Source organism: Streptacidiphilus anmyonensis (genome assembly GCF_000787855.1).
In the GTDB taxonomy this organism is placed as follows: Bacteria; Actinomycetota; Actinomycetes; order Streptomycetales; family Streptomycetaceae; genus Streptacidiphilus; species Streptacidiphilus anmyonensis.
Genome location: NZ_BBPQ01000066.1, coordinates 1 through 46,992 on the forward strand (window position 1 = coordinate 1; position 46,992 = coordinate 46,992).

The following is a 46,992-nucleotide window of genomic DNA, read 5'->3' on the forward strand; positions in this document are numbered from 1 at the left end:
CTGATCATCCCCGCGCAGCCGACGTGATGTCCCCCGCCGACCTGCAGGTCAGCGACCACACCGCCGTCGACAAGGCGCTGGACATCCTGCACAGCGCCCACGTGGAACACCTGCTGATCCGGGGCGACGACGGCCACTGCGTCGGCCTCGTCACCAAGGACGACCTCAGCGGCTACCTGTCCCAGCCCTGGTACAGCCAGCACGCCCGACTGCGCGACCTCGCCCGCCCGCTCGAGCCCTTCGCCCACCCCGACACCCCGATCGACGCCGTCGCCACGACCATGCGCGAACACGACGCACACGTCTGGCTGGTCGTCGACGCCGACGGATTCGCCCTGGGCGTCATCACCGCCGGGCAGCTCGGCAGCTGACCGCCGGGCGACGGGTCGTGAAGAGGAGTCGTCGAGGCACACGCGGATCAGCGATGAAGCCTCGGATCGTCGCGGGGACAACCCACCGGGCCCTGGCGGAGGCCGTCGCGGCAGCGCTCGGCACCGAACCGGTGACCTGCGAGACCGAACTGTCCCGGGCCGCCGTGCTGGCCGCAACCGACCTCGGCGCGGTCAAGCTCGTCGAGCACTACTGCCGCCTGCTACGCCTCCGGTGGCCGTGGTCCGCAAGACACGCGTGTCCGGCACGCAGGTGCTGGCCGAGGAACTGGTCGGGCAGGTCGCGGAACGACCCGCGGCGATCATCGACGACATGATCAGCACCGCAGGCACCGTCGAGACCGCAGTTCGGGTCCTGCTCGCCCACGGCGCCGTTGCCGACATCACTGTGGCCACGACCCACGCCCTCCTCGTGGGCGGCGCCCGGGGACCGACACGAGCGGCTTCCGATCCACCGCCTGGTCGTCACCGACACCCTTCCCGTGGAGACTGCCGGAGCGTCGCTGCTCCAGGTGTGCTCCGTGGCTCCGCTGCTCGCCGATGCCGTCGACCTGCTGCACGGCGACGAGTTTCCGCAGAACCGGCCCTGAGGGGTCAGGGGTCAGCGTCGGTCGTCGGCGGCGGCGGAACCGTCGATCTCTTGGAGGACCACCAGGCGCACCGTACCGTGTGCGGATGCGCGGTCGCTGTCCGGCGACGTCGCGTACACGGTGCCGACGTGCCTCCGGATCACGTCGAGCAGCGCCAGATCATGGGAGACGAGTTCGAGCCGGGCTACGTCGTCCGAGGGTTGCCCTGACTCGGTCTCCTCGTGCTCCTGGGGGAGGGCGGAGTCACCACTGAGCAGGACCGGAGCGTAGGCCTCCCGGACCAGGGCGGCGATCCGCCCCACTGTCCCGGCGTCCCCGGTGATCCGGACGTCCAGGACCGCGTCGGCCGCGGGATCGTCCTCACGGACGGTAATCCGCGTCTCCACGTGGCTGGCCGTCGTGCCCATCAATGTCTCCTGTCATGGCGTCCCCGGTCCAGGGTGGGGCGGGTGGCGTCCGGGCGCACCCGGGGTGACCTGAGTGGGTAGGTCGTCTCGTGTATCCGGGGCGAGCCGCGCAGGCTGGGGTGCACGACGATGGACATCGACCTGGAGGCCCTGACGGACCGGATCATGGACGACAGGTCGAGCGGCCGCTCGATCACGCGAGGGCGAACGGGGCCATGCCGGAAGCGCTGAAGTGGCTCCAGGAACAACTGGAGGGGCACGGCCCCCGGCAGGCCAGCGCCGCCGTGGCGTCTGCTTCCGGCGCCCGGGAGCCCGGCGCGGGCGTCGTCAGCGCTGGGCCTGGCGCCCCGATCGCCTCCAGCGCCAGCGCAGGTCAGCGCAAGGACTGGCTATTACCGGAACGGCGGGGGTGGCCCTTGGCCCGCGCTGGAGGCCCGGTCCCCGTCCAGTCGACCCACCGCCGCGCCCACGAGGAATCACTCTGCGTCATGGCAGAGATACTCTCTCTGCACTCGGTGGCCTGTCGGCACCATGCGCGGCTTCGTCGCATGTGAAGGTTCAGCGCGCCGACCACACCCGGATCGCGGGTCAGAGGCCGAATCCTCAACATGACGGACTGGAAGGTGAAACATCGTGCTGATCGGAGTCACCCACACCATCACCGACCCGGCGAAGTTCTTTGCCGGTGCCCAGGAGCTTCTCGGAAACCTCCCGGCCGGCCTGGCGTGCCACCAGGTGCTCCCGGCCGTTGACGGCAGCCACGCCCACTGCCTGTGGGAGGCCGCATCGGTCGACGAGGTCCGCAACCTGATCGACCCGGCCACTGCCGGCATCGCCGACAACGACTACTTCGAGATCAACGCCGAGAACGCTATAGGGCTCCTCTGAGGACGCCCGGGGTGACGCATGCGCCCCGGCTGCGGAGCAGCCCACCGCCGGGCTGGTGGCCGACGCGGAACAGGGTCAGTCCGAAGTTCGGCGGCCCCGCACCGTCGGGCCGACACACTGGGCGTGGCCGTTCCTGATCGGGGAGAGGTCGCGCCACCGACCACTGCCGAAAGCCTCTCGCCTGGGCAGCTCGGCAGGGGCCGAAACTGAGGCTCGTACGTGCTGGCCCTCAAGCGCCGCATGATCCCCTAGGCAAGCACCAGCTTCTGGCCGACTTCTGCGAAGGAGCCCGAGACCTCCTGTCGGCCGCCTGAGGCTGGTCAGTACAAGGGCCCGCCCACCAGATGACACCGGTGGGCGGGCCCTTGGCGTTGCGAGGCGGCCTTCAGCCTTCCACCGCTTGTCTGTGTGTACCGGCCGTCAGGGCCCAGATCACGAAGCCGTCAATGGCGATGAGCACGATGGCCCAGAACGGGTAGTAGGGCAGCCACAGGAAGTTGGCGATCATGCCGAGGCCAGCGGCGATGACACCGATCACCCGAGCCCAGACAGCCCCGGTAAAGAGTGCACAGCCAGCGAGGAAGATCAGAAGGCCCAGACACAGGTGCAGCCAGCCCCAGCCGGTGACGTTGAAGCTGAAGACGTAGCTGCCGGTGACCACGTAGCGGGTGTTGTTGACGATCGCGCCGATTCCCTGCAGAACCGCCATCGCGCCGCCGAAGATCATGAGGCACGCGGCAAAGAGGGTCCAGCCAGCCGCGAACGGCTTCCGGTACGGGCGCCCGCCCCGAACACGTCCCCCGACCCGAAGCGGAGGAGACCTTCACTCCCGGCGACACCCTCGTCCTGTACACCGACGGCCTGATCCACCGTACCTCTCGAACCCGACCAGCTCGCCGACCTCCTCCTGCTCGACCTGCTTTCCGCCGCCGGCGCCAGCGAAGACACCGCCCTGGTCGTCCCGCGGCCGTGAAGCCCACGCCCGCCACCGCCTTCCCGGCTTCTCCCGTCGCTGGGAAGGCGATGGCGATTCCTCGATCCACCAGTCCAGATCTGCTTCCCCAGTCAGTCCCGGCTGAAGAGCCACAGCGCGGGGAGGCCGGCAGCGATCGCATAGGCAGCGAGGACGGCGAGATCGGCACCGGCCCACCCGAATCCGAACCATGCGTTCTGCACCGCCGTGACGAGGTGGGTGAGCGGCAGCGCGCTGCCGACGTCGCGCAGGCCCGTGGGCAGGACAGCTCGGGGCGGCGCGGTGCCCGAGATGAGCCATAGCGCGAAGAAGAGCATCAGGCCGATGCCCTGGGCTGAGCGGCTGGTACGCAGCAGTGTTGCGAGCAGCAGTCCGATCGCTCCGAAGGCCGCGGTTCCGGCCAGGAGAGCGACGGCGACTCCGAGGAAGTCCTTCGGGAGCATGGCGTGGTAGGCGAGTCGTGCGACGAGTGCCATCACGAGGGTGCCGGCCACGAAGGTCGCGAGCGCGACCGTGAGCAGCGCGCTGACCAGGATCCATGGGGGGACCGAGGATGCGCGGAACCGGCGCAGGATCCCGCGCTCGCGGTAGCTGGTGAGGGTGATGGGGAGGGTCATGAGTCCGATCGCAGCGACGATCACGGCCACCGATGCGGCCGTGTAGTAGTTGGCAGGGGTCACGCCCCGCCACACGAGCATGCCGTTCTGGATCTCTCCCGCCTTGGCCTGGTTGTTCCCGAACACCGCCGCGAGAAGCACCATCATCATGAGCGGGAAGGCGAGCACGAACACGACTGAGAAGGGCTCACGGCGGAAGAGGCGGAACTCGGTGCGTGACATCGCGAGGTAGCCGTGCATGGTGGTCACCGCCTGACCTCCTGCCCGGTCAGCGCCAGGAACGCGTCCTCAAGGGTGGGGCGCTCCACCTGGAGGTCGGACGGGACGATCTGGTGCGCGACGAGCTCGGACGCGACGAGTGCAAGCACCGGGCCGGTGCCCCGGAGCTCGATCGACTCCCCGTCCCGAGCCATGGACTCGACCGCGTCGAGCTTTTCCAGCCATCCAAGGTCGGGCTCGGATGTGCTGAACCGCACGACTGACGGCAGCCCCAACCCGTTGATGAGCCTCTGCGGGGTGTCGAGCGCGACGATCCTTCCGTGGTCGACGACGGCAATCCGGTCGCAGAGGTGTTCCGCCTCGTCCATGAAGTGCGTCACCAGTACGACGGTCATGCCGCCTTGCCTGATCTCCCGGATCAGCTCCCAGGTCGCCCGGCGGGTCTGGGGATCGAGCCCTTGCGTCAGCTCGTCGAGGAAGACCACTTCGGGCGAGTTGACGAACGCCAGCGCGATGAACAGGCGCTGACGCTGACCGCCCGAGAGATTGTCGAAAGCCTGAGCACGCAAGTCGTCCAGACGCCAGCGGGCGAGGAGCTCGTCGCGGTCGACGGGATGGCGGGCGAAGGCGGCGAACAGATCGATCGCCTCGGCGACCCTGAGCCGACCGGGCAGCGAGGAGTCCTGCAGTTGCGAGCCGATGCGTTGCCGCAGCTGGGCCGCCTGGGTGGTCGGATCGAGACCCAGCACCTGGATCGCCCCGGCGTCGGGGCGGCGAAGACCCTGGATGCACTCCACCGTCGTGGTCTTGCCAGCCCCGTTCGGGCCGAGGATGCCGAAGATCTCTCCCGCCTCGACGTCGAACGACACGTCGTCCACGGCCACCAGCCGACGGTAGGTCTTCCGGAGGTGATTCACCTTGATCACTCCCATACGACCATGCTCAAGCTGTTGCCACGATGGCTCCTAGGGCCGAAGGGCTCCGCGTCGGGGGCCAACGGGCCCACCGTGGGGAACCGATCGGAGCAGCTGTGCCCCGCCAGGTGACCACTCCAGGGAGGTCAAATCTCCCCATCAACGCGTCGGCACGCGCTGCATGGTGGTGTGATCAGTGCGGCCACAAGGCGTTCTTGAGGACCTTCGGCGCTGCCACTGGGACGAGGCGGCCCACGTGACATCCCGTACAGGACAGCAGGCTGAAGACGGGGGCGGACATGTCAACACACCGCAGAAGGAGCTGAGGGCGATGGTGGACCATGTCCCCGCCTGGCCACCTGGACCGGTACGCGTGGAAGCACGGTTGGACGCACCGTTGTCGGTGTCTGTGGCTGGTGAAATGGCTGCTCGCGATCCCCCACTACATCGTGCTGGCCTTCTTGTGGATCGCCTTCTGCGTGGTCACTGTGGTCGCCTTCTGCGCGATCCTGTTCACCGAGCGGTACCCGCGGGACCTGTTCGATTTCAACCTGGGTGTGCTGCGCTGGAGCTGGCACGTCGCCTACTACGCCTACGGCGCCCTGGGCACTGACCGGTACCCGCCTTCAGCCTGAAGGAGGAGCCGGACTACGCGGCGAGGCTCGACGTCGACTATCCGGAGCACCTCTCCAGGAAGCTGGTGCTGGTCAAGTGGTGGCTGCTGGCCCTCCCGCAGTACCTGGTCGTTGGGCATCCTGATGGGCAACAGCGAAAGCTCCTGGCTCTCCGCTGGGCTCGTGGGCCTGCTCGTCCTCTTCGCGGCCATCACCCGCGCCTTCACCGCCGAATATCCAGCTGGGATCTTCGACTTCGTCATCGGTCTGGACCGCTGGACCCTGCGCGTCGTCGCCTACGCGGCGCTGATGACGGACGCGTACCCGCCGTTCCGGCTCGACCAGGGCGGTACCGAACCCCGCACGGCCGCCACCGGTCCCCAGCCCGACGGCCCGCCTGCCACCGTCGGCCTGTACAACCACCATGAGGAAGGGGGCCGACGATGAATCACGTCGCGATCGCCCACGGGAGCCTGTTCGGCAACACCCGCCAGATCGCCGAGGCGAACCGGGAGCGAGCGTCGGCGTCCCACCGTACGGGCAGCCGGCATCAGGTCGTGTCCAGCAGTACCGTGTGCGTGCTTGTCCCTTAGCCGGGATGGTCCGCCGTCAGCCGTGGAGCCCGAGGCCGTGTCTTCGTCCCTCCATCGCGCTTGCTCCGACTGGCGTAGCGCTCTCCGAGGAGTCGGGACGACAGGCCGAACAGCCCACCACACGGGGCATCGGGGCTCGGCACCCGGCCCTCAGGGCCGGCGCTCATACGATCGGGGGAAATCGGAGCCGCGCAGAACGTCTGGCCCGGCAAGGTCGAATAAGCTGGCAATGAAATCGACCTGGTGGCTTCGCGCCGCTCCAGGATCAGTGAAAAACATTCAGCTTTCGTTTCGGCGTCGCCCCCGATGCGTCCCGTGCGCTGTGCTCGCCCACCGGTTCGCCGAAAGAAGGTGAAACATGATCAATCAGCTGTGGGGGCCAGTGTTCGACCTGGTGGGTGACGGCGGATTCCACGCCGCCACCTTCAGCTGGTTCACGCTCAAGGTCGGCAATCTCATCGAGATGATCCTGGTCGTACTGATCTTTCTTGCCGGAATGTTCATCAGGCTTCCTAGCGGGAAAGCCGAATCGCCGGAGGAGAAGCGATGACCAGCCCGACCACCACATCCCGTCACCTTGGCACCCGGAGTGCCCGATGAGCGACGACGGCGCAGGGCCGTACCGGGAGCCGGACCCGGTCACCGGTTCCACGGGGACCGAACCCTTCTCCTGGGTGAGGCCCAGCCCGTGGCTCCGCAGTTACCTGGTACGCAATCTGCCGCTGCGCAAGCTGCTGCCCGACCGGGAGCCGGCGTACGTCTCATCGGTGCTGTACACGATGGGTGTGCTGACCCTGGCGGCGCTCATCGTCACCATCGTCAGCGGCACGGTCATCGCGCTCGGCGGAGTCTCGTTCTGGCACACGAACTCCTTCGGGGCGTTCATGAACAGCATTCACTTCTGGGGGGTGCAGGCCATGTTCCTATTCATGGCCGTGCACTTCATCACGACCTTCTTCACCATGAGCTGGCGGGGCGGACGCGGTTGGACCTGGGTCACCGGCGTCCTCGCTTTCATCGTGAGCATCCTGACGGCTTTCACCGGTTTCCTGATGATGACGAACTGGGACAGCCAGTGGATCGGCCAGCAGGCCAAGGACGCGTTCAACGCGATCGGCATCGGTGCGATCTGGAACGTCATGAACGCGGGCCAGCAGTTCACCCTGCATGTGGTGGTCACGGTCGCCGTGCTGCTGTTCATCGTCTCGGTCCACATCGGTCTGATCCGGCGTCGTGGCGTTGCGCCACCACCCGGTGCCGAGGCACTGGAGGTCCCCGACGTGCCGATCCACGCGTCGGACCGAGGCTGAGAGAGGCGACGATGGCAGCCCCGACGTACAGGCCGGCCGGACCGCGGGCCAAGCGCCATCCGCTCTCCAGCTGGCAAGGCCCCGAGCGTCGCTTCGACCTCATCACCGAGGGCACCGTCGCGGTCGTCGCGGTGGCCCTGCTGTGCGTCCTCGCCGCAAGCCTGTGGGGGTCCCCCGACGGCGGCCTCACCTACCCGAAAGCGCCCGCCTCGCCGCCCGGACAGGCCTTCAGCGCCAGGTACTGGGACACCAACGACCCCTCCGACCTGACCCAGACAGCAGTACAGGAACTGCTCGGCGGCAGCGAGACAGCCGGCTACGGCCCGCCGTTCAATACCACCTCCGGGGCATCACAGGAGTTCATCGGGATCCACCCCGCGGACATCGCGAAATCGATCTTCGGACTCACCCTCCCGATCAACACCGCCAACGACTTCGTCCTGGCCCCGGTCTCGCAAATCGTCGCGCCCTACAACCCCGCCGTCGCGGTGGCGGTCCGCCAGTACAAGCGGGCCGGTGGCGACCTGTCACCAGGAGCCTCCGCCGACCAGCTGGCGTCACCGCAGCAGGCGACCTGGCTGAACAACTACGCCAAGGCCCTGGCCGCGTCCACCGCGAAGTTCACCCCCACCACGATCACGGTGCCGCCGGGCGACTACGGCCCCGTCCCCGTGATCATCCAGGCGGAACAGCTCATCGCCGCCAACGGCAGCCTCGACGGCTTTCTCCAGGGCAGCGACAACCAACTGGGCACTGACACCACCAACGGAACCATGTTCTTCGGAGACGGCACCCTCTGGGGCAACGTCGCGACCGCGCAGGGCGTCGCCGGCGACCAGTGGGGCGTGATGAACGAACTGTGGGACTACCCGGGTCAGGTGTGGCTCTGGCTGTACGCAGGGATGTACCAGGTCCCCGCGTTGGACCCCTCTGGGAACGCCAACCTCGACCTTGACGTCGGCCTGCTCATGATTCTTCTCGGCTTCCTGTTGCCGTTGTTCGCGCCGTGGATCCCTGGCGTCAATCGGATTCCACGGTGGATCCCTCTCTACAAGATCATCTATCGGGACTACTACCGCAACGCAAGCACCAAGCAACCGCCTGCCCCGGCCCCTCACAAGCCGGACGCCGAACCACCGGCCCCCGCGACGTAGCCCGGCCGGGCCAAGTGCCGCACATCCTGCTCGAGAAGGCCCCCGCGACTGGCGGCAGCGACGCATGGGCCGCGTCCGGTGGTGCGCCGACCCCTGCCAGACCTCGACGCCGGCACGGGCACGGGATGCTCCTGGCCCCCGCACGCGCTTTCGCCGCACAGGTGGCTCACCTGGTCGGTGAAGCGGGGAGCGCAAGACCCTCGCTGGAAGTCCGCGTCGCCACCGCCTCACACCCTGCGGCCGAGCGCCGTGGCGATTTCGCCCGCCCAGGCGTCGACGGCCTGCCAGTCCCGATAGTCACCGAAGCGGCCGCCGAGCAGGCGGAACATCAATGCCCCTGTCCTGCCGATGTGCTCGGGTGCGATGGCGCCAGAGAGGAGGCAGTGACCCCGCAGGCTGGGCGGTAGTGCGAGCGCGTCGAGGATGACCGCCTCCTCCTCCCGCGAAGCGGCACCACGGGCCACGGAGGGCAGCTGGGATGCCAACGCTGAACGCCCACAACGGCCGCTCGGCGAGAGCGTCCCGGTGTGCGCGGACGAAGTCCTCGGCGGCCAGGAGCCAGCGTTGACTTTGGACGGCGCTGCCGAGGACGACTGCAGCGTACGCCTCTGGGTCGGCATCGCTATCGAGGGGCATCGCGTCTGCTGGGCAGCCGAGTTCGGACAGTCGTTCGGCGAGCCGCTCGGCGATCCCTCGGGTGGAGCCGTGAGCGCTCGCGTATCCGACAAGGACAGTCATCACGCCACCTCCTGTCTTGGTGCGAGTCGCGGCGTCATCCCTCAGTGACCCTGTGAGGTTGAGGCCGACGGCACCGGCGAGCACGAGGCCGACGTTGACGAGCTTGACGACGGAGGCGGACCCGCCGAGGAAGGCGATGCCCCTGGGCTGTACCCGCGGCACCGGTGCCGGTCCAGACCGCATAGGCGGAGCCGACCCCCAGGCAGTGCAGAGCCGGTTGAACAAGGCGAAGCTGATCACGGCGCACGCGGCGAAACCGTGGTCACAGCCTGGTGAAGTTGTGACTCTGCTCGTGCATCCGGCCAGGACGAGCAGAAACCAGCTCGTCGTGTGCTCCCGTCGGGTCGTGTAGGTGGTGACCGTGTGGTTCTTCGCGGTCAGCGGGTGGCAAGTGAGAAGTAGTTCTTGTCGTCGACGGGTGAAACGAGGACCACGGACGGCGGATCAAAAGCGGGTCACTGCGTGATCTCTTGATCATCCTGACTTCATTGGTATGGGAGTCAGGAGGGAAGAGGTGATCGGAGTGGAGGACTGGGCCGAGATCCGGCGGCTGCACCGGGCCGAGGGCCTGTCGGCACGGGCTGTGGCCCGTCAGCTGGGGATCTCCAGGGGCACCGTGGCACGCGCTCTGGCCTCGGACCGGCCGCCGGTCTACCAGCGGCCGCTGAAGGGATCGGCCGTGGACGCCTTCGAGCCCGCCATCCGCGAGCTGCTGCAACAGACCCCGACGATGCCGGCCACCGTGATCGCCGAGCGGATCGGCTGGACGCGCGGACTGACGATCCTCAAGGAGCGTGTGCGCGAGCTGCGGCCCGCCTACCTCCCGGTGGACCCCGTCTCGCGGACCGTCTACGAGCCGGGCGAGCTGGCCCAGTGCGATCTATGGTTCCCCGCGGTGGACATCCCCCTCGGCTACGGCCATTCCGGCCGCCCGCCGGTGCTGGTCATGGTGTCCGGCTACTCCAGGATGATCACCGCGAGGATGCTGCCCTCCCGGCGGACCGCCGATCTCATCGACGGCCACTGGCGGCTGCTTTCCGGCTGGCAGGCCGTCCCCAAGACGCTGGTCTGGGACAACGAGGCCGGTGTCGGCCGGGGCAGGCCGACCAGCGAGTTCGCCGCCCTGGCGGGCCTGCTCGCCACCCGGCTGCTGTTCTGCCGCCCCCGCGACCCGGAGGCGAAAGGGCTGGTGGAACGGGCCAACGGCTACCTGGAGACATCCTTCCTGCCCGGCCGCACGTTCACCGGACCAGGCGACTTCAACACCCAACTGACCGCATGGCTGCAGATCGCCAACCGGCGCCGGCACCGCACGATCGACGCCCGACCCGTCGACCGGTGGGAGACGGACAAGGCGGCCATGCTGGCGATCCCGCCGGTCGATCCGCCCAACTGGTGGCCGCTTCGCACCCGACTGGGCCGCGACCACTACATCCGCGTGGACACCTGCGACTACTCCGTCCACCCCCGCGCGATCGGCCACCTCGTCACGGTCCAGGCGGACACCGAACAGATCACCGTGACCTGCGGCGACGACATCGTCGCCCGCCATGCCCGCTGCTGGGCCCGACACCAGTCGATCACCGACCCCGAGCACACCGCCGCGGCCCAGCTCCTTCGCGGCGAAGCGATCCACCAACGGGCCGCCCGCGCGGCCACCGCCCGCACCGCGCTCCTGGCCGCCGACGACCTCGGCGTCACGGTCGAGCAACGCGAACTGACCACCTACGACCGCATCTTCACCCTCATCGAGGGCGGCGCCGCAAAGGAGGACCCCTGATGGCCCCGACCTCCGCCCCCACCGGCAAGGACACCGCAACCCCCGACGGCAAGGGGTCCCGCACCGACCGGCAGACCACCGCCGACCTGGCGTTCTGCGCACGCGCCATGAAAGCGCCCGCCCTGTTGGATGCCGCCGGGCGGCTGGCCGAACGCGCCCGCACCGAGTCCTGGACCCACCTCGAATACCTCGTCGCCTGCCTGCAGCGCGAGGTCGCCGCCCGCGACGCCCATGGCGGCGAGGGCCGCATCCGGGCCGCCCGCTTCCCCGCGATCAAGACCATCGAGGAACTCGACCTCACCCACCTGCGCGGCCTGACCCGCCAACAGCTCGCTCATCTGGGCACACTGGACTTCATAGCCGCCCGGGAGAACGCGATTTTTCTGGGGCCGCCGGGCACCGGCAAGACGCACCTGGCCACCGGGCTCGCCATCCGGGCCTGCCAGGCCGGCCACCGGGTCGCGTTCGCGACCGCCGCCCAGTGGGTCGACCGCCTGGCCGCCGCCCACCAGGCCGGCCGGCTCCAGGACGAACTGGTCAAGCTCGGCCGCTACCCGCTGATCGTGATCGACGAAGTGGGCTACATCCCGTTCGAGGCCGAGGCCGCGAACCTGTTCTTCCAGCTGATCTCGAACAGATACGAACGAGCAAGCGTGATCGTCACCTCGAACAAGCCCTTCGGGCGCTGGGGTGAGGTCTTCGGCGACGAGACCGTCGCCGCGGCCATGATCGACCGACTCGTCCACCACGCCGAGGTCCACTCCCTCAAAGGCGAGTCCTACCGCATGCGGGGACGCGAACTCGGACGCATCCCCACCGACGACAACGACTGACGCACCACAGCGAGACCGCGACTGGCCCACAACTGAACCGTCGAGACCGGCCCGTTTTCAACCGCCGCCGACAGTTCTCCTCCTCTTGGGTGAAGTTCAGGCGCAGGACGGTGTACAAGCCGTAGAGGCAGGCGCGCAGGTCGTCGAGCTGATCAGGCTGGACGCCGCCCTGGGCGCGGGCGAGAGTGAGGTGGGTGTCCAGGCGAGGCGGTCGATCTCGGTGTGGGCGCGGCTCATGGTGGCGGTCGCTTCGGGGCCGCCGAGGGTGGGGCCAGGGCGGGGTGGAGCTCGTGTTCCTCAGCGTGCTCGTGCGGCAGCAACGGTCCGTCAGCAGCCGGTCGAGGCTTTCCAAAGCATCGAGTGTGCGCCGGTCACCGTCGGTGCTGAGGAGGCCTCCATCCCGGAGATCGGCGACGAGTACGCCGCGGGCCGGGCACTGCTGGAGCTCGGTCGACAGCTGCTGCGCGCCGGGGAGACCGACGCCGCCAGCGAGGGCGACGGCCGCTTCGGCTGACCTCGTACCGGTCGGTCGCGCGACCGGGGCGGTACATCGCGCGCACCCACAACCAGCCACTCGTCACCCGTGAAAGCGAAGAAGGTGCGTGCGTCGTTCCCGTCCGGCGCCGACGATTCCGGGTGCTCGGGCCCGCCGGCGAGCGCTTCGGACCCCTATGACGCTCCGCCGCGCTGACCGGCGCCGCCGTGCCACCGCTGACCGGCCCCGCCCGCTGAGGGCCTGTCGGCTCTGGGAGGCTCCGGAGCGAATCCGCTAACGCTCACGGTCGATCCGATGCGGCACCTGGTCCGGGCTGCGCAGGACATGCCGCCGACGCTCGAGGTCTGACGGGATCACAGCACGACGCGGGCTTCGGCCAACTGATCCGGCGGAACGGTCCGCAGCCGGCCCACGATCTCGGCCAGCGGTGCCAGCTCGATCCGGGTTCGGCGCAACGCGGTGAAGTGTCCGAATACTCCCGCATGGGCGGCCTCTACCGCGTTCCAACCGAATCGTGTCGCCAGGACCCGGTCCAGCGCGGTGGGGGTGCCCCCGCGCTGCACGTGCCCCAGCACGACCGGCCTCGCCTCCTTGCCGAGCCAGTGCTCGATCTCGGCGGCCAGCCGGTGTCCGATCCCGCCGAAGCGCTGGTGGCCGTAGACGTCGACGCCGCCATGGTGAAACTCCATGGTGCCGGGCGCGGGGGTGGCGCCTTCGGCGACAGCGAGGACGGTGAACTTCTTCCCCCGGGCGAAGCGTGCTTCGATGAGGCGGCAAACCTCCTCGATGTCGAAGGGCCGCTCGGGTATCACGATGCCGTGCGCGCCGCCCGCCATGCCGGCGTGCAGCGCGATCCACCCGGTGTGGCGGCCCATCAACTCCACAACCATCACGCGCTGATGCGATTCGGCCGTGGTCTTCAGCCGGTCGACGGCCTCGGTCCCCACCAGCACCGCCGTGTCGTGGCCGAAGGTCGCGTCGGTGGCCTCGACGTCGTTGTCGATGGTCTTGGGCACCCCGACGACGGGCAGCCCGGCCTGGCTGAACAGCTCCGCCGCGGTCAGGGTCCCGTCGCCGCCGATCGCGATCAGGGCGTCGATTCCCAACGCGGAGGCGAGTTCCGCGCTGCACCCGACCCCCTCACGCACCCGTGCCGGTTCGACCCGGGCCGAGCCGAGAATGGTGCCCCCGCGCGCAAGGATGCCGTGCACGTCGGCCAGGCCGAGCGGTCGCGCCTCGCCTTCCAGCAGGCCGCGGTAGCCGTCCAGAATCCCGACCACGGAGTCGCCGTAGCCGGTCACCGCGCGATGGACCACCGAGCGGATCACGGCGTTCAGTCCGGGGCAGTCGCCGCCGCTGGTCAGGACACCGATGTGCACGGCTGCCGCCCTCGCGTCCCGGCGGACCACTGCCCGGTCATCCGAGCCCCCTGTTCGACGTCAGTGTCACGGCTGACCACCAGGGGCGCCACCGATGGGCTTCCCGCACCGGCCAACCGGCACAGCGCATCTGCTTCCCCACCAATGTCCGCCACAACCGCGGGATCCGCCCACCGCAACCGGGTCGCTTGTCGCCGGCACCGCGAGCCCGGCGCCGCGTCCCGGACGGCTCGGGCACCGGGGGCGGGCGAGCACGCCGAGCGGCTGGGCCAGGGCCAATCCACGGGCTTGGACAGGGTCGGTTCACGGACCCGGGCTCGCTCGCCCACCGCCGACCGGGCGGTGGGGGCGGGCAGGGCAGCGCAGAGAAGGGGATGCAGGTGTCGGCTTCCACCGCCGTGGCACCCCAGGCGTCCTTCCGGGGTGCGGATGGAATCAGCGACGCACGCTCGGTGATGCGCGCGGCGACCTCGGCCGACACGCCTCCGCTGCGCCAGCCCTCGTCGACGACGACGGCCCAGTGTGTCCGGCTGACCAAGCCGGCCAGCGTCGCGTCGTCGAGCGGGCGCAGCGTGCGCAGCGTGCGCAGATCGACGACCTCCGCGTCCACTCCGTGCTCGGCCTGCAGGCGCTCCGCGGCCTCCAGCACCTTGCCGAGCGAGCCGCCGTAGGTGATCAGGCTGACGTCCCCGCCGGACCGGCGCACCGCCGCGCTGTCCAGGTCGATGCCGTCCGGGCCGTGGCCCACGGTTCCCGACATGTTGTAGAGCGAGCCGTGCTCGAAGATCACCACCGGGTCCGGGTCGGCGAGCGCGGGCGCGAGCAGGTACCGCGCGTCCTCCAACGTGGCCGGGGCAAGCACCCGGATACCCGGGATGTGCGCGTAGAAGGCTTCCAGGCTGTGCGAGTGCTGTGCGGCGAGCTGACGTCCCGCCCCGGTGGTCATGCGGATCACCAGCGGCACGGCAACCTGACCGCCGGACATGTGCAGCAGGGTGGCCGCGTTGTTGAGGATCTGGTCGAGCGCCAGCAGGCTGTAGAGCTCGACACAGCGCTCCTCGAAGCGCCGGATCCGCACCATCTCCCGCAGCAGGGCGAGGCGGTGGTCACGCTGGACATCGGCGCGGGCGGAGGCGGAGCGGTTGCGGGTGCGGCCGACCGAGGCGACGGATCCGCCCGCTCCCTTGGACGCCGGGGCAGGTGGTCTCATGTCGCGCCCTCCAGTGCCGAGGTGTCCCCCTCCGGCAGGCCGAGCTCGCGGGCGCGCAGCAGGCGGCGCATCACCTTGCCGCTGCGGGTCTTGGGCAGGTGCTGGTCGAAGGCCACCTCACGCGGCGCGATGGCCGGACCGAGCCGACGGCGGGCGAACGCGACGATGTCCCTGGCCAGCGCCGGATCCGCCTCGACCCCGGGCTTGAGCGAGACGAACGCCTTGACGATCTCCCCTGCGACAGGATCCAGCCGCCCGATGACGCCGGCCTCCGCGACGGCCGGATGCTCCATCAGCGTGCTCTCGACCTCGAACGGGCCGATGAGGTGCCCGGCGGACTTGATCACGTCGTCGGCCCGGCCGACGAACCAGAAGTACCCGTCGGCGTCGCGGCGGGCCACGTCTCCGGTGAGGTACCAGCCGTCGGCGAAGCAGGCACGGTACCGCCCCTCGGCGGTCAGGTAGCCGCGGAACATCGACGGCCAGCCCGGACGCAGCGCCAACTCGCCCTCAAGCCCCCGGCGTCTCCAGTACCTTGATCCGGCCGTCGACGACCCGGGCGCGGCCGTCCTCGCCGCGTTCCAGCACGGCGGCCTCGACGCCAGGCAGCGGGCGGCCCATCGAGCCAGGCCGGATGTCGGAGGCGGCGAAGTTGGCGATCATGATGGCGCCGGTCTCGGTCTGCCACCAGTTGTCGTGGATCGGCAGGCCGAAGATCTCCGCGCCCCAACGCACCGCCTCGGGGTTGAGCGGCTCCCCCACGCTGGCGATGAACCGCAGCGCCGACAGGTCGAAGGAGCGCGGCAGGTCCGCCGGCGTGCCGCGGGGCGTGGCCCGCATCAGCATCCGGATCGCGGTCGGGGCGGTGTACCAGACGGTGACGCGTTCGCGGGCGAGGATGTCGTACCAGCGGCGTGCCTCGTAGTCGCCCGCGTCGACCACGAGCGTCACCCCATGGGTGAGCGGCGCGACGATGCCGTAGGAGGTTCCGGTGACCCAGCCCGGGTCGGCCGTGCACCAGTAGACGTCCTCCGAGTGGAGGTCGAGCGCGAAGCCGGCGGTCGCGTGGTGGGCCACGACGGCCTCGTGGACGTGGACGGCGCCCTTGGGTGTGCCGGTGGTGCCGCTGGTGAAGTGCAGCAGCGCCATGTCCTCGGGGTCGGTCGGCGGGATGGTGAACTGCTCGGAGACCGCGGCGAGGACCTCGTCGAAGGAGAGCGTGCCAGGCGCCGGCTCGGGGTCCTCGCCGACGATGAGCACGTGCTCCAAGGCGGGAAGCCGGTCCCGCCGGTCCGCGACCTTGCGCCGGTACAGTTCGGCGGTCGTGACCAGCACCCGCACGTCGCCCAGCCGCAGACGCTCGGCGACCGGGTCCGGGCCGAAGGCCGGGAAGAGCGGGGAGAAGACCGAGACGTTCTTGAGTGTGCCGAGGACGGCTACGTACAGCTCCGGGCAGCGGGTCAACAGCGAGGCGACGCGACCCCCCTTGCCGATACCGAGAGCCCGCAAGGCGTTCGCGAACCGGTTCGTCCGGGCGGCCAGTTCGCCGTAGGTCACCGACACGGTGGCCTGCTCGGGGGCGACGCACCGCAGGGCGGTCCGGTCCGCGCGGCCCGCGGTCACGTGCCGGTCCACAGCCTCGTGAGCGATGTTCAGTCCGCGCCCCTCGGGAAGCCCGGACAGCGCCCGGCGGGCAAGGTCCCAGCTGAACTTGCGGCGGGCCTCGCGTGTAGTCGCGCAGATTGGGTGGCACCGCCGACGAGGCGGGCTTCCGGATCAGCTCTCCATCTTCCACGACGGCTCCTCGCTCGGCCCCGCCCGGCCCGTCCCCCAGAGGCGGCATGCAGACCAGCGGCTTCGGAGACGTGGCGGTCGCCAGGACCGTCGCGGGCGCGTGCGCCCGGCCTCGGCGGTTGCGGAGCAGCTCTCGATCTGGGACACGGCGCGCCTCCTGCCAACCGCACACTCTTCGTCGGAACCAGCCTCCCGCCCTCAGCCTGGCATCCGAAGGGGGACGCCGCAGTTCTACTCCGGAGGGCGTCAACTCCGGCTTGTCCCCGTGACGGATCACGCCAACCATGCCGTTCAGGGGCCCTGCCTGCGGAAAGGCTTCTGCGGGAACTGCAGGCAGGCACGACCGGCGGGGGACCTCCGGCGGCTCCGCTCGGCCCGACCGGCCCTGTCGGCTGCGGGTACGACGGCGCGAGGTTGGACTGGAATAGGACCCTCGCCGCCCAGGAGGCGGACCATGTCGAACCACGAATCAGCCCACACCAGGGAAACCCATGCGGACCCCGGCGACGTGGGACGCCGCGTCGCACAGCGCCGCGAGGAACTCGGCCTCACCCGCGAGGAGACGGCAGCCCGGGCGCAGATGGATCCGCACTACATCGCGTACCTGGAGACCACCGCCATACCCGTCGATCTCAGCGCACTGATGCGGCTCTCCCGCGCCCTGCAGACCTCGGTGAGCGCGCTGCTGGGCGGCGAGGGAAACCTGGCCCCGGGCTCCGCGACGGCAACCGAGCGGCCCACGCTGGTGGAGCTCACACCCGAGGAGTGCTGGGCCAGGGTCGCGACCCGGGGCGTCGGCAGGGTGGTCCTGGTGACCCCGGACGGTCCGGCAGCGCTGCCGGTGAACTACAGGATCGTCGACCGTACGGTCGTCTTCCGCACCAGCGCGGAGGGCGTCCTCGCACATGCCGTGGGCCACGAGGTCGGCTTCGAGGTCGACCGGGTCGACGACGGGCGCAGCTCCGGCTGGAGCGTGCTAGGAATCGGCGTCGCCGAGCGGATCACCGATCCGAACCGGCTGGACAGCCTCACGGGACAGATGGAGCCGACGCCGTGGGCGGGCGGCGACCGGCCCGTGTGGGTGAGCATCCGTCCGACCCGGCTCACCGGGCGGGACGTCCGGACGGGGGAACCTGACCCCCTGCCCCGCAGCCGAGGCGGGACACGCTGAGCGATTCAGCCACGGCGGGCGCGTCCGGTCGCTCAGGCAGGACCGCAGGTTCCCGAGGACGCCCTGCATCCGCGGCCCGCCCCGCACCCCGTAGCTTCGAGAATCGTTGGAGGCGCGGATGCCCGCCGCAGGAGGGGACCGACACGACGGGACGCCCCCGCCGCAACCGGCCGCGGACAAGGACGCCCCCGACCCGCGTGAGCCGCCCGCCCTGTTCTTCGGCGATCTGCCCACCTCGCCCCTGGGGCTGACCGAGCGTCAGCCCGGCGCAGTTGGCGATCGTCGCCCGTTCCCGCTCATCGCCTGGAGCAGCGACGAACTGCGCCGCGCCTTGCTGTGCCGGCCCGCCTCGCACTCAGCCTTCACCGTCGTGATGGAGTGCTCGGCGCGCTCCGCGCCGTCCCACTCGTAGACGCCCCGGTAGCGTCCGTGCTCGTCGGCGGCCAGCCAGAGCTTGGACCGGAATCCCGGAAAGCCCACGAACAGCGGGGTGTTGAGGAGGCTCTCCCAACGGCCGAGCGCGCACGCGTCCACGGCCGTGCCGCCACCGAGCCGGGTCTCGCGGTACACCAGTGCGGACGAGCCGTCCGCGAACCTCATCCGGCTGCCGACCTGCCCGCCGGCGAGCCGCACACGTCTGCGGGCGAGCAGCACCGCGCTGACGGCGACGCACCGCGCTAGCGCGGGCCATGCTCCCGTGTGCGGCGCGGGCCGCTGGGGCGGCATGCCGTCGCCCCGCCGGTGGTCGGCTCGGTGAGACATGCGCGTCATCCGAGCGGCCAGAGCTCGGCTGTGGGTGGCTGTCATGGTGTCACTCCTGCTGCTTGCTGCCACCGCTCACGGCCCCGAATGCCGTCATCTCGGCTGCTGTGCGCGGTCCTGCGGCACGGTCCTCACCGGTGGAAGCACCCGCCGGGGTCGCACCGGCCGGGGTCGCACCGGCCGGGGTCGTGCCGGCCAGCCGGGCCGCCGCCTCGTTCTCGACGAAGCGGCCGAGGGCGCGGACGCTCTCCAGGAACTGCGCCGGGAACACGATGGTGGAGTTCTTCTCCGCCGCGATCTCGCCGAGGATCTGGAGGTTGCGCAGTTGCAGGGCGATCGGGTGCTCCGCGATGACGTCGGCTGCCTCGGCCAGACGACCGGCGCTCAGCGCCTCGCCCTCCGCTGCGATGATCTTGGCACGCTTCTCCCGTTCGGCCTCGGCCTGGCGGGCCATGGCGCGCTGCATGGTCTGCGGCAGTCGTAGACACCCCACTGCTGGGTGAGCTCGTCGAGGATCTCCTTGATCTGCTCGTTCAGTGTCTCGGTGTCGGTCAGCACCTGGTCCAGCAGCGAACGGCCCACCACGTTGCGGACCGTCGTCTGCGCGATCTCGACGATGGCCGTAGACACGTCCTCGATCTCGACGATGGACTTCACCGGGTCGACCCGGCGGAAGTACGTCACCGCCGCCACCCCGATGGAGACGTTGTCACGCGTGATGACCTGCTGCGAGGGGATCGGCATGGTCACGGTCCGCAGCGTCACCTTGGTCATCCGGTCGGCCAGCGGGATCATGAACCGGATCCCTGGCTCGCGGACACTGCGCAGCCGCCCGAACCGGAACACGACACCGCGCTGGTACTGCCGCACGATCGCGACTCCTAGGCTCGGCATCGCCACCACGTTCCTTTCCCCGTTGCCAGGACTCGTCTGATCCCACGGCTCCCGCTCACACGGGCTGCCCCAACGGCCCCTCGTCCAGCGGCTCGTCGGTGAGGGTGCTCCAGGAGACGGGGCCGAGCAGGTCCGCGTAGCGCTGGAAGACGTCGAGGAACAGGTCGTCGACGGCCAGCAGCCCGACCACCCGCCCCTGGACGACGACCGGCAGCCGGCGGCGGCCGCTGCGCCGGAAGGCCCGGTAGGCGTCGGCGAGGTCCGCATCGGCGTCCACGGTGACGACGGGCTCGGACATGACCGTGGCCACCGGCGCCTCCAGGTCCCGGCCGGGCGCGACCGCCCGCACCGTCACGTCCCGGTCCGTGACGACGCCAACGGGCACCCCGCCCCGTCCGCCGTCACCAGGACGCAGCCCGCATCGTGCGCCCGCAAGGACTCCGCGGCCCGTCGGACCGTGTCGCCAGGGCCGACGGTGACCGTCGGGCACTTAATCACGTCGCGCACGCGCATGACCGGGTCACCCCACCGCGTGGGGGGCGCGGAGGTCGTCCTCGACGAAGCCCAGCTGCGACTGCAGGCCGACCACGCCGTCCGTGCCCCGGCACAAGCGCTCGACCACCGGCACCAGACTGTGGCGCGGCACCCGGCCGGCGAGGGTCACCACGCCGTCCACGACGTGCACCTGCACGGCGCCAGGGTCCAGCGCCAGCGTCTCACGCAGCACGTCGTACTCGATCTCCTCACGGATGGCACGATCGGTGCGGACGAAGACGCGCAGCAGGTCGCGGCGGCTGACCATGCCGACCACGCGGTCCGTGTCGTCCACCACGGGCAGCCGCTTGACGCCGTGCAGCTTCATGGCACGGGCCGCCTCCACCACGCTCCAGCCGGAGTGCGCGGTGAACACCGGAGTGGTCATCACGTCTCTGGCGGTCGCCGCCGCCACACCAGGCTCGAACTCGGACGCGGAGCGCGGCGCGGGTCCGCGCCCCTCAGGCTCGGCCTGGGCGGCCTGCTTGCGGAGCAGGTCCCCCTCGGAGACCAGACCGACCAGCCGCCCGGAACCGTCGAGCACCGGCACCGCGCTGATCTCCTTCTCCGTGAGGATCTCGGCGATCTCCTTGAACGGCGTGTCCACCTGGACGCTGACCACCTCGCGCGTCATCAGGTCGTCGACGATGCGGTGTCTCATCTCGATCTCCCTTCCCGAACGGAAGCCTCCTGCCCCCGCGCCGAGTCGCTCTCGCGCTGGGAACCGGTCATCCGACTCCAGCGTCGGCCCCAGGACGTATGTGACGCATTGGCCGGGCGGGCCACAACGGAGGGGCCGATGGTCCCGCTCGAGCTAGGAGTCAGGCCCGCACGACGCCGAGCCTGGTCCGTTCTCCTAGCCTGGTGGCGAACGCAGTGCGTTTCGGCCCCACCTCCGTCGAACGCCCGGCAGCCGTGCGGGCAGGACCGGAGAACACGGCACGGTAGACGCCGCGGCACTGCTCACACCGGCCCTGACGTGACAACGCGCAGTAGGCGGAGAGTGGACGTACCTCGGCCACGGGAGCGAGCAAACGACCGCACAGACCCACGGCCCTTCCCGCTCGCACGATGCGCCAGATCTGGATGCCGCGGACGTCGAAGGCTGGAGGGTACTGGGCGTGCAGCTGGTAGTCGGTCACGATGGTCCTCGCAGTGGCACCGGCGGTTCCGTCCCCCTCGTGCTGTCCACGTTCACCCCGCCGGCAGCCTTTCACAACGGCCGATCGGCCTGCGGCGCGGCGCCGCCCGGTCCGGTCCGTGCCCGTGGGGGACACGAACGAGGTCACGCCCGCCCGCCGTGCCGCCCCGGCCGGTGGGTCCTATGCTGCGGCCGTGCTGTCGATCGAGGAGAATGCTTCTTCGAGAGCTCGGCCCAGGCCGAACTGGAGACCCACTGCGCGCAGGTCGCCGCGAAGTACCGCGAGTTGATTCCTGCTCCTCCGCAGTGGACCGGCCCGGCGCCCGACCCGGAGCCGAGCGGGCACGGACACGAGCGGTGTCGGATGCCGAACGGGCGAAGACGGCACGGTTGCGGCTGGCCGCGATGGAAGCCTCGCTGCTGCTGGCCAGGGCGCGCATGGCATCGAGGCTGGAGGGTGGCGGCCGAGCCGACCGGTGACCCCAGCCCGTCGCCCGGACTGGATGTACGCCTCACTCGGCGCGCGTCTGCTCGGAATGCGCGGGGCCGGGTCGGAGCTCCCGCCCTGTGATCCTCGACGCGTGGATCCGGACCAGCAGGTCACGTGGCCCACCGGCCCAGGGCTGCGGTTCCTCCTCACCGGTACCGGGGCGGTCGACGTCCCGGCGGTCTTCCTCGGCGACGCCCGAGACCAGGACGCTCCAGCCCTGGGCCAGCACCTCGTCGAGGCGGTCGACCTCGAGTACGACCCGCCGTCCCACCACCCCGGCCAGCGCTCCGCCGGGCTGGGTGCGGAAGAGGACGAACCCGTCCGCCACACGGTAGTTGACGGGGCGGACGATGAGTGCTCCTCCCATCTGGAAGACCACGCGGCCCACCCCCTGCCGACCCAGACGGCTGCGGCACTCCGCGTCGGTCAGCTCGACCAGGACCACCCGCCGATCCGGTCCAGTGCGGCCCGGTGGAGCGCTCTGGTCACCGCCCAGCAGCTCCTGGCGCGAAACACCGAGGGCGGCGGCGATGCGGGCGATGGCCCCTGTGCCGAGTTCCGCCGGACGCGTCTCCACCCACTGCACGAAAGCGGGCGCCATGCCTGCGCGTTCGGCCAGATCGTCGACGGAGAGCCCGAGCTCCCGGCGTCGGCTCGCGATCCGGCGGCCAAGATCCCCGGGATGGTCAGGGCGAGGGGAATCCGGTGCTCCTTCGGATGCCGCGAACATGGTTGAGACCTCCCTCTCGGTTCGTCACCAGTGCGGGACGACGGCGACGGGGCAGGGCGCGTGGTGCAGGACGGCGTGGACGACGGGCCCCAGCGCCGAGACGGGACGGTGCCGACGCCGACCCACGACCAGCAGCGAGGCCTTCTCGGCCTCGTCGACCAGCACGATCGCCGGCGGACCCGACATCTCCGCGCTGGTCGTCTCGACCGCGGGGAAGCGCGTGTGGGCGGACGCGACGGATTCCCTCAGGGCGAGGGCCCGCTGGTGCTGAACCGCGCGCCGCTCAGCCTCACCGGGCTGCACCGGGCCCGCGCCCCACAGCGCGGGCGGCTGCCAGGCGTGGACCGCGCGCAGCACGACTCCGTGTTCCTGCGCGGCGCCAAGGGCGTACTCCAGCACCGGTCGGCAGCCCTCCGCGGGGTCCACACCGACCACGACGCGGTAGCCGGGCTCGGCCACAGCGGCACGGGGCGGCACCAGGATCAGGGGGCGCTCGGCCCGCGCGGCGACCGACTGGGCGACCGAGCCGAGCATGAGCGCGGCGAAGCCGCCGTTTCCCCGGGTGCCGAGCACCAGCGTGCCGGCCTCATCGGCGGAACGAAGCAGCGTCAGGTCCACGGGACCCGTCACCGTCTCCGCGTCGACACGCAGCCCTGGATGCTCCTGGCGCAGATCGGCGGCCAGGCTCGCCATGGCGTGCAGGGCGTGCTCGTCGACGTCGACGCGCCGGTCGTCATCGGGGCGGGTCCAGAAGTCATCCGGACGGACGTACAGAAGTCGCAGGCGGCGGTCGGTCACAGCCGCCTCCCGACCGGCCCAGTCGGCCGCCCCGAGGCTCGTGTCCGACCCGTCGATCCCGACGATCAGCGGAGGGTTCATCGTCCCGTCCTTTCCGACGGCCGTCGCTCCGGCGTCCCGTCTCCCTTGCAGCTTCGGGCACCGTCCGGGCGGAAGACAGGGCCGACCGACCCGACTCCCGCTTCTCCCGTCGCAACGTTCACTTCGGGACGTCGACGGTGTTGCCCTGGGAGTCGGTGTTTCCGGCGCGCAGCAGCTGGTAGCCGAGGTCGACGAGTGCGCGGCCGGCGGCGAACTCGTCGCCGATCTCGGGAACCGGCCGGTCGACCGGGTCGCGCCGCGAGGCCGAGGAGGCCTGGAGGCGGTTGTCACCGGTGTCGAGCGAGGCGTGCACCTGGGTGATGTCGCCCTCCTCGAAGATGTCGATCCGGACGTTCCACGTCTTGGTGTGGTAATCGCCCGACATCGGGCGGGGTTCGGTCTTCATGACGCGCTCCTTCATGCTCGCAGGGCCTTCTCGACCGGTTCTCCGGTCCGGATCAGTCCGGAACGACGCAGACCGGACACGTGGCGTGGTGCAGCATGCCGAGGGCGACCGAGCCGAGCGCCAGGCCGGAGTAGCCGCCGGTACCCCGGGCGCCCACGACGATCAGGGACGCGCCACGGGCGGCGTCCAGCAGGGCACGGACCGGGTGGTCCCGGACCACCCGGGTCTTGACCGCGACCTCGGGGAACCGCTGTCCCTCCCCCGCCAGTGACTCGGAGACCAGGAGTTCGTGGGAGACCTCGTCGGCCCGGAAGCGCCGCTGCTGCGCGGCGGCCGTGGCCGACAGGCCGCCGGGCACCGCGTGCCAGGCGTGCACGACCACGACGGTGCGGCCGTGCAGGGACGCTGCCTCCATGGCCTGCCGCAGTGCCGCCTCGCCGTGCGGGGAGCCGTCGACGCCGACGACCACCGGCCCCGGCGCAGTCGGGGTCCCGGTCTCCTTCGGCGAGGGGACGATCACCACCGGGCAGGCGGCCTGGCCCGCCAACGCCGTGCCGGTCGAGCCGACCACCAACTCACCCAGCGCGCCGGTCCCCCGCGTCGCCACGACCAGCAGACAGGCCTCGCGGGCGGCGTCCAGCAGCACCTCGATGGGCGCGCCCTCGCGGACCTCGCCGCTGACGAACACGCCCGGCTCCGATGTAGCGGTGTCGGCCACCGCTCTCATCATGGCCTCACGAGCGACCTCGCGCAGGTGGTCCTCGCCGAGCTCGGTCGCGGAGTCGTAGAACGGGAGCAGCGGCGGCGGGTACTCGTAGGCATGCACGAGTTCGACCGCCACCTTGCGGCAGGCTGCCTCGTCCATCGCCCAGCCCGCCGCATGGCGGCTTTCGAGGGTGCCGTCCATGCCGACCACGACGCGGCCTGGACCACCGTCTGCGTAGGCCATGACTGCCTCCTTCGTCAGGACGCTCACATGCTCTCGCCCTGTGTCCAGTGCGCCACGGAGGGCCGGACCCGGGAAGGGCCGGACGTCCCTGTGGGCTGTGCCGAGTGTCCCGGGCACCGGCATGTGCCTCCCGGGCCCCGCGACAGGGCCCGTTCGGCCCATCACACGACATCCGGTGCGGGCGCACCGTGGAACCAGGGGCCGCAGCGCCCGACCGACACGCCCCGCGCCGTCCGGACGCGTCCCGCAAACAGGAGCACCCGATGGAGCACCGCACCGTCGGCGACGTGATGACCCACCACGTCGCCACCGTCCGCCGTGACACCTCCTACAAGGCCCTCGCGGCGCTGCTGGCCGAGCACGACGTGAGCGCCGTGCCGGTCGTCGACGACGCCCACCGGGTCCTCGGCGTCGTCTCCGAGGGAGACCTGCTCCGCAAGGAGTCCGGTCAACCCGACCCCGAAGGGCACACGCCATCGGTGTGGATGAGCCCGAGCAACCGGAAGCGGGTGCGCGCCGAGGACGCCTCGGGGCTGATGTCCCGCACCGTGTTCACGGCCCGGCCGCAGTGGTCCGTGGTGGAGGCCGCCCGCATGATGGACCGCCACCACGTCAAGCGGCTGCCCGTCGTCGACGAGACGGACCGCCTCGTCGGCATCGTCAGCCGGAGCGACCTGCTGCGCGTCTTCCTCCGCGCCGACCGGGCCATCCGCGAGGAAGTGGTCCGCGACGTGCTGCGACGCACCCTGCTGATCGACCCGGCCACCCTCTGGGTCGACGTCGAGGACGGCGTGGTCACGTTGCGCGGTCAGCTGGAGCGCAAGAGCATGATCCCGATCGTGGAGCGGCTGTGCCGGTCCGTGGACGGCGTCGTCGCCGTGCATGCCGGACTCACGTTCGCCTTCGACGACACCCGCACGGACCTCGAACCCCCGGCGGTCCGCCCCGTGACGCAGCCGCGTCACGTCCACCGCTGAACGGCGGCCCCAGGAGGTGTGAACCCCATGGCACCGGACACCGGCACGGCGAAGACACCTCCCGCGAACGACGCGGACGCCCGCGAGCTCGCCCAGGAGGACCTGCAGGCCCTGTTCGACGCCCTGACCGCGCGGGGCTGGACGGTCGTCGGCCCCACCGAGCGCGACGGCGCGGTGGTCCTCGCCGAACTGGCCTCAGCCGACAAGCTCCCCTACGGCGTGGGCGTCGCGCTCGCCCCGGGCGGGTACCGCGTGCGGCGACGCGAGGACCGGGCGGCGTTCGCCCATTCGGCCGGTCCCCAGTCGTGGAAGACCTTTCTGCACCCGGAGCGGGCCAGGCTGTGGCAGGCGGACCGCGACGGGGACGGGACGGTGACGTTCACCCCCGACGCCGAGGAGAAGTCCCCCGTCCCGCGCTACGCGCTGCTCGGCGTGCATCCGTGCGATCTGGCCGCGATCGCCCGGCTGGACCGGGTCCTCACCGGTGGGGCCTTCCGCGACCCGGTCTACACACCGCGCCGGGAGGCGGCGTTCGTCATCGCCGTCGCCTGCGGCGAACCAGGCGAACTGTGCTTCTGCGCCTCCGTCGGCACCGGCCCCGGCCTGCGCGACGACGCGCCCTGCGATCTGGCGGTCCACGAGATCGCCGGCGACGACGACGTGCGGCTGCTGATCTCCGCTCACAGCGCCCGCGGCGCGGAGGTGCTCGCCGACCCGCGGCTGCCCGTGCGCGATCCGGATCCGCAGCTTCCTGAGCTGGCCCGGTGTCAGACCGAGGCTGCCGAACGGCGGATGGGGCGCGAGCTGGAGGCCGAGGGACTGCGTGATGTGCTGGCGGAGACGCTCGACTCGCCGGTCTGGGACGAGGTCGCCTCCCGCTGTCTGACCTGCGGGAACTGTACGATGGTGTGCCCGACCTGTTTCTGCACCACCACCGAGGACACCACCGATCTGACGGGAGATCACGCGGAGCGGTGGCGGCGCTGGGACTCCTGTTTCGACCTCGACTTCTCCTACGTCCACGGAGGCTCCGTCCGGACCTCCGGGAGGAGCCGCTACCGCCAGTGGCTCACCCACAAGCTCGGCACCTGGCACGACCAGTTCGGCAGCAGCGGCTGTGTGGGCTGCGGCCGGTGCATCGTCTGGTGCCCCGTCGGCATCGACCTGACCGTCGAGGCCGCCCGCCTGCGCGAGGAGGCCGGAGCATCCGAGGAGGGCACAGCATGACCGACACCGTCGCCGTCGCGGACGGCGCCCCCGACGTCGTCACGCCTCTGCCCTACCGGGTCCGCCACCGGCTGCGGGAGACCGCCGACACGGTCACTCTCGACCTCGTCCCGGTGGGCACGGCGCTGCCCCGCTACCGCCCCGGCCAGTTCTCGATGCTCTACGCCTTCGGGGTCGGAGAGATCCCCGTGTCCGTCAGCGCCGTCGCATCCGGCGGTGACGCCATCGCCCACACGATCCGCGCCGTGGGCAAGGCCAGCGAGGCACTGTGCCGGCTGCGGCCGGGCGAGGTGGTCGGCGTGTGCGGCCCGTTCGGCAACGACTGGGCCCTCGGCATCCGGCCGGCCGGAGCGGACGATCCGGTCACCCCCTTGGGCACGGCCCCGGGCGAGGACCTGATCGTCATGGGCGGCGGTCTCGGGCTCTCCCCCCTGCGTCCCGTCGTCCTGCATGCGCTGTCCCGACCCGGGTTCTACGGGTGGCTGACCGTCCTGGCCGGCGCCCGCACTCCGCACGAGCTGGTCCACCGCGCGGACCTGATGCAGTGGCACGCACTCGGCGAGGCGAAGATCACCGTGGACCGCGCCGAAGCCGGCTGGACCGGCCCGGTCGGACTGGTCACCGATCTCCTGCGGCACGCGGTCTTCCGCCCCGAGCGCACCACCGCGTTCGTCTGCGGCCCGGAACCGATGATGCGGGCGAGCGCCGAGGCGCTGATGGACCGCGGCGTCGCCCCCGACCGGATCCGCCTCTCGCTGGAGCGCAACATGCGCTGCGCCACCGCCTGGTGCGGCCACTGCCAGCTCGGTCGGGTCCTGGTCTGCCGCGACGGACCGATCTTCACCTGGGACCAGGCCGCCGCCCTGCTCGCCGTCCACGAGCTGTGACCGGAGGTCCGCCCTGATGTCCTGCGCGCCCCGGCCCAAGCTCGCCGTGTGGAAGTTCTCCTCCTGCGACGGCTGTCAGCTGACCCTGCTCGACTGCGAGGAGGACCTGCTCCCCCTGGCCGATCGGGTCGAGATCGCCTACTTCCTGGAGGCGTCCCGGGCCACCAGCCCCGACCCCTACGACCTCTCACTCGTCGAGGGGTCCATCGCCACGAAGGACGACATCGACCGCATCCGCGAGATCCGGGCGCAGTCACGCGTCCTGGTGACCATCGGCGCCTGCGCGACGGCGGGCGGCATCCAGGCGCTGCGCAACGCGCGCGACTTCGAGCAGCTGCGCTCGGTGGTGTACGCACAACCGGAGTACATCGACGAGCTGGCGACCTCGACGCCGATCGCGGACCACGTCCGGGTCGACTTCGAACTGCGCGGCTGCCCGATCGACAAGCGCCAGCTGCTGGAGGTGATCACCGCCTTCCTCGCCGGCCGCAAGCCCGACATCCCGGACCACAGCGTCTGCTTCGAATGCAAGCGACGCGGCGTCACCTGCGTGACCGTCGCCCACGGCACGCCCTGCCTCGGTCCGGTCACCCAGGCCGGCTGCGGGGCGCTCTGCCCGGCCTTCGGGCGCGGCTGCTTCGGCTGCTTCGGCCCCAAGGCCGATCCCAACACCCGCGCACTGCTGCCGCTGCTGCGTACGGACGGCCTCGCCGACCAGGACGTGGCCCGGCTCTACCGGACCTACAACGCGGAGGCCCCGGCCTTCCGCGAAGCCGCACGCGAAGCGACCGACACCGTCAAGGAAACAGCCGAGGAGACCCGTCGATGACCCACCGCAGCCACCGTCTGCTCAGCGTCTCCTCCCTCGCCCGGGTCGAGGGCGAGGGAGCGATGCAGGTCCACGTGGTCGACGGTGAGGTGGAGAGCGTCCGGCTCAGCATCTACGAGCCACCGCGCTTCTTCGAGGCGCTGCTGCGCGGCCGCCGCTACGACGAACCGGTGGACATCACCTCGAGAATCTGCGGAATCTGCCCCGTCGCCTACCAGATGACGGCCTGCCAGGCGGTCGAGGACGCCTGCGGCGTCACCGTCGACGGACAACTCGCCGCGCTGCGGCGGCTGCTCTACTGCGGCGAGTGGATCGAGAGCCACTCCCTGCACATCTACCTGCTGCACGCCCCCGACTTTCTCGGCCTGCCGGACGCACTCGCGCTCGCCCGCGCCGACCGCGCGCTGGTCGAACGCGGACTGCGGCTCAAGCAGGCGGGAAACCAGATCATGGAGGTGCTCGGCGGACGCGCCGTGCACCCCGTCAACGTCAGGCTCGGCGGCTTCCACCAGCTACCCGAGCGCGAGGAACTGGACCGGCTCACCGCGCTGCTGCGCACCGCCCGCCACGACGCCGAGGCCACCGTGGCCTGGGCCATCGCCCTGGACTTCCCCGAGCTGCACATCCGGCACGCCACGCTCGCCCTGCGTCCGACCGACTCCTACCCGCTGGATGCGGGAACCCCCACCCTGCACCACGCCTTCTCCGACGCCGCGCCCCCGACCGTGTTCCCCGTCGAGGAGTTCGAACAGCACGTGGTCGAGGCACAGGCACCGCACACCACCGCGCTGACGGCCACGGCCGACGGCCTCCGCTACCTCACCGGCCCGCTGGCCCGCTGGCGCACCGCCGCCGACCTCCTGCCGCCGGACCTTCGCGACCTGGGGTCGACGGCCGGCCTCGACACAGCCTGCGACAATCCCTTCCGCAGCATCGTGGTGCGGGCGATCGAGGTGCTCTGGGCCGTACGCGAGGCCCAGCGCCTCCTGGACGCCTACGAGCCGCCGCCTGCCCCCGCCGTCCCAGTGCCGCCTCGCGCCGGCGTGGGCCGGGCCGCGACCGAGGCGCCGCGCGGACTGCTCTACCACCGTTACGAACTCGCCGCGGACGGCACCGTCCTCGACGCGAACATCATCCCGCCCACCGCGCAGAACCAGTCCGCCATCGAGGCGGACCTGCGCGACTTCGTCCAACAACGGCTGCATCTGGACGACACGGAGCTCACCCGCCAGTGTGAACAGGCGATCCGCAACTACGACCCGTGCATCTCCTGCGCCACACACTTCCTTGACCTGACCGTCGAGAGGAGGTGACGGGCCCGTGGGCGGCACCGTCGTGATCGCCATCGGCAACGAGTACCGCCAGGACGACGGTGCGGCGCCCGCCGCGCTGCGTCTTCTGCACGACACGTGCGCGCCCGCCGATCGCTTCGCCCACACCGATGGCGAGGCGAGCCGACTGCTGAGGCTCTGGCAGGGGCGCAATCTGGCCGTGGTCGTCGACGCCGTCCACGCCCATCCGGGCTGCCCCGGCCGCATCCACCGCCTCGATCTCGCCGGCACCGCGCTGCTGCGCGGCGGCGCGAACACCCATGGGCTGGGCCTCGGCGAGGCCGTGGAACTCGGCCGGATACTGGACCTGCTGCCGGACCGACTGGTGGTTCTCGGGATCGAGGGCGAGCACTTCGGCTGGGGCGACGGGCTCTCCCCGGCCGTGGCCGAGGCGGTTCCGAAGGCAGCCTCGCTGGTGCACGACCTGCTCGTGGAAGCGGCTTCGGGTCAGTTGCGGAGACCGGTATGAGCGGCACTCCGTACGGACGGGGTGCGAGTCCGACCCTCCTGGCCGTTCCAGGACGGATCACCGAAATCCGCGACGACGCGGAACTGCGCATGGCCCAGGTCGACTTCGCCGGGGTGGTCCGCGAGATCTGCCTGGCCTGCGTGCCCCAGGCCGAGGTCGGCGGCCGCGTCGTCGTCCACCTCGGGTTCGCGGTCTCGGTCGTCCACGAGGCCGAAGCACAGCGCACCCTCGGTCTGCTGCGCGCCATGGACGCCGTCCGCGAAGCAGAAAGTCGAGCTGCCGATGCGACCGACCAAGGCAGGCCGTGACGCACTCCGTGCGACCGGCCGTTCCGTCGATCCGTGGAATTGAGTCGTCCGGAGCGGCCGCCCTGCACCGGGGGTCCGGGTCAGCGGACGCCGTCCTACAGGGCGCGCCCCCCGGGGGGGTGTTGACCGCCGCCGTCGTCGAGTTCTGCCTCGTCCCGCTGTGCGGCGCCGTGTCCGATCGGTCGGCCGCAAACCCGTCTACCTCGTCGGCTCGGCGGCATGGGTGCGGAAGAGTGCAGCAGGCCAGAGCAGAAACGACGCTCAGCCCCCCGCGTCGCCGCTCGCTTCCGCGCCGACACGATCCTGCTCCATCGCTACTGGCGCCTCGCAACTCGGGCAACAGCCGTGACAACAGTTGCAGTGAGAAACCATCCAAAAATGGTGAGGATGGCCCCCAGGATGACGCCCCCGCCACTCGGCCGCCAATTGCTGGCAGTAAGATTGAGGCCCGGAATAATCAGCTTCATCGGGAACGTAAGATGATCCCATACGCCCATGGCACCGGGAGCCTTTTGACCCGGCGAAACAATCGCGGCAGGTGGAAAGTAGACCCAGAAGAGCCAAACGCCAATTGACCAAAGTATCAATAGCCAAAAAGCCGCCAACGCCGGCAGATAGCCGAATCCTATAGAGACCCTTTGCACCTGTCCCCACAGCCATAGACCGAGATCCGTGAGCCATGCCCAAGCACGTCGCCAAACGGGCTCCCTCGGGGCTCTTTCTCCAAGATTCCGAATGCGATACTTCTCTGCGTCACTGTGCTTACGGTAGAGAATCTGTCGCGCCTGTACGCCAAAACCTGCCGCCCTGTAAGCGGATGCCAATTGATCATATGCCTGCGGGGCGGGTGGCCCCTTGGCATATACGACAACGTCAGGATCATCAACATCCCTGGAACGCGAGAAGGACGCTGCAGCCGAAATCCACTTCAGACGCTCACTGAGTCGAAAATCCCCCATGTGAATGGCGTTGTACTTCATGCCTTTGACTGCCGCAGAGGCGTATCCCACCCCCCGATTGTGTTCCGAATTCCATACCCTCTTTTCATCCCACAGAACTCCGACTTCTGCGCTGGTCAGGTCAATCAGCCTATCTAGAGAATGAGGCTGCGGGGTCCCAGAAATGAGAAGGAAGGGGGTCTTCAATCCCCTACAGTCGGCAATCAGAAGACACTTCTGCTGGTCTCGGGGACCGCCCAGAGCATGTTCAGTCCCGCAGATGCAAGCAACATTCAGGCTCGCTTCCCGCCTGGCCTCCATGTCGTGCAGGCTGACCTCGCCACATGCTCGGAAGTCTTGGGCACTCCGATCTGCCGAGAGGCCGGAGCGAGGACACACATGCTTGACGGCCTTGGAATCCGCACCCTCGCTCGAGACCTGCAATGCTCTGCAAGAGAGATAAAGAGCTCCGTCGATAACGCTTCTGTCCAGCCGGAGAGCCGCGCGCCCCCTATTCCCTTCTGACATGGCCGACAGGTCTGCCCCCTCAAAGTAAGCCGAACCAGATACTTTGCACCCTATGGCCTTCATAGGTCCTTCGCAGGTGAACCGATCGGTGCAGAATAGACTACCTCCAATTACGCTTCGATCAAGAACAAAGGCCGAATAATCGCTATTCGATCCCGTATCGTAAATTTTTGCCCTTTGGAACTCGAAGGATCCACTGATGGTAGCGCCTATTATGTGAACTTGCCCCCGCGCGACAAGATCATACGCATACAGCGAGCCGCCGACCTTCATGCCATCGCCGTAAAATGCTTGCGCTCCGCATGTATTAAAGTGTGCACCTACCAAGTAGACCGACCCTCCGATCCGCGAATCGCTCAGGTCAATCTTTCCCCTGCATTTAAAGACCGACTCTGGATCCCTCTTCGACGCACCCACTGGACCCAGCGCTAGATTGCCGCCGATATCGAGGTTCGGCGCATGGAGCGAACATCCATTTCGATCGCTTCGATGGATTATAGCGCCTTCCATGTGCAAGTCATCTCGTATGTGCGCCCCCTGGAGGTCAATCCAACCATATCCACCCTCAAGACGAAGATCTCCTCCGGATATACTCAGATGAGAGGCGTCAAGTTTTCCGTAAACCCCACTTTCGCCGGTGAGTGAAAACTGTGGAAACTGAGCCTCTCGGATGATCAAATCCCGTCCGAACTCACAATTGGCAAACCTGAGCGGATAGGGGTGTTGAAGTTGCGAAAGGTCGACAGTATCAAGGATGAGCATATTCGAAAAGCGACAACTCACTCCCCCAGGATTTGCAAAGATCATTTTCATCAATTGGGATGCGGTCACTTTTTGCTTCATTGGGCAGCCTTGCTGGTGAGGACTTCTTCTCAAAATCCCTTCGAGCCATGGGAAGTTGCCACTTGCGTTGCGGTACGTCACTGTGAGATGCCGTCGCGCACAACGCGACGGCCTCGGACTCGCAGCGGCGCCTTGCGGCGTTCTGGCCGACCGCGCCGCGTATTGCCCAGGTAACATCCCCGGCGGATTGACCACCCGAGCACGGCGACATCCGTCCGACTCACCCCGGTCCCGGTACCGGGTCCACCCGAAGTCGTCGTAGTGGTACCGATGTGTCACCGGCCCGGCGTGGCCTCAGGTGCGGCTGTAGATGCGGGCAGGGACGGCGTCGACCAGGCCGTACGTGAGCTGCCGGCCCCAACCTGGCCAGCTGAGCGGCTGGTTCATGCCAGTTGTGCTCATAGATCCACACTACGACCGTCGCAGCAGCTCAGCGTGTCGATCTTCAACCGATGACGCAGGCCTTTGAGGGCGGCGGGCTGCTGCTGGTCGGCGCGGCCGTGCCGGTCCCGGCTTGGCCTCGCGGTACCCATTGGGAGGTGTACGTCGAGGCGCTCAGCGACGCGCCCCCAACGGGGGCATTCTCGTACCTTTGGCGACCAGTCCTCGCGATGAGACGGGTACACCCACATGAGCTCCACTGAGAGTTGGGGTTGCTGTCGTAGCCCTGGTCGCCGAGCGACGCGTCCGGGCGCTTGCGGGGGTGACCGACTCAGCCGGCGACCAGTGGGACGCCGTCGACCAGGGCGAGGGTCTGGGTGACGTCGTTGACGTTTGCCGCAGTGGTGATCACCTTGAGCGGGATGCCGCCGTCGGTGATCAGGTGGTGCTTGCTGCCGGTCTTGCGCCGATCGACCGGCGACGGGCACGTCGCGGCACCCCCTTTCCGCGCGAACGTGGGAGGCGTCCACGCACGCGCGGCTCCAGTCCGACTCATTGGCCACGTTCAGCTCCGCCAGCAGTATCCGATGTAGCTGGTCAAAGCCCCCGGAATCCTGCCATCGCTTCAGACGCCTCCAGCAGGTCTGCCCTGAGCCGAAGCCCAGCCCCAACGGCAACTGCTGCCATGGGATCCCCGTGTGGGATGCCCTGCAGGCACAGCCGGTCTGGTATTGGCTTGGGCCCGGGCGAACGCTCAGGCCAGGGCAGTAGCAGCGACTCGACCTTTGCCTACAACTCGTCGTCCACGACCCACGGCTTGACGCTCACGTCCTCACGAACGGCTCAATCGTCAGACCGGTTACGGCTGACCTGCACCGCCCCACGTGATCATGTTACGAGCTCTACAGGTACCCAGGGCCGGTCGGCGTTGGAGCCGAGGACGTTTGGCCCACGCGGAGTATCTCGGCCGGGAAGCAGTGTGGACGGAGAGCCAGCAGGTTCGTCGTTGCGAGGCAGGTGACCGTCATGGTCGCGTTGAAGGCCGAGTACGAGGTCGGGTCCGGCGTGCGGTGGCACGTCGTCCCGGACTTCGACGGCGCGGCCCTGTGTCGCAGGCTGCTGTCGGCCATCGCGGAGATGCGGCCGATCACCGACATGACCCGTAATGGCATCCCCCACGAGCAGTTGTGCCGGCTGTGCCTGACCGCCTTCGAGCGCGGGGTGGAGACGGCGCCCGGCCGGGAGCAGATCAACGCGGCGTGACACCCAGGCCTGCTGGTCGCGGCTGTGGGAGTGGCCGCGGCGTGTGGTGCCGGCGCGGGCGCCCCGCGCCCGGTGCAGGTTCTGCGCGCCCGCCCATGCGAGCGACAGGCCGTGCGGTGACCTCGACCGGCTTCGTTGAATCGGCGTGACCACTGCGGGACCGATGGGGGTGCGCTCTTCGCGGGGTGCGGGGAGCCCGGGCGACACGCCATTGTTTGCGACCATGGCCGCGGCGTGGGCGGCGCAGGGCCGCATGGTCCCAGGGCAGCCGGATCCGGAGTGGGACCGTCTGGTCGCCGGCGGCCGGGCCGGCGCCGTCAGCGGTCTTGGCCGTCCGCGCCTGGGTTCGTTCCGTGGGCGCCGACGGCGTCGGGCTGCTGCCGCCGGTTCGTCAGCAGCTGGTCAGGCGGGCGGCATCTGCGGGTCGTCGCCGTGGCGCTCGAGTGCTTCGACGGTCTCGGGAAGCGCGAGTTCCTCGTCGGTGGTGTTCGGGCCACTGGTGCGGCCGAACCAGAAGGCGCCGTCGTGGGTGAAGAACGCGCGGACCGTCTGGTCGCCCCGCGAGATGCGCACGCTGCCGTCCGGCTCCCAGGCCATATCCCAGCGGTAGAGCCCAGCGGTGTTCTCCAGGTAGGAGGCGTCATTGCTCAGCGGGACCTCGTCGTGGGTCATGGGCCGATGTTCTCCCGTGCGTGGAGGTTCAGCGTGCGGACCACGCCGGGCAGTCGGGGTGGTGCGTGGCGATCACGAAGACGGTCTGTCCGACCCGCTCCCGCTTGCGTTCCACCAGGCAGCAGGACGGCGCCTGCGGGCGCTGCGTCTGGCGTGCCAGCTCGAGTACCGGCGGCTGGAATGGACCTGGTGCTGCCGGGTTGGTGTCAGCCGACGGGGGCGAAGGTGTGCCGTCCTGTGCGGCAAGCGCGCGGAGCAGAGCTTCCCGGTGCTGTCGCAGGCCGTACCCGGCGGGGCGTCGCCGTCGTCTTCCCATAGGGCCCATGGTGGCGCTGCCGGTGTCGACCGATGCCGTGCGACACTCGCCCAGCGCCAATCACCGCCCGATCTGCGGGCCGAAAGTCACTCCGCGGTGATCTGTGCCGTGATCTTCGCTGGGCGCCGCGCTGAACGCGCTCCCAGCGACTGCCCCGGGGCTTGCACGCTGGCCTAGGAGGTCACCACATTGAACGCCTCGTAGATCTTGGGCTCCGCCTGGGGCATCCCGGCTGCCTGCATCAGTGGCCCGAGTTTCTCGGCGAACCGCTGGAACGCTTCGGTGGACTCCCAGACATCCGTGACATGCCAGCCGTCCGGGGTGGGTCCGGCGCAATGGGAGATCAGGCCGGGTACCGGCGAGTCCGAGCGCGCCGTCACGCCTCCGCGTCCCCCGGTCATCTTGTCGGTGACCTCCTCGTACTGGGCCTGGGTGGCGCCCGGGATCTCGAGCACGATGATGCCGGCCATGAAGTCGACAACACTCCAGCGGTATGAGGCCGTAGAACGGTGCCGCGCCTGAGCCGCCGATGTGCGTGAGGAACTGCCGATAGACATCGGGCAGGACGATGTCGTGTTCGGCCTCGAACGCAGCGATGCGTGCTCCCGCCAGCTTCGGCCCGAGGCGGAACTTGTGCTGCTCTTCCCCGAAGGAGTGGCTGCGCAACGGTTGGAACGGGATCGCGGCCAGCTTGCGTCGCAGGCGGGGTATGCGGGGATCCATGAGGAATCTTCTCGTCCCCGCCACCCTATGGGTGGCTGTGGTCAGCTGGCCAGAAGAGCTCTCTTCCGCAGGAGCGCGAAGCCTCTCACTGAAGCCTGACCGCCGCCCACCACCGCCCGCACTTGCACAAGAGGCCGATCGACCCGATGGCCTCCCGCCCATACGGCAGGGGCCAGTTGCACGAGTTCCCGGTCTGTTCGAATGCCTTGAAGTTCAGCTGGTGCTCAAACTCCGTCCCGCTCCGCCCGGTTGGAACCCCACCCCTGGGGCCCACTCCGGCCGAGCCCTACGCTGCCTGACCGTCCGTACCCGCAGCCATGTGGGCCGACCACACGAGGAGGGGGTTCCGTGGTCCGGCGCACGCTCGGTCGCTCACTCGGCCCTCCATCCGCCTGCGGTACCAGGGGACGAACACGGGCGGAGGCAATCTAGATCTGAGCGATCTCACTGTCGGAAAGCCCCTTGCGGCGCAGTGCCTCCTCAAGCCGAAGACTCGGCCTTCCAGTCCGTGCGGCTCGACGTCGTCCTCGTCGTCGACCAGCCTCGGGCTGTACTGACCATGGCCGATGGCGATGCCCCAGGCTCGCTGCACGACTTCGCGCACGGCGTTGCGGTCGATCGGCTCGGGCCACGTGTCGATCTCGGCCAGCAGGTCGTTGAGAGTGCTCATGCCCTCATGCAACGGCCGCAGCGGACCCACGGTCACCCGGGGCGTCCCCCGGGAGGTAGCCGGGTAGTCAGAGGGCCGCGGCAAGAGCTGGTGAGGTCACGCGTCGCGCTGCGCGAGCTGCTTGGCGGACCTCATGCGCGGTGCCGACCGGGCACGTTCCGGGGGACCAACGGCCCAGGCGCACACGTGCCGACTCGGGGAGGGTGGATACCGGAACAAGCGCGGGCACCAGAGAGTCCGGAGGTGGCGACAATGGAACGGATCATGGTCGCCAAGCGCCCAGGTCGCCCGCCGCAGTCGCCGCCCCTGGACCTGCGGACACCTTCCGGCCGTCCGCTGCCGTACTGAGGCCGGCAGGTCCTTCGCCGTGACGAAAGGTCGCTCGGCCACAGGAGAAGCCATATGTACACGTTGCTGTCGGACACGAGGCAATCGGGTGCAGTGATCGTCGGCGTGGACCCGTCCTCCGGCGCGAAGGCCGCCCTGGACTGGGCCGCCCGCGAAGCACAGCTGCGCGGCGCGCCCTTGCTGATCGCCCACTCCTGGGGCCACCTTGACTACGAGCTGCCGGAAGCAGTCACGCGGACTATCGGAGACTCCGCTTTCCGCACCGCTGCGACGTTCCTCGAGGGCACCGCCGCTGGGGTGCGGGCGGCGGCACCGGAGCTGAAGCTCGACACGGTCCTGCTGTCCGAGGCACCCACGGAGGGCCTCATCGGGCTGGCCGAGAGGGCCGCCCTGCTGGTGGTCGGCCGACGGGGACGGGGCGATCTCCTGGCACCGCTGCTCGGATCGGTCAGCCACCGCCTCGTGGCCCACGCACCGGTCCCCGTGGTGGTGGTGCCGAGCACCAGCACGATGACCGCCCCAGCCGACGGCCCCGTCGTCGTGGGCGTCGCCCGGGAGGCACCCGCCCCGATCGGATTCGCTTTCACGGAGGCCGAATCCCGAGGCACGCCGCTGGTCGCCGTGCGCTCCTGGACGCTGCCCAGCCCCTACATCGTCGCGTCGGCGGAGGCCGCCGCCCAACTGGACGCGGACGAGGGCGCCGAGTTGGACAGCTTGCTCGCCGACGCCCGCATCATGCGTCCAGCCGTGCCCGTCACCACGCGGGTCACCTCCGGCGCGCCGGATCAGGTGCTGCTCGAAGCGGCAGAGGGCGCCGCCGTGATCGTGCTCGGTCGCCATCGTCGGCACCACCGCACCGGGCTCCTGCTCGGAAGCGTGCCCCAGCGCGTTCTGCACCGGGCCGAGGTTCCGGTGGCCGTGGTGCCGAACTGACCCACCCTGCTGCCCTTCCCGGGCCGCGCGTGCGGAAGCAGGGCGTGGGTCTCAGGCGTGACCGACGTCGCGGCCGAGCTCGATGCCGAGCACCCGGTCCAGCCACACGAACGCCTCGAACCGGGCTCCGTCAGGCTGGCCTGGGTCGTCCGCCACCTCACCCAGGAGTCCCAGGAGACCGGGGGTGTCCAGGTCAGCGTCGAGCAACCCCCGGGCACGATCCCGGACCGCGGGCGGCACGGGCGCGGACGGGGCCTGGGACCAGTAGGCCACGTAGGCGCGCCACCCTGCCAGAGTGTTCGCGGCGTCCGCCAGGACGGCCGCGCTGACGGACAGCGGCTCGCGACACGGCGTGGCGAGCAGCGCGCAGCGTCGCACCGCCGCGTCATGGTCCGTCGGATCCGCAGGCAACGGCGGTATCGGCGCGCTGGCGCTCGTGGGCCCGACGCGCAGGACGACTCCCGGCCCGCGAGGATCGCCGCCCCCGCTGGTCAGCACGTGGACATCGGCGTACAGGTCGTCATCCGCGTCAGGAGCGCGGAGGTTGTAGCTGGCCAGGAGTCGGTCCAGCCGCTTCGCCTCCAGGGGCGGCAGGTCGGGCGCCTCGATCGCCGGAAAGACCTGGACCCCTTCCATTTCCAGAGCGCGGAACAGCACGTCGGCGACGACCAGTGCCCGCGCCTCGTCCCATCCCGCCACCAGGCCAGGGCACTCCAGATGCACGCGGAGCCGAAGCGCGCGCCGCCCGGCCGGCGGCAGCGCGATCAGGCGTCCTTGGACCGCGTCGAAGACTTGCACCACACACCGACGCTATCCCGGCTCACCCGTGGTCGCAGCGCAGACACCGGGCGAGCAAGCCCACGCCGTTCGGACCTGCCCGGGCACGCCCGAGTCGAAGGCAGCCGAGGGAACCGGCGTCCGGCTGCGCCGGACGCCGACCTGGGCGTCGGCCGATCCCGACGTCCTCGCAGGGCCGGGGGAACCCTGCGCTTCCCATACTCCCTACCGGGCCGCGCATGGCACTTGGGCCTGCGGGCCCCGCTGGGCGGCCGGAAGGCTCTTCTCAACCCGCGGGCTTCAGCTGAGTTCCTGTTCGGCGGCGGCCACGTTCTGCTTGACGACCACGAAGCTGTCGGGCGCGACCGAGATCGAGTCGATGCCCGCCTGAACCAGGAACCGGGCGAACTGCGGGTCGTCACTGGGTCGTTGCCCGCACAGGCCGACCGGCACCCCGGCGGCGTGAGCGGCGGCGATCAGCGCTTCGATACTGCGGGTCACCGCATGGTTGCGTTCGTCGAACAGCTCGGCCAGGGCGCTGGAGTCGCGGTCGACGCCGAGGGTGAGCTGGGTGAGGTCGTTGCTGCCGATGGAGAAGCCGTCGAAGCGCTCCGCGAACTGTTCGGCCAGGATGATGTTGGACGGGATCTCCGCCATGACGTAGACCTTGAGGCCGTTCGCTCCTCGTGCCAGGCCGTTGTCGGCCATCACGGCGAGCACGCGGTCCGCTTCCTCGGGGGTGCGGCAGAAGGGGATCATCATGACGACGTTGGTGAGGCCCATGTCCTCACGCACACGTCGCAGGGCCTGACACTCCAGGGCGAAGGCCTCGCGGTAACCGGGGCTGTAGTATCGGCTGGCCCCGCGCCAGCCGATCATCGGGTTGGCCTCCTCGGGTTCGAAGGGGCGTCCGCCGAGCAGGCGTGCGTACTCGTTGGTCTTGAAGTCGCTGGCCCGCACCACGACCGGGTCGGGCCAGCGGGAGGCGGCGATGCGCGCGACGCCGTGCGCGACGCGGTCGGTGAAGTACGCGCGCCGGTCGGCGTAGCCGTCGGTGAGTTCGTCGACGAGGCGGCGGTCCTCGGGGTCGAGCCGCTCGGGGTGGAGCAGGGCCATGGGGTGGATCCGCACGTCGTGGGTGACCATGAACTCCATCCGGGCGAGCCCCACACCGTCGGCCGGAAGCCGCCACCAGCGGAAGGCACCCGCGGGAGCCGCCAGGTTGAGCATCACCTTGGTGCGGGTGTGCGGCAGCCCTTTGACGTCGACCTCGCTCTCCTCGAAGTCGAGCCGACCGTCGTAGACGTGGCCGGTCTCGCCCTCGGCGCAGGAGACCGTGACCTCCCGGCCTCCCGCCAGCCGTGTCGTGGCGTCGCCGGCGCCGACGACGGCCGGCACTCCGAGCTCACGGCTGACGATGGCGGCGTGCGAGGTGCGTCCCCCATGGTCGGTCACGATCGCGGCGGCCCGCTTCATGATCGGTTCCCAGTCCGGGTCAGTGATCCGCGTGACCAACACTCCACCCTGCGGGAACCGCTCCAGGTGCTCGGGGCTCTCCATCGGGCACACCACACCGGCGCCGATCCCGTCGCCGACCGCCAGGCCGTCCACGAGCGTCTCCCCTCGCCCGGTGAGCCGGTAGGTCCGCAGCACGGATCCGCGCCGACGCGACTGCACGGTCTCCGGGCGGGCCTGCACCACGAAGATCTCCCCGGAGCGGCCGTCCTTCGCCCACTCGATGTCCATGGGAACGCCGTAGTGCTGCTCCACGGCGACCGCCCACCTGGCCAGCGTCAACACCTCGGCGTCTTCCAGCACCCGGGCGCGCCGCTCCTTCTCGGCGGTGTCCATCGTGTCCGTGCCCTGTTCCCCGGCGTAGACGGCCTTGCAGCGCTTCGCGCCGATGCCGACGTGGATCACCGGATCCCGCCCCGGCTCCTCCAGCAGCGGCTTGAAGACCAGGTACTCGTCCGGGTCCACCTGCCCGCTGACCACGGTCTCGCCCAACCCCCAGGCGGCGTTGACCACCACGACACGCGGAAAGCCGCTCTCGGTGTCGAGCGTGAACATCACCCCGGCCCCTCCGAGGTCCGCCCGGACCATGCGCTGGACCCCGATCGACAACGCCACGGCGGACTGGTCGAACCCCATCCGTTCGCGGTAGTCGATCGCCCGGTCCGTGAACAGCGACGCGTAGCATCGGCGGCAGGCGTCCAGCAGCTCCTGCTCGCCGCGCACGTTGAGGAACGACTCCTGCTGTCCGGCGAAGCTCGCGTCGGGCAGGTCCTCCGCGGTGGCGCTGCTGCGCACCGCGACCTCCGGGTCGTCCCGTCCGGTACGACGGCTGAGCTCGCGGTAGGCCGCCACCAGTTCGCCGCTCAGACACTCCGGCAGCGCCGTCCGCAGGACGGCGGAGCGGATCGCTTCGCCAGCGTCCCGCAGGTCCGCGCCGGCCCGGAGGCGGTCGACCTGCTCGCTCACCACGCCCTCCAGCCCGCTCTCCCTGAGGTGCTCGCGGTAGGCGGCGGCCGTGGTGGCGAAGCCCTCGGGCACGCGAACCCCGGCGGGACCCAGATGGCGGATCAGCTCGCCCAGGGAGGAGTTCTTGCCCCCGACCACGGCCACGTCGCCACGGCCCAGCTCGTCGAACCAGATCACGCGAGCGTTCTCCGTCATGGCTGCCTCCCGGTCAGCGGCGCGGGTGGGGTGGTCGATCGCCTGCTGGAGCCCTCTACCCATACACCGTGCGGCCCCAGGTGACCGCTGCGCATGGGCCGTTCGGCCCACGGCTCGCCAGCCGTGGGCCCGACTACTCAACACGGTCTCGACCGTTCATCCGTCCGGGACCGCCACCGAGTTCCACCAGCACCTGCACGCCGGACTGGTCCTGCGCGGAGCGGCCGATCGCCCCGCGGACCGCGCCGACCAGTCGCCGCCGTGATCCTCGAACTGATCCGCGCGGGTGAGCCGGATGCGACGCCCACGTCCGGAGGGTGAGACTCAGGTGGAGATGGACGACTGCGGCCGAACCGGTCAGCCGTGCGGGACGACCGCGACGGGCCCCAGCGCGTGGTGCAGCACCGAGTGAGCGGTCGAACCCAGTCCGGCCGTGCCCGGTCCCGCCGACCCGCCCGTCCCCGAGCGGCGGCCCAGGACGAGGAGGGCCGCGTCCTGCGCCTCCTCGACCAGCAGCGCAGCCGGATGCCCCACCCTCACCAGCCTGAGAATGCCACCCCCCTCCCCCAGCCGCGCTGCCTCGAGCGCCCGGAACAAAGCCTTCTCCTCCCGGTCCGCGAGCTCGATCCGCCGCTTCTCACCGCGCCCGTGCCGCGCCGGACGCCACGCAGGGGGCCACGCGGCGACCGCGAAGGCGTGCAGAGCCGTACCGCGGTCATGCGCGGCTCTGAGCGCGAACTCCAGCACGGCGGCCGGTTCCGGGTCCCGGGTGTCGACGCCGACCACGACAGGAGGCGGCTCGTCCGGCTCGATACCGGCGTCCACGTGCCGGGAGGCAAGACCCTCAGGCCGGACCACGACAACCGGCCGGGTCGCTTCGCCAGCCACCCCCCGGCTGGTCGATCCCAGCATCAGGCCCCGGAAACCTCCCAAGCCCCTCGACCCCACAACCAGGAGCTCGGCGTCGTCCTGCGCGGCCAGCAGCGCCCCGACGGGCCAATCCGCAACCGTCTCGAAGCTGACCTCCACCTCCGGGAAGCGGTCGGATTCCTCCGCCGCCATCGACGCCAGCACCGCCCGGGCCCGCGCCTCGGTGTCGGCGTAGTCCTCGCCGGACTCCGGCATCCGCCCCAGGTGATAACAGGCCGCCAGCAACAGCAATCCGGTGCCCCGACGCGCGGCCTCCGCCGCACCCCAATGCGCCGCCGCCACACTGTGCACCGAACCGTCCACCCCGACGACCACGGCAGTCATGACCGCTCAACTCCTTGGAGATCCACCTGAGGAGTCCGCTCCGGGTTCGCGCGACGACGGCCCGAAACGGGAGTTTGAATGTGCAAGCTCTGTTCCCATGCTGATCGGGTGACCGCGCGGATGGAATGGGCCGACCGGCCCCCGCATCACGACCCGGAAGGACGGCGCTGCGGGCGGATCGGCCCTGCCGCTCGGCCACGGGCGCGACGGAACCTGGAATCACGTCAGTCATGGGGTTCCGAAGGACGGTGCCGTGATGTCGGAGTTCAGGAGCCCGACCCAGGGCCGTGGCGGAGAGCGCGGACCGTTCCGCTCGGTGGTGCCCTTCGGGCGCGTCTTCGGCGTCCCTTTGCGTCTTCACTGGAGCGCGCCTCTGCTGGTCGTCGTGTTGGGGCTCAGTCTGGGCGCGGGTACGCTGCCGGGCTGGGCACCGGGTCGTTCCCACGCCACCTACACGCTGGCTGGCATCGCCGGAGCGCTGCTGCTCTTGGCGAGCCTGCTGTTGCACGAGGGAGCGCACGCCGTCGTCGCCCGGCGCGCCGGGGTCGAAGTACAGGACATGACAGTCTGGGCGCTGGGCGGCGCTACGCTGATGGGCCGTGCCGACCGGCCTCGCGCGGCCTTCAAGATCGCCTTCGCTGGCCCGTTGACCAGCCTGCTGCTCGGCGGACTCGGTCTGGGGGCAGCTGTGGGTCTGCTGCGCGGTGCGCACTGGACCGTTCCCGGCGACGTCCTGCTCCGGTGCGGCTGGGCCAACCTGCTGCTCGCCGGGTTCAACCTGCTCCCCGCGGCGCCGCTGGACGGCGGCCGCGTGCTGCAGGCAGCAGTGTGGTGGCGCACCGGCGACCGGTCCCGCGCCGAGCGGGCCGCCGGGCGGGCCGGACAGCTTGCCGGAGCGCTCCTCATCGGCATCGGTGTCCTCGTCCTGCTGCGCGGCGGCCTGGCAGGTCTGTGGCTCATGCTGCTCGGCTTCTTCATCACCGCCACAGCGTGGGCCGAGGCGCAGCAGGCCACGGTCCGGACCCTGCTGCACGGGGTGCGGCTGTCCCAGGTGATGTCCTCGCCCGTCGCCACCGGACCCGACTGGCTGACCGTGGACCGCTTCCTCGAGGACGTGGCCCTGACCAGTCACCACACCCATCTCCCGGTCCTCGGCCTCGAGGGACGCCCGACCGGTGTCGTCTCAGTGCGCCGACTGGCCCAGGCCCCGTCGGCGGCCCGGTCTGTCACCCGGGTCTCCCAGGTGGCACAGCCGATCGAGCACACACCGCTCGCAGGCCCGGAGGAGGACCTGGCGGACGTGCTGCAACGCCTGACGCCGGGTATGCCGATGCGGATCCTGGTCATGGACGGCGGGCGACTCGTCGGCATCGTCACCGCGCACGACGTCTCGCGTCTCCTCCAGCAGCGCCTGACGGTCACCGGCCGCGGCTCCGGCGCGTTCTGACTCCGTTACGGCCATCTGTTACCGCCGGTCTCGGGGCGACCGGTCATGCGGGCTCACCTCCGGTCGACGACGAGTCGCCCTCGGCGCGCGACAGCCGCCGTCCCCAATTCGGCGCAGGCGGCGGTGAACCGTTCGAAATCCACTCCCGTTCCTCCCCGTCGGCAAGCCGGGTGCGGCAGTCCTCGATAACGAGCGGCAGCGCCTCCAGCCGGACCGGCGTCGCCGGAGCGCGGCCGCAGCTGGGAGGCCCGTCGAAGTTCACCAGGACCAGCAGGCCGAGGTCGTTGCGCAGCTCCGGGTGGACCGCGCAGTCGTCCACGAACTCGCCCATGTCGTAGAAGATCCGGTCGGCGACGCCGTGGAAGACCTGCGCCGAGCGACCTGCGACCAGCGTGACCCCGCAGGTCAGCAACTGCTGTGCGGTCGCGCGCACATAAGCGGGCGGTCGGGCGGTCAGGTTCGGCCCCAGTGCCCCGTCACCGGCCCCGCGTCCGCCGCCCGTATGGCTTCGGCGACCAGCGGGCGCAGCCAATCGGGGACCCCCGACGCGAGGTCGGCCCAGGCGACGCCGGGTTGGTCCGCACGGGAGGCCCACGCGGGCGGGTGGTCGGTCAGGCATCCGACCCGGCCGGTTCCACGCGAGTCCCGCGACCGAGGTGCCGCTGTCCGAGCAGCCGGCTGCCGAAGCCGGATGCAGCGGAGGACCTACGGTCCCTGCAGACGGGACCGGTCGCCCCTGCACAGGCACCGTGTTCGGCGGCAGGCTGAGGTCGTGACTCCGGACATCCTGGAAGGGGGCCGCGAACCGGGGGTCTCTGGAGCCGCCTGACGAGCAAGGACGGTGGTCGACCATGCGGGATCAGGAGCTCGGGCGGGTCGTCGTCGGTGTGGAGGACTCGCTGGCCGGGCTGCGGGCGCTGCGCGAGGCTGTCGACCTCGCGCAGCGTCGAGGCACGGAGGTGCTGGCGGTCCGCAGCTACCGCCGACCCTCTGACACGGCCGTCGACTTGTGCTGTCCGGCGATGAGTCCGCAGGCTCTCACCGCAACCGACGACCTCCGGTCGTCACTCAGGCGGGAAGCCCTGGCGGCCGTGAGACGTGTCTTCGAGCTGGCCATGGGGGGCGTTCCACAGGATGTCGTGGTGCGGGCCGTCCCTGAGGACGTCCCGCTCCACGAGGCGTTGCCGGCGACCGCCTGCCGGGAGAACGACGTCCTGGTCGTGGCCGTGCCCGCGCGGTCCCACTGGTGGTGGCGGCCCGGGCGGGCTCTCGCTGGACGCTGCCTCGACCGCGCGGTGTGCCCGGTCCTGGTGGTCCCGCCCCCGCAGGCGGCCCGGGAGCTTGGAGGCCGCTGGGTGCCGTGGCGCCGCTGGCAGCGCCGCCGCGAACTGACCGCCGTACTCGACAAGCTCGCCGCCTAGCGTGCTCCGCCTCGGCGGATGGGCAGGCGGCACCCGAGCTCAGGCTCGTTCAGATCGGGAGCCTCCCCGGTCGGCCGGGACAGGCCATCGGAAGGCGGCTGCGAGTCCGCAGCCCGCCGCATCCCCTCCCAACTGGACCGGCGCGCGAAGGGGCCCTTCGGCGGATCCCAGGGACCCGAGCGGCCCTCTGCCGAGCACGTGGCTGGAGGCAGGCTCGGAACTACAGGCGCCACCGCCGTGCCCGGCCAGAGGAGGTCGCCATGACACCCGCAACCCTGGACGCCACCGTCCTGGAGGACCCCGTCTCCGCCGCCGTGGCCGCACCGTCGATGCACAACACCCAGCCCTGGCGCTTCCGGCTGCGCCCGGAGACGTGCACCGTCGAGATCCGAGCGGCGCTCGACCGCGAACTGCGGGCGGAGGACCCGGACGGACGGGCGCTGCACCTCTCCGTGGGCGCCGCCGCGTTCAATCTGCGGCTCGCCGTCGCCCACCACGGCTGGGAACCGGTGCTGCGCCTGCTCCCAAACCCGCGCGAACCCCAGCTCCTCGCCTCCGTCCGACTGGCCGGACGGCGGCCGTCCACGACCCCGGCCCTGTACGACCAGATCTGGTGCCGCCACACCAGCCGCAGCCCCTTCTCCGCCAAGCCCCTGCCGGGACCGCTGTGGGCGGAGATCGTCGACGCCGCGCGGGTCGAGGGCGTCCACCTGCACCTGCCTGACCAGGACGAGACGCGTCGGCTGCTGGGCCTGACCTACGAGGCCGAGGCCCGCACGATCATGGACCGGGGCCGCCGCGAGGAGAGCCGACATTGGATCCGCGCCCGGGCGGACACGGAGTTCGGCATCCCGCCGGAGGCACTGGGGCCGCAGGACGCGGCCGGGCGCCTCCCGATGCGGGACTTCTCCGCGCTGCAC

Annotated in this window: 47 protein-coding genes and 6 pseudogenes; 23 read left to right on the forward strand and 30 right to left on the reverse strand. The window is 70.2% G+C overall.

Annotation, left to right across the window (positions count from 1 at the left end; translation table 11 throughout):
* Positions 1-371: CBS domain-containing protein (locus TR50_RS43210; protein WP_052441670.1), on the forward strand; the 371-nt coding region annotated here is incomplete at its 5' end.
* 619 nt (positions 372-990) lie between these two features.
* On the opposite strand, the gene TR50_RS34250 is transcribed toward TR50_RS43210, so the two are convergent.
* On the reverse strand, positions 991-1,386 hold the full coding sequence (locus TR50_RS34250; RefSeq protein ID WP_042431487.1) for a hypothetical protein: 396 nt from the start codon (positions 1,384-1,386) through the stop codon (positions 991-993).
* Between the two features lie 633 nt (positions 1,387-2,019).
* Here TR50_RS34250 and TR50_RS34260 point away from each other — a divergent pair.
* Positions 2,020-2,274, forward strand: a complete 255-nt coding sequence (locus tag TR50_RS34260; protein WP_052441671.1) for a hypothetical protein — start codon at positions 2,020-2,022, stop codon at positions 2,272-2,274.
* Positions 2,275-2,659: 385 nt separating this feature from the next.
* Here TR50_RS34260 and TR50_RS34265 read toward each other — a convergent pair.
* Positions 2,660-3,040, reverse strand: a pseudogene (locus tag TR50_RS34265) (DUF7144 family membrane protein); the annotation flags it as partial.
* Positions 3,041-3,051: 11 nt separating this feature from the next.
* On the opposite strand from TR50_RS34265, the pseudogene TR50_RS46080 reads away from it, so the two are divergent.
* Positions 3,052-3,247: pseudogene (locus tag TR50_RS46080) on the forward strand (SpoIIE family protein phosphatase); the annotation flags it as partial.
* Between the two features lie 92 nt (positions 3,248-3,339).
* Here the strand turns inward: TR50_RS46080 and TR50_RS34270 are convergent.
* Positions 3,340-4,104: an ABC transporter permease gene (locus TR50_RS34270; protein ID WP_236654712.1), complete on the reverse strand. Its 765-nt coding sequence runs from the start codon at positions 4,102-4,104 to the stop codon at positions 3,340-3,342.
* Between the two features lie 5 nt (positions 4,105-4,109).
* Entirely contained in the window at positions 4,110-4,967 is an 858-nt protein-coding gene (locus tag TR50_RS34275; RefSeq protein ID WP_369405803.1) for an ABC transporter ATP-binding protein, read from the reverse strand.
* A 361-nt stretch (positions 4,968-5,328) separates the two neighbouring features.
* On the opposite strand from TR50_RS34275, the pseudogene TR50_RS34280 reads away from it, so the two are divergent.
* From TR50_RS34280 to TR50_RS34295, 4 genes and pseudogenes are all read left to right on the forward strand, one after another.
* Positions 5,329-6,058 (forward strand): annotated as a pseudogene (locus TR50_RS34280) (DUF4389 domain-containing protein).
* Positions 6,059-6,562: 504 nt separating this feature from the next.
* Entirely contained in the window at positions 6,563-6,754 is a 192-nt protein-coding gene (locus tag TR50_RS34285; protein ID WP_042431495.1) for a hypothetical protein, read from the forward strand.
* A gap of 46 nt (positions 6,755-6,800) precedes the next feature.
* Positions 6,801-7,514 carry a cytochrome b N-terminal domain-containing protein gene (locus TR50_RS34290; RefSeq protein WP_084701451.1) on the forward strand — a complete coding sequence of 238 codons (714 nt, stop codon included), beginning with the start codon at positions 6,801-6,803 and terminating at the stop codon, positions 7,512-7,514.
* A gap of 11 nt (positions 7,515-7,525) precedes the next feature.
* Positions 7,526-8,668: a hypothetical protein gene (locus TR50_RS34295; protein ID WP_042431496.1), complete on the forward strand. Its 1,143-nt coding sequence runs from the start codon at positions 7,526-7,528 to the stop codon at positions 8,666-8,668.
* A gap of 297 nt (positions 8,669-8,965) precedes the next feature.
* Here the strand turns inward: TR50_RS34295 and TR50_RS34300 are convergent, their stop codons facing one another.
* Positions 8,966-9,589, reverse strand: a complete 624-nt coding sequence (locus TR50_RS34300) for a flavodoxin domain-containing protein (RefSeq protein ID WP_369405806.1) — start codon at positions 9,587-9,589, stop codon at positions 8,966-8,968.
* 331 nt (positions 9,590-9,920) lie between these two features.
* On the opposite strand from TR50_RS34300, the gene istA reads away from it, so the two are divergent.
* Both istA and istB read left to right on the forward strand, forming a co-directional pair.
* Positions 9,921-11,186 carry an IS21 family transposase gene (gene istA / locus TR50_RS34305; protein ID WP_042431498.1) on the forward strand — a complete coding sequence of 422 codons (1,266 nt, stop codon included), beginning with the start codon at positions 9,921-9,923 and terminating at the stop codon, positions 11,184-11,186.
* Positions 11,186-12,019 carry an IS21-like element helper ATPase IstB gene (gene istB, locus TR50_RS34310; RefSeq protein ID WP_042431500.1) on the forward strand — a complete coding sequence of 278 codons (834 nt, stop codon included), beginning with the start codon at positions 11,186-11,188 and terminating at the stop codon, positions 12,017-12,019. The genes istA and istB overlap by 1 nt, the downstream gene beginning before the upstream one ends.
* A gap of 73 nt (positions 12,020-12,092) precedes the next feature.
* Here the strand turns inward: istB and TR50_RS49390 are convergent.
* A pseudogene (locus tag TR50_RS49390) lies at positions 12,093-12,362 on the reverse strand (hemerythrin domain-containing protein); the annotation flags it as partial.
* Positions 12,363-12,374: 12 nt separating this feature from the next.
* On the opposite strand from TR50_RS49390, the gene TR50_RS46085 reads away from it, so the two are divergent.
* Positions 12,375-12,533: a dsRBD fold-containing protein gene (locus TR50_RS46085; protein ID WP_152648796.1), complete on the forward strand. Its 159-nt coding sequence runs from the start codon at positions 12,375-12,377 to the stop codon at positions 12,531-12,533.
* Positions 12,534-12,868: 335 nt separating this feature from the next.
* On the opposite strand, the gene TR50_RS34320 is transcribed toward TR50_RS46085, so the two are convergent.
* From TR50_RS34320 to TR50_RS50225, 4 genes are read right to left on the reverse strand one after another with little or no spacing between them, the layout of a single operon-like run.
* The gene (locus tag TR50_RS34320) at positions 12,869-13,894 is read right to left on the reverse strand and encodes an ATP-dependent 6-phosphofructokinase (protein WP_042431556.1); all 1,026 of its coding nucleotides are present in this window, start codon (positions 13,892-13,894) and stop codon (positions 12,869-12,871) included.
* A gap of 37 nt (positions 13,895-13,931) precedes the next feature.
* Positions 13,932-15,104, reverse strand: a complete 1,173-nt coding sequence (locus tag TR50_RS46090; RefSeq protein ID WP_152648791.1) for an alpha-ketoacid dehydrogenase subunit beta — start codon at positions 15,102-15,104, stop codon at positions 13,932-13,934.
* Positions 15,101-15,607, reverse strand: a complete 507-nt coding sequence (locus tag TR50_RS50220; RefSeq protein ID WP_369405804.1) for an AMP-binding enzyme — start codon at positions 15,605-15,607, stop codon at positions 15,101-15,103. Before TR50_RS50220 ends, TR50_RS46090 begins: the two co-directional genes overlap by 4 nt.
* A gap of 7 nt (positions 15,608-15,614) precedes the next feature.
* Positions 15,615-16,727, reverse strand: a complete 1,113-nt coding sequence (locus tag TR50_RS50225; RefSeq protein WP_369405805.1) for an AMP-binding protein — start codon at positions 16,725-16,727, stop codon at positions 15,615-15,617.
* Positions 16,728-17,352: 625 nt separating this feature from the next.
* On the opposite strand from TR50_RS50225, the gene TR50_RS34335 reads away from it, so the two are divergent.
* Complete coding sequence (locus TR50_RS34335; protein WP_042431505.1) at positions 17,353-18,069, forward strand: helix-turn-helix domain-containing protein; 717 nt, start codon at positions 17,353-17,355, stop codon at positions 18,067-18,069.
* A gap of 258 nt (positions 18,070-18,327) precedes the next feature.
* Here the strand turns inward: TR50_RS34335 and TR50_RS34345 are convergent, their stop codons facing one another.
* From TR50_RS34345 to TR50_RS34385, 9 genes are all read right to left on the reverse strand, one after another.
* Positions 18,328-18,831 carry a hypothetical protein gene (locus TR50_RS34345; RefSeq protein ID WP_152648792.1) on the reverse strand — a complete coding sequence of 168 codons (504 nt, stop codon included), beginning with the start codon at positions 18,829-18,831 and terminating at the stop codon, positions 18,328-18,330.
* Between the two features lie 49 nt (positions 18,832-18,880).
* On the reverse strand, positions 18,881-19,285 hold the full coding sequence (locus TR50_RS48260) for an SPFH domain-containing protein (protein WP_201776912.1): 405 nt from the start codon (positions 19,283-19,285) through the stop codon (positions 18,881-18,883).
* Positions 19,216-19,725, reverse strand: coding sequence for an SPFH domain-containing protein (locus tag TR50_RS48265; protein ID WP_201776913.1), 510 nt, complete (start codon positions 19,723-19,725; stop codon positions 19,216-19,218). The genes TR50_RS48260 and TR50_RS48265 overlap by 70 nt, the downstream gene beginning before the upstream one ends.
* A 55-nt stretch (positions 19,726-19,780) precedes the next feature.
* Positions 19,781-20,110, reverse strand: a complete 330-nt coding sequence (locus TR50_RS34355; protein WP_236654710.1) for a CBS domain-containing protein — start codon at positions 20,108-20,110, stop codon at positions 19,781-19,783.
* 135 nt (positions 20,111-20,245) lie between these two features.
* Positions 20,246-20,920 (reverse strand): CBS domain-containing protein, encoded by a 675-nt coding sequence (locus tag TR50_RS34360; RefSeq protein WP_042431509.1) that lies wholly within the window; start codon positions 20,918-20,920, stop codon positions 20,246-20,248.
* A gap of 992 nt (positions 20,921-21,912) precedes the next feature.
* On the reverse strand, positions 21,913-22,620 hold the full coding sequence (locus TR50_RS34370; protein WP_042431513.1) for a helix-turn-helix domain-containing protein: 708 nt from the start codon (positions 22,618-22,620) through the stop codon (positions 21,913-21,915).
* 24 nt (positions 22,621-22,644) lie between these two features.
* Positions 22,645-23,499: a universal stress protein gene (locus TR50_RS46095; protein ID WP_042431515.1), complete on the reverse strand. Its 855-nt coding sequence runs from the start codon at positions 23,497-23,499 to the stop codon at positions 22,645-22,647.
* Positions 23,500-23,617: 118 nt separating this feature from the next.
* Complete coding sequence (locus TR50_RS34380; protein ID WP_236654711.1) at positions 23,618-23,905, reverse strand: dsRBD fold-containing protein; 288 nt, start codon at positions 23,903-23,905, stop codon at positions 23,618-23,620.
* Between the two features lie 52 nt (positions 23,906-23,957).
* Positions 23,958-24,854, reverse strand: a complete 897-nt coding sequence (locus TR50_RS34385; protein ID WP_042431517.1) for a universal stress protein — start codon at positions 24,852-24,854, stop codon at positions 23,958-23,960.
* A 263-nt stretch (positions 24,855-25,117) separates the two neighbouring features.
* On the opposite strand from TR50_RS34385, the gene TR50_RS34390 reads away from it, so the two are divergent.
* Genes TR50_RS34390 through TR50_RS34420 form a run of 7 tightly spaced genes read left to right on the forward strand, consistent with a single transcriptional unit; the run spans position 25,118 to position 30,882 of the window.
* Positions 25,118-25,831, forward strand: a complete 714-nt coding sequence (locus TR50_RS34390; RefSeq protein WP_042431518.1) for a CBS domain-containing protein — start codon at positions 25,118-25,120, stop codon at positions 25,829-25,831.
* Between the two features lie 27 nt (positions 25,832-25,858).
* Positions 25,859-27,058, forward strand: coding sequence for a 4Fe-4S dicluster domain-containing protein (locus tag TR50_RS34395; RefSeq protein WP_042431520.1), 1,200 nt, complete (start codon positions 25,859-25,861; stop codon positions 27,056-27,058).
* Entirely contained in the window at positions 27,055-27,945 is an 891-nt protein-coding gene (locus TR50_RS34400; RefSeq protein ID WP_042431524.1) for an FAD/NAD(P)-binding protein, read from the forward strand. Before TR50_RS34395 ends, TR50_RS34400 begins: the two co-directional genes overlap by 4 nt.
* Before the next feature lie 16 nt (positions 27,946-27,961).
* Complete coding sequence (locus tag TR50_RS34405; RefSeq protein ID WP_042431526.1) at positions 27,962-28,774, forward strand: NADH-quinone oxidoreductase subunit B family protein; 813 nt, start codon at positions 27,962-27,964, stop codon at positions 28,772-28,774.
* On the forward strand, positions 28,771-30,087 hold the full coding sequence (locus tag TR50_RS34410; RefSeq protein ID WP_042431528.1) for a Ni/Fe hydrogenase subunit alpha: 1,317 nt from the start codon (positions 28,771-28,773) through the stop codon (positions 30,085-30,087). Before TR50_RS34405 ends, TR50_RS34410 begins: the two co-directional genes overlap by 4 nt.
* Positions 30,088-30,094: 7 nt before the next feature.
* Positions 30,095-30,574 carry a hydrogenase maturation protease gene (locus TR50_RS34415; protein WP_042431530.1) on the forward strand — a complete coding sequence of 160 codons (480 nt, stop codon included), beginning with the start codon at positions 30,095-30,097 and terminating at the stop codon, positions 30,572-30,574.
* Positions 30,571-30,882 (forward strand): HypC/HybG/HupF family hydrogenase formation chaperone, encoded by a 312-nt coding sequence (locus TR50_RS34420; protein WP_042431532.1) that lies wholly within the window; start codon positions 30,571-30,573, stop codon positions 30,880-30,882. Before TR50_RS34415 ends, TR50_RS34420 begins: the two co-directional genes overlap by 4 nt.
* Positions 30,883-31,196: 314 nt before the next feature.
* On the opposite strand, the gene TR50_RS46100 is transcribed toward TR50_RS34420, so the two are convergent.
* The 3 genes and pseudogenes from TR50_RS46100 to TR50_RS50230 form a co-directional block, all read right to left on the reverse strand.
* Positions 31,197-31,892, reverse strand: coding sequence for a hypothetical protein (locus tag TR50_RS46100; RefSeq protein WP_152648793.1), 696 nt, complete (start codon positions 31,890-31,892; stop codon positions 31,197-31,199).
* Between the two features lie 2,011 nt (positions 31,893-33,903).
* Entirely contained in the window at positions 33,904-34,128 is a 225-nt protein-coding gene (locus TR50_RS46105) for a transposase (protein ID WP_152648794.1), read from the reverse strand.
* 43 nt (positions 34,129-34,171) lie between these two features.
* A pseudogene (locus tag TR50_RS50230) lies at positions 34,172-34,330 on the reverse strand (transposase); the annotation flags it as partial.
* Between the two features lie 268 nt (positions 34,331-34,598).
* Between TR50_RS50230 and TR50_RS34430 the strand changes: the two are divergent.
* Entirely contained in the window at positions 34,599-34,835 is a 237-nt protein-coding gene (locus TR50_RS34430; RefSeq protein ID WP_152648795.1) for a hypothetical protein, read from the forward strand.
* Positions 34,836-35,237: 402 nt separating this feature from the next.
* On the opposite strand, the gene TR50_RS34435 is transcribed toward TR50_RS34430, so the two are convergent.
* From TR50_RS34435 to TR50_RS34445, 4 genes and pseudogenes are all read right to left on the reverse strand, one after another.
* A complete protein-coding gene (locus TR50_RS34435; protein WP_042431535.1) occupies positions 35,238-35,507 on the reverse strand; it encodes a hypothetical protein in 270 nt (89 codons plus the stop codon).
* Between the two features lie 489 nt (positions 35,508-35,996).
* Positions 35,997-36,293 carry a hypothetical protein gene (locus TR50_RS34440; protein ID WP_042431537.1) on the reverse strand — a complete coding sequence of 99 codons (297 nt, stop codon included), beginning with the start codon at positions 36,291-36,293 and terminating at the stop codon, positions 35,997-35,999.
* A pseudogene (locus TR50_RS49405) lies at positions 36,238-36,546 on the reverse strand (SMI1/KNR4 family protein); the annotation flags it as partial. The gene TR50_RS34440 and the pseudogene TR50_RS49405, both read right to left, overlap by 56 nt.
* Before the next feature lie 286 nt (positions 36,547-36,832).
* The gene (locus TR50_RS34445) at positions 36,833-37,216 is read right to left on the reverse strand and encodes a hypothetical protein (protein ID WP_042431539.1); all 384 of its coding nucleotides are present in this window, start codon (positions 37,214-37,216) and stop codon (positions 36,833-36,835) included.
* 402 nt (positions 37,217-37,618) lie between these two features.
* On the opposite strand from TR50_RS34445, the gene TR50_RS34450 reads away from it, so the two are divergent.
* Complete coding sequence (locus TR50_RS34450; protein WP_042431541.1) at positions 37,619-38,497, forward strand: universal stress protein; 879 nt, start codon at positions 37,619-37,621, stop codon at positions 38,495-38,497.
* 51 nt (positions 38,498-38,548) lie between these two features.
* Here TR50_RS34450 and TR50_RS34455 read toward each other — a convergent pair whose 3' ends face one another.
* The 3 genes from TR50_RS34455 to TR50_RS34465 form a co-directional block, all read right to left on the reverse strand.
* Entirely contained in the window at positions 38,549-39,298 is a 750-nt protein-coding gene (locus TR50_RS34455) for a hypothetical protein (RefSeq protein WP_042431542.1), read from the reverse strand.
* Between the two features lie 276 nt (positions 39,299-39,574).
* The gene (ppsA, locus tag TR50_RS34460; protein WP_042431544.1) at positions 39,575-41,950 is read right to left on the reverse strand and encodes a phosphoenolpyruvate synthase; all 2,376 of its coding nucleotides are present in this window, start codon (positions 41,948-41,950) and stop codon (positions 39,575-39,577) included.
* A gap of 357 nt (positions 41,951-42,307) precedes the next feature.
* Positions 42,308-43,204 carry a universal stress protein gene (locus tag TR50_RS34465; protein WP_042431546.1) on the reverse strand — a complete coding sequence of 299 codons (897 nt, stop codon included), beginning with the start codon at positions 43,202-43,204 and terminating at the stop codon, positions 42,308-42,310.
* Between the two features lie 256 nt (positions 43,205-43,460).
* On the opposite strand from TR50_RS34465, the gene TR50_RS34470 reads away from it, so the two are divergent.
* The gene (locus tag TR50_RS34470) at positions 43,461-44,651 is read left to right on the forward strand and encodes a site-2 protease family protein (protein WP_084701455.1); all 1,191 of its coding nucleotides are present in this window, start codon (positions 43,461-43,463) and stop codon (positions 44,649-44,651) included.
* Between the two features lie 43 nt (positions 44,652-44,694).
* Here the strand turns inward: TR50_RS34470 and TR50_RS34475 are convergent, their stop codons facing one another.
* On the reverse strand, positions 44,695-45,084 hold the full coding sequence (locus tag TR50_RS34475) for a hypothetical protein (protein WP_052441676.1): 390 nt from the start codon (positions 45,082-45,084) through the stop codon (positions 44,695-44,697).
* A 418-nt stretch (positions 45,085-45,502) separates the two neighbouring features.
* Here TR50_RS34475 and TR50_RS34480 point away from each other — a divergent pair, with 418 nt between their 5' ends.
* On the forward strand, positions 45,503-46,072 hold the full coding sequence (locus TR50_RS34480) for a universal stress protein (protein ID WP_042431548.1): 570 nt from the start codon (positions 45,503-45,505) through the stop codon (positions 46,070-46,072).
* A 260-nt stretch (positions 46,073-46,332) separates the two neighbouring features.
* Positions 46,333-46,992, forward strand: a 660-nt coding sequence (locus TR50_RS34485; RefSeq protein WP_042431549.1) for a nitroreductase family protein, incomplete at its 3' end; no start/stop codon positions are given.

Excerpts from the sequence above, each read along its gene's own strand:
- TR50_RS34420 (WP_042431532.1), top strand. The coding sequence starts at position 30,571 with ATGAGCGGCACTCCGTACGGACGGGGTGCGAGTCCGACCCTCCTGGCC.
- TR50_RS34400 (WP_042431524.1), top strand. The coding sequence starts at position 27,055 with ATGACCGACACCGTCGCCGTCGCGGACGGCGCCCCCGACGTCGTCACG.
- TR50_RS34345 (WP_152648792.1), bottom strand. The coding sequence starts at position 18,831 with ATGTCTCACCGAGCCGACCACCGGCGGGGCGACGGCATGCCGCCCCAG.
- TR50_RS48265 (WP_201776913.1), bottom strand. The coding sequence starts at position 19,725 with ATGCCGAGCCTAGGAGTCGCGATCGTGCGGCAGTACCAGCGCGGTGTC.
- TR50_RS34290 (WP_084701451.1), top strand. The coding sequence starts at position 6,801 with ATGAGCGACGACGGCGCAGGGCCGTACCGGGAGCCGGACCCGGTCACC.
- TR50_RS34440 (WP_042431537.1), bottom strand. The coding sequence starts at position 36,293 with ATGGCCGGCATCATCGTGCTCGAGATCCCGGGCGCCACCCAGGCCCAG.
- TR50_RS34300 (WP_369405806.1), bottom strand. The coding sequence starts at position 9,589 with ATGCGGTCTGGACCGGCACCGGTGCCGCGGGTACAGCCCAGGGGCATC.
- TR50_RS34360 (WP_042431509.1), bottom strand. The coding sequence starts at position 20,920 with ATGAGACACCGCATCGTCGACGACCTGATGACGCGCGAGGTGGTCAGC.
- TR50_RS34335 (WP_042431505.1), top strand. The coding sequence starts at position 17,353 with ATGTCGAACCACGAATCAGCCCACACCAGGGAAACCCATGCGGACCCC.
- TR50_RS34450 (WP_042431541.1), top strand. The coding sequence starts at position 37,619 with ATGTACACGTTGCTGTCGGACACGAGGCAATCGGGTGCAGTGATCGTC.
- TR50_RS34480 (WP_042431548.1), top strand. The coding sequence starts at position 45,503 with ATGCGGGATCAGGAGCTCGGGCGGGTCGTCGTCGGTGTGGAGGACTCG.
- TR50_RS34405 (WP_042431526.1), top strand. The coding sequence starts at position 27,962 with ATGTCCTGCGCGCCCCGGCCCAAGCTCGCCGTGTGGAAGTTCTCCTCC.
- TR50_RS34410 (WP_042431528.1), top strand. The coding sequence starts at position 28,771 with ATGACCCACCGCAGCCACCGTCTGCTCAGCGTCTCCTCCCTCGCCCGG.
- TR50_RS34270 (WP_236654712.1), bottom strand. The coding sequence starts at position 4,104 with ATGCACGGCTACCTCGCGATGTCACGCACCGAGTTCCGCCTCTTCCGC.
- TR50_RS34395 (WP_042431520.1), top strand. The coding sequence starts at position 25,859 with ATGGCACCGGACACCGGCACGGCGAAGACACCTCCCGCGAACGACGCG.
- TR50_RS34435 (WP_042431535.1), bottom strand. The coding sequence starts at position 35,507 with ATGACCCACGACGAGGTCCCGCTGAGCAATGACGCCTCCTACCTGGAG.
- TR50_RS34380 (WP_236654711.1), bottom strand. The coding sequence starts at position 23,905 with ATGAAGACCGAACCCCGCCCGATGTCGGGCGATTACCACACCAAGACG.
- TR50_RS34250 (WP_042431487.1), bottom strand. The coding sequence starts at position 1,386 with ATGGGCACGACGGCCAGCCACGTGGAGACGCGGATTACCGTCCGTGAG.
- TR50_RS46095 (WP_042431515.1), bottom strand. The coding sequence starts at position 23,499 with ATGAACCCTCCGCTGATCGTCGGGATCGACGGGTCGGACACGAGCCTC.
- TR50_RS34470 (WP_084701455.1), top strand. The coding sequence starts at position 43,461 with ATGTCGGAGTTCAGGAGCCCGACCCAGGGCCGTGGCGGAGAGCGCGGA.
- TR50_RS34445 (WP_042431539.1), bottom strand. The coding sequence starts at position 37,216 with ATGAGCACTCTCAACGACCTGCTGGCCGAGATCGACACGTGGCCCGAG.
- TR50_RS34285 (WP_042431495.1), top strand. The coding sequence starts at position 6,563 with ATGATCAATCAGCTGTGGGGGCCAGTGTTCGACCTGGTGGGTGACGGC.
- ppsA (WP_042431544.1), bottom strand. The coding sequence starts at position 41,950 with ATGACGGAGAACGCTCGCGTGATCTGGTTCGACGAGCTGGGCCGTGGC.
- TR50_RS34465 (WP_042431546.1), bottom strand. The coding sequence starts at position 43,204 with ATGACTGCCGTGGTCGTCGGGGTGGACGGTTCGGTGCACAGTGTGGCG.
- TR50_RS34370 (WP_042431513.1), bottom strand. The coding sequence starts at position 22,620 with ATGTTCGCGGCATCCGAAGGAGCACCGGATTCCCCTCGCCCTGACCAT.
- TR50_RS34385 (WP_042431517.1), bottom strand. The coding sequence starts at position 24,854 with ATGGCCTACGCAGACGGTGGTCCAGGCCGCGTCGTGGTCGGCATGGAC.
- TR50_RS34295 (WP_042431496.1), top strand. The coding sequence starts at position 7,526 with ATGGCAGCCCCGACGTACAGGCCGGCCGGACCGCGGGCCAAGCGCCAT.
- istB (WP_042431500.1), top strand. The coding sequence starts at position 11,186 with ATGGCCCCGACCTCCGCCCCCACCGGCAAGGACACCGCAACCCCCGAC.
- TR50_RS46105 (WP_152648794.1), bottom strand. The coding sequence starts at position 34,128 with ATGAGTCGGACTGGAGCCGCGCGTGCGTGGACGCCTCCCACGTTCGCG.
- TR50_RS34430 (WP_152648795.1), top strand. The coding sequence starts at position 34,599 with ATGGTCGCGTTGAAGGCCGAGTACGAGGTCGGGTCCGGCGTGCGGTGG.
- TR50_RS46090 (WP_152648791.1), bottom strand. The coding sequence starts at position 15,104 with ATGAGACCACCTGCCCCGGCGTCCAAGGGAGCGGGCGGATCCGTCGCC.
- TR50_RS48260 (WP_201776912.1), bottom strand. The coding sequence starts at position 19,285 with ATGGCCCGCCAGGCCGAGGCCGAACGGGAGAAGCGTGCCAAGATCATC.
- TR50_RS34390 (WP_042431518.1), top strand. The coding sequence starts at position 25,118 with ATGGAGCACCGCACCGTCGGCGACGTGATGACCCACCACGTCGCCACC.